At 69.0% G+C, this 53,966-nt stretch carries 61 protein-coding genes (2 of these 61 cut by a window edge); 26 read left to right on the forward strand and 35 right to left on the reverse strand.

Features of this window, described 5'->3' with window-relative positions:
• The 11 genes in view from GV027_RS11975 to GV027_RS12025 are tightly spaced (at most 36 nt apart) and all read right to left on the reverse strand, a layout consistent with a single transcriptional unit that may run on beyond the window.
• Positions 1-260: the 5' end (the start) of a flagellin N-terminal helical domain-containing protein gene (locus tag GV027_RS11975; RefSeq protein WP_159512013.1), read on the reverse strand. It extends 634 nt beyond the left edge of the window; the window shows 260 of its 894 coding nt (coding positions 1-260); it begins with the start codon at positions 258-260; its stop codon lies beyond the left edge, outside the window.
• 5 nt (positions 261-265) lie between these two features.
• Positions 266-1,615: a flagellar hook-associated protein FlgK gene (gene flgK / locus GV027_RS11980; RefSeq protein ID WP_159512014.1), complete on the reverse strand. Its 1,350-nt coding sequence runs from the start codon at positions 1,613-1,615 to the stop codon at positions 266-268.
• Complete coding sequence (locus tag GV027_RS11985; RefSeq protein WP_159512015.1) at positions 1,612-1,941, reverse strand: rod-binding protein; 330 nt, start codon at positions 1,939-1,941, stop codon at positions 1,612-1,614. Before GV027_RS11985 ends, flgK begins: the two co-directional genes overlap by 4 nt.
• Positions 1,938-3,029 (reverse strand): flagellar basal body P-ring protein FlgI, encoded by a 1,092-nt coding sequence (locus GV027_RS11990; protein WP_031394687.1) that lies wholly within the window; start codon positions 3,027-3,029, stop codon positions 1,938-1,940. Before GV027_RS11990 ends, GV027_RS11985 begins: the two co-directional genes overlap by 4 nt.
• 10 nt (positions 3,030-3,039) lie before the next feature.
• A complete protein-coding gene (locus GV027_RS11995) occupies positions 3,040-3,735 on the reverse strand; it encodes a flagellar basal body L-ring protein FlgH (RefSeq protein WP_159512016.1) in 696 nt (231 codons plus the stop codon).
• Between the two features lie 14 nt (positions 3,736-3,749).
• The gene (gene flgG, locus GV027_RS12000) at positions 3,750-4,538 is read right to left on the reverse strand and encodes a flagellar basal-body rod protein FlgG (RefSeq protein ID WP_031394684.1); all 789 of its coding nucleotides are present in this window, start codon (positions 4,536-4,538) and stop codon (positions 3,750-3,752) included.
• Positions 4,539-4,552: 14 nt separating this feature from the next.
• Positions 4,553-5,305: a flagellar basal body rod protein FlgF gene (locus GV027_RS12005; protein WP_159512017.1), complete on the reverse strand. Its 753-nt coding sequence runs from the start codon at positions 5,303-5,305 to the stop codon at positions 4,553-4,555.
• Between the two features lie 26 nt (positions 5,306-5,331).
• Positions 5,332-6,603 carry a flagellar hook protein FlgE gene (locus GV027_RS12010; RefSeq protein WP_031440257.1) on the reverse strand — a complete coding sequence of 424 codons (1,272 nt, stop codon included), beginning with the start codon at positions 6,601-6,603 and terminating at the stop codon, positions 5,332-5,334.
• Positions 6,604-6,639: 36 nt separating this feature from the next.
• Complete coding sequence (locus GV027_RS12015; RefSeq protein WP_031394681.1) at positions 6,640-7,320, reverse strand: flagellar hook assembly protein FlgD; 681 nt, start codon at positions 7,318-7,320, stop codon at positions 6,640-6,642.
• A gap of 2 nt (positions 7,321-7,322) precedes the next feature.
• Positions 7,323-7,733, reverse strand: a complete 411-nt coding sequence (gene flgC / locus GV027_RS12020) for a flagellar basal body rod protein FlgC (protein ID WP_031394680.1) — start codon at positions 7,731-7,733, stop codon at positions 7,323-7,325.
• Between the two features lie 3 nt (positions 7,734-7,736).
• Positions 7,737-8,081 carry a flagellar basal body rod protein FlgB gene (locus GV027_RS12025; protein ID WP_031440256.1) on the reverse strand — a complete coding sequence of 115 codons (345 nt, stop codon included), beginning with the start codon at positions 8,079-8,081 and terminating at the stop codon, positions 7,737-7,739.
• A gap of 272 nt (positions 8,082-8,353) precedes the next feature.
• Here GV027_RS12025 and GV027_RS12030 point away from each other — a divergent pair, with 272 nt between their 5' ends.
• From GV027_RS12030 to GV027_RS12065, 8 genes are all read left to right on the forward strand, one after another.
• Positions 8,354-9,004 (forward strand): motility protein A, encoded by a 651-nt coding sequence (locus GV027_RS12030; protein WP_159512018.1) that lies wholly within the window; start codon positions 8,354-8,356, stop codon positions 9,002-9,004.
• Positions 9,001-9,597: a flagellar motor protein MotB gene (locus GV027_RS12035; protein ID WP_056672990.1), complete on the forward strand. Its 597-nt coding sequence runs from the start codon at positions 9,001-9,003 to the stop codon at positions 9,595-9,597. The genes GV027_RS12030 and GV027_RS12035 overlap by 4 nt, the downstream gene beginning before the upstream one ends.
• Positions 9,594-10,115 carry a flagella basal body P-ring formation protein FlgA gene (locus GV027_RS12040; protein ID WP_320481756.1) on the forward strand — a complete coding sequence of 174 codons (522 nt, stop codon included), beginning with the start codon at positions 9,594-9,596 and terminating at the stop codon, positions 10,113-10,115. The genes GV027_RS12035 and GV027_RS12040 overlap by 4 nt, the downstream gene beginning before the upstream one ends.
• 66 nt (positions 10,116-10,181) lie before the next feature.
• Positions 10,182-10,502 (forward strand): flagellar biosynthesis anti-sigma factor FlgM, encoded by a 321-nt coding sequence (flgM, locus tag GV027_RS12045; protein ID WP_159512019.1) that lies wholly within the window; start codon positions 10,182-10,184, stop codon positions 10,500-10,502.
• The gene (locus tag GV027_RS12050) at positions 10,489-10,806 is read left to right on the forward strand and encodes a hypothetical protein (protein WP_031394268.1); all 318 of its coding nucleotides are present in this window, start codon (positions 10,489-10,491) and stop codon (positions 10,804-10,806) included. The genes flgM and GV027_RS12050 overlap by 14 nt, the downstream gene beginning before the upstream one ends.
• Positions 10,807-10,878: 72 nt before the next feature.
• Entirely contained in the window at positions 10,879-11,745 is an 867-nt protein-coding gene (locus GV027_RS12055) for a lytic transglycosylase domain-containing protein (protein ID WP_159512020.1), read from the forward strand.
• A 3-nt stretch (positions 11,746-11,748) separates the two neighbouring features.
• Positions 11,749-13,809, forward strand: a complete 2,061-nt coding sequence (flhA, locus tag GV027_RS12060) for a flagellar biosynthesis protein FlhA (RefSeq protein WP_031394270.1) — start codon at positions 11,749-11,751, stop codon at positions 13,807-13,809.
• The gene (locus GV027_RS12065) at positions 13,806-14,585 is read left to right on the forward strand and encodes a FliA/WhiG family RNA polymerase sigma factor (protein WP_159512021.1); all 780 of its coding nucleotides are present in this window, start codon (positions 13,806-13,808) and stop codon (positions 14,583-14,585) included. Before flhA ends, GV027_RS12065 begins: the two co-directional genes overlap by 4 nt.
• Before the next feature lie 297 nt (positions 14,586-14,882).
• Here the strand turns inward: GV027_RS12065 and GV027_RS12070 are convergent, their stop codons facing one another.
• A complete protein-coding gene (locus GV027_RS12070) occupies positions 14,883-15,710 on the reverse strand; it encodes a flagellin N-terminal helical domain-containing protein (protein WP_159512022.1) in 828 nt (275 codons plus the stop codon).
• A 243-nt stretch (positions 15,711-15,953) separates the two neighbouring features.
• Between GV027_RS12070 and GV027_RS12075 the strand changes: the two genes are divergently transcribed.
• The 9 genes from GV027_RS12075 (at position 15,954) to GV027_RS12115 (ending at position 25,415) form a co-directional block, all read left to right on the forward strand.
• On the forward strand, positions 15,954-17,270 hold the full coding sequence (locus tag GV027_RS12075; RefSeq protein WP_159512023.1) for a sigma-54 interaction domain-containing protein: 1,317 nt from the start codon (positions 15,954-15,956) through the stop codon (positions 17,268-17,270).
• Positions 17,267-17,629: a flagellar hook-basal body complex protein FliE gene (fliE, locus tag GV027_RS12080; RefSeq protein WP_037530804.1), complete on the forward strand. Its 363-nt coding sequence runs from the start codon at positions 17,267-17,269 to the stop codon at positions 17,627-17,629. The genes GV027_RS12075 and fliE overlap by 4 nt, the downstream gene beginning before the upstream one ends.
• A gap of 4 nt (positions 17,630-17,633) precedes the next feature.
• Positions 17,634-19,325 carry a flagellar basal-body MS-ring/collar protein FliF gene (fliF, locus tag GV027_RS12085; RefSeq protein WP_159512024.1) on the forward strand — a complete coding sequence of 564 codons (1,692 nt, stop codon included), beginning with the start codon at positions 17,634-17,636 and terminating at the stop codon, positions 19,323-19,325.
• Positions 19,325-20,329 carry a flagellar motor switch protein FliG gene (gene fliG, locus GV027_RS12090; RefSeq protein WP_192141005.1) on the forward strand — a complete coding sequence of 335 codons (1,005 nt, stop codon included), beginning with the start codon at positions 19,325-19,327 and terminating at the stop codon, positions 20,327-20,329. The genes fliF and fliG overlap by 1 nt, the downstream gene beginning before the upstream one ends.
• Positions 20,322-21,110 (forward strand): FliH/SctL family protein, encoded by a 789-nt coding sequence (locus tag GV027_RS12095; RefSeq protein ID WP_159512025.1) that lies wholly within the window; start codon positions 20,322-20,324, stop codon positions 21,108-21,110. The genes fliG and GV027_RS12095 overlap by 8 nt, the downstream gene beginning before the upstream one ends.
• Positions 21,111-22,436 carry a FliI/YscN family ATPase gene (locus tag GV027_RS12100; RefSeq protein WP_159512026.1) on the forward strand — a complete coding sequence of 442 codons (1,326 nt, stop codon included), beginning with the start codon at positions 21,111-21,113 and terminating at the stop codon, positions 22,434-22,436.
• Positions 22,429-22,854 carry a hypothetical protein gene (locus tag GV027_RS12105; RefSeq protein ID WP_236559194.1) on the forward strand — a complete coding sequence of 142 codons (426 nt, stop codon included), beginning with the start codon at positions 22,429-22,431 and terminating at the stop codon, positions 22,852-22,854. The genes GV027_RS12100 and GV027_RS12105 overlap by 8 nt, the downstream gene beginning before the upstream one ends.
• Before the next feature lie 34 nt (positions 22,855-22,888).
• A complete protein-coding gene (locus tag GV027_RS12110; protein WP_159512028.1) occupies positions 22,889-23,674 on the forward strand; it encodes a hypothetical protein in 786 nt (261 codons plus the stop codon).
• Positions 23,675-23,879: 205 nt separating this feature from the next.
• Positions 23,880-25,415, forward strand: coding sequence for a lipopolysaccharide biosynthesis protein (locus GV027_RS12115; RefSeq protein ID WP_159512029.1), 1,536 nt, complete (start codon positions 23,880-23,882; stop codon positions 25,413-25,415).
• 13 nt (positions 25,416-25,428) lie between these two features.
• On the opposite strand, the gene GV027_RS12120 is transcribed toward GV027_RS12115, so the two are convergent.
• Positions 25,429-25,881: a CBS domain-containing protein gene (locus tag GV027_RS12120; protein WP_031394021.1), complete on the reverse strand. Its 453-nt coding sequence runs from the start codon at positions 25,879-25,881 to the stop codon at positions 25,429-25,431.
• A 71-nt stretch (positions 25,882-25,952) separates the two neighbouring features.
• Between GV027_RS12120 and GV027_RS12125 the strand changes: the two genes are divergently transcribed.
• Entirely contained in the window at positions 25,953-26,243 is a 291-nt protein-coding gene (locus GV027_RS12125) for a hypothetical protein (protein WP_031394022.1), read from the forward strand.
• Between the two features lie 100 nt (positions 26,244-26,343).
• Here the strand turns inward: GV027_RS12125 and GV027_RS12130 are convergent, their stop codons facing one another.
• From GV027_RS12130 to GV027_RS12150, 5 genes are all read right to left on the reverse strand, one after another.
• Entirely contained in the window at positions 26,344-27,579 is a 1,236-nt protein-coding gene (locus tag GV027_RS12130; RefSeq protein ID WP_236559195.1) for a DUF4167 domain-containing protein, read from the reverse strand.
• 260 nt (positions 27,580-27,839) lie between these two features.
• Positions 27,840-28,631: a peptide chain release factor N(5)-glutamine methyltransferase gene (prmC, locus tag GV027_RS12135; protein ID WP_201302680.1), complete on the reverse strand. Its 792-nt coding sequence runs from the start codon at positions 28,629-28,631 to the stop codon at positions 27,840-27,842.
• A gap of 8 nt (positions 28,632-28,639) precedes the next feature.
• Positions 28,640-29,932 (reverse strand): DNA-packaging protein, encoded by a 1,293-nt coding sequence (locus GV027_RS12140; protein WP_159512030.1) that lies wholly within the window; start codon positions 29,930-29,932, stop codon positions 28,640-28,642.
• Positions 29,932-30,489, reverse strand: a complete 558-nt coding sequence (locus tag GV027_RS12145; RefSeq protein WP_159512031.1) for a hypothetical protein — start codon at positions 30,487-30,489, stop codon at positions 29,932-29,934. Before GV027_RS12145 ends, GV027_RS12140 begins: the two co-directional genes overlap by 1 nt.
• Positions 30,490-30,628: 139 nt before the next feature.
• Positions 30,629-31,498: a 3-hydroxyacyl-CoA dehydrogenase NAD-binding domain-containing protein gene (locus tag GV027_RS12150; RefSeq protein ID WP_159512032.1), complete on the reverse strand. Its 870-nt coding sequence runs from the start codon at positions 31,496-31,498 to the stop codon at positions 30,629-30,631.
• Positions 31,499-31,603: 105 nt separating this feature from the next.
• On the opposite strand from GV027_RS12150, the gene GV027_RS12155 reads away from it, so the two are divergent.
• A complete protein-coding gene (locus GV027_RS12155; protein ID WP_159512033.1) occupies positions 31,604-32,755 on the forward strand; it encodes a DUF1176 domain-containing protein in 1,152 nt (383 codons plus the stop codon).
• 137 nt (positions 32,756-32,892) lie between these two features.
• On the opposite strand, the gene GV027_RS12160 is transcribed toward GV027_RS12155, so the two are convergent.
• From GV027_RS12160 to ispG, 5 genes are read right to left on the reverse strand one after another with little or no spacing between them, the layout of a single operon-like run.
• Positions 32,893-33,369 (reverse strand): GNAT family N-acetyltransferase, encoded by a 477-nt coding sequence (locus GV027_RS12160; protein ID WP_159512034.1) that lies wholly within the window; start codon positions 33,367-33,369, stop codon positions 32,893-32,895.
• On the reverse strand, positions 33,366-34,268 hold the full coding sequence (locus tag GV027_RS12165) for a DMT family transporter (protein ID WP_159512035.1): 903 nt from the start codon (positions 34,266-34,268) through the stop codon (positions 33,366-33,368). The genes GV027_RS12160 and GV027_RS12165 overlap by 4 nt, the downstream gene beginning before the upstream one ends.
• Entirely contained in the window at positions 34,265-34,645 is a 381-nt protein-coding gene (locus GV027_RS12170) for a type II toxin-antitoxin system VapC family toxin (RefSeq protein WP_159512036.1), read from the reverse strand. The genes GV027_RS12165 and GV027_RS12170 overlap by 4 nt, the downstream gene beginning before the upstream one ends.
• Complete coding sequence (locus GV027_RS12175) at positions 34,642-34,872, reverse strand: AbrB/MazE/SpoVT family DNA-binding domain-containing protein (protein ID WP_043156878.1); 231 nt, start codon at positions 34,870-34,872, stop codon at positions 34,642-34,644. The genes GV027_RS12170 and GV027_RS12175 overlap by 4 nt, the downstream gene beginning before the upstream one ends.
• A gap of 36 nt (positions 34,873-34,908) precedes the next feature.
• Entirely contained in the window at positions 34,909-36,048 is a 1,140-nt protein-coding gene (gene ispG / locus GV027_RS12180; protein ID WP_031440350.1) for a flavodoxin-dependent (E)-4-hydroxy-3-methylbut-2-enyl-diphosphate synthase, read from the reverse strand.
• Positions 36,049-36,163: 115 nt separating this feature from the next.
• Between ispG and GV027_RS12185 the strand changes: the two genes are divergently transcribed.
• The 4 genes from GV027_RS12185 to GV027_RS12200 all read left to right on the forward strand — a co-directional run bounded on the left by GV027_RS12185 (position 36,164) and on the right by GV027_RS12200 (position 39,752).
• The gene (locus GV027_RS12185; protein ID WP_159512037.1) at positions 36,164-36,685 is read left to right on the forward strand and encodes a DUF1993 domain-containing protein; all 522 of its coding nucleotides are present in this window, start codon (positions 36,164-36,166) and stop codon (positions 36,683-36,685) included.
• Positions 36,686-36,769: 84 nt separating this feature from the next.
• Positions 36,770-37,951: an acyltransferase family protein gene (locus GV027_RS12190; RefSeq protein WP_159512038.1), complete on the forward strand. Its 1,182-nt coding sequence runs from the start codon at positions 36,770-36,772 to the stop codon at positions 37,949-37,951.
• An 8-nt stretch (positions 37,952-37,959) separates the two neighbouring features.
• Entirely contained in the window at positions 37,960-38,889 is a 930-nt protein-coding gene (locus GV027_RS12195) for an isoaspartyl peptidase/L-asparaginase family protein (protein WP_159512039.1), read from the forward strand.
• Positions 38,886-39,752 carry a S1/P1 nuclease gene (locus GV027_RS12200; RefSeq protein WP_159512040.1) on the forward strand — a complete coding sequence of 289 codons (867 nt, stop codon included), beginning with the start codon at positions 38,886-38,888 and terminating at the stop codon, positions 39,750-39,752. The genes GV027_RS12195 and GV027_RS12200 overlap by 4 nt, the downstream gene beginning before the upstream one ends.
• A 229-nt stretch (positions 39,753-39,981) precedes the next feature.
• On the opposite strand, the gene pal is transcribed toward GV027_RS12200, so the two are convergent.
• The 9 genes from pal to GV027_RS12245 all read right to left on the reverse strand — a co-directional run bounded on the left by pal (position 39,982) and on the right by GV027_RS12245 (position 48,243).
• A complete protein-coding gene (gene pal, locus GV027_RS12205; RefSeq protein ID WP_031395926.1) occupies positions 39,982-40,509 on the reverse strand; it encodes a peptidoglycan-associated lipoprotein Pal in 528 nt (175 codons plus the stop codon).
• Positions 40,510-40,561: 52 nt separating this feature from the next.
• Entirely contained in the window at positions 40,562-41,917 is a 1,356-nt protein-coding gene (gene tolB / locus GV027_RS12210) for a Tol-Pal system beta propeller repeat protein TolB (protein ID WP_159512884.1), read from the reverse strand.
• 200 nt (positions 41,918-42,117) lie between these two features.
• Complete coding sequence (locus GV027_RS12215) at positions 42,118-43,194, reverse strand: cell envelope biogenesis protein TolA (RefSeq protein WP_159512885.1); 1,077 nt, start codon at positions 43,192-43,194, stop codon at positions 42,118-42,120.
• 27 nt (positions 43,195-43,221) lie between these two features.
• Positions 43,222-43,659, reverse strand: coding sequence for a protein TolR (gene tolR / locus GV027_RS12220; protein ID WP_037531582.1), 438 nt, complete (start codon positions 43,657-43,659; stop codon positions 43,222-43,224).
• A gap of 35 nt (positions 43,660-43,694) precedes the next feature.
• Entirely contained in the window at positions 43,695-44,387 is a 693-nt protein-coding gene (gene tolQ / locus GV027_RS12225; RefSeq protein WP_031440027.1) for a protein TolQ, read from the reverse strand.
• Complete coding sequence (locus GV027_RS12230; RefSeq protein WP_031440026.1) at positions 44,384-44,845, reverse strand: YbgC/FadM family acyl-CoA thioesterase; 462 nt, start codon at positions 44,843-44,845, stop codon at positions 44,384-44,386. The genes tolQ and GV027_RS12230 overlap by 4 nt, the downstream gene beginning before the upstream one ends.
• A 93-nt stretch (positions 44,846-44,938) precedes the next feature.
• Complete coding sequence (locus GV027_RS12235) at positions 44,939-45,739, reverse strand: hypothetical protein (protein ID WP_159512041.1); 801 nt, start codon at positions 45,737-45,739, stop codon at positions 44,939-44,941.
• Positions 45,740-45,872: 133 nt separating this feature from the next.
• A complete protein-coding gene (locus GV027_RS12240; RefSeq protein ID WP_031440024.1) occupies positions 45,873-46,892 on the reverse strand; it encodes an NAD(P)H-dependent flavin oxidoreductase in 1,020 nt (339 codons plus the stop codon).
• Between the two features lie 97 nt (positions 46,893-46,989).
• Positions 46,990-48,243 (reverse strand): aspartate kinase, encoded by a 1,254-nt coding sequence (locus tag GV027_RS12245; RefSeq protein WP_107931452.1) that lies wholly within the window; start codon positions 48,241-48,243, stop codon positions 46,990-46,992.
• Between the two features lie 52 nt (positions 48,244-48,295).
• Between GV027_RS12245 and ubiG the strand changes: the two genes are divergently transcribed.
• Positions 48,296-49,036, forward strand: coding sequence for a bifunctional 2-polyprenyl-6-hydroxyphenol methylase/3-demethylubiquinol 3-O-methyltransferase UbiG (ubiG, locus tag GV027_RS12250; RefSeq protein WP_084215257.1), 741 nt, complete (start codon positions 48,296-48,298; stop codon positions 49,034-49,036).
• Positions 49,037-49,407: 371 nt separating this feature from the next.
• Complete coding sequence (locus GV027_RS12255) at positions 49,408-50,907, forward strand: DUF2029 domain-containing protein (protein WP_201302618.1); 1,500 nt, start codon at positions 49,408-49,410, stop codon at positions 50,905-50,907.
• Here the strand turns inward: GV027_RS12255 and GV027_RS12260 are convergent.
• From GV027_RS12260 to GV027_RS12270, 3 genes are read right to left on the reverse strand one after another with little or no spacing between them, the layout of a single operon-like run.
• Positions 50,789-51,985 (reverse strand): glycosyltransferase, encoded by a 1,197-nt coding sequence (locus GV027_RS12260; RefSeq protein ID WP_159512042.1) that lies wholly within the window; start codon positions 51,983-51,985, stop codon positions 50,789-50,791. The genes GV027_RS12255 and GV027_RS12260 overlap by 119 nt on opposite strands.
• 18 nt (positions 51,986-52,003) lie before the next feature.
• Entirely contained in the window at positions 52,004-52,531 is a 528-nt protein-coding gene (locus GV027_RS12265) for a DUF2141 domain-containing protein (RefSeq protein ID WP_159512886.1), read from the reverse strand.
• 20 nt (positions 52,532-52,551) lie between these two features.
• Positions 52,552-53,535: a hypothetical protein gene (locus GV027_RS12270; RefSeq protein ID WP_236559197.1), complete on the reverse strand. Its 984-nt coding sequence runs from the start codon at positions 53,533-53,535 to the stop codon at positions 52,552-52,554.
• An 88-nt stretch (positions 53,536-53,623) separates the two neighbouring features.
• Between GV027_RS12270 and GV027_RS12275 the strand changes: the two genes are divergently transcribed.
• Positions 53,624-53,966, forward strand: partial view of a glycosyltransferase gene (locus GV027_RS12275; protein ID WP_328799434.1) — the 5' end (the start) only. Its footprint extends 839 nt past the window's final position; only the first 343 of its 1,182 coding nucleotides appear in the window; its start codon is at positions 53,624-53,626; its stop codon lies off the right edge, out of view.

Here is a 53,966-nt window from a genome sequence, read left to right on the forward strand (position 1 = left end):
AACTGCGCGGTGATCGCGCTGAGCGTGGTGTCCGACTGTTTCAGCACCGATGCGGCGGTCGTCAGATTCGCGGCATAGGCCTTGTCGTCGACCGCATCGCGCGCGAGCCCCGCCAGCCGCTGATAGGCGGCGCTGTCGGACGAGGGCGCGGTGAATTTGATGCCGGACGAGATCTGCGTCTGCAACGCGTCCGCCTGCTTCGACAGCGCATTCATCGCCTTGGCCGAGCGGTCGTAGAACAGGCTGGTCGCGATCTGCATAAGGCCTACCGGATCTCGAGGATGGTCTGGAGGATGTCGCGCGCGGTCTGGATGACGCGGCTCGACGCCTGATAGGCCTGCTGGAAGCGGAGCAGGTCGACCGCCTCGCTGTCGAGGTCGACACCGCTGCCCGAATCGCGTGCGGTCACCGCGCCGTCGCGGATCGCACCCTGCGCATCGCCGACCAGCTTGCGCTGCTCCAGCGACGCCGCGTTGCTCGTGATCATGTTGGTCAGCCGCTGTTCGCTGCCCGTCGTCGGGTCGCGCGTCGCGAGCAGCGCGGTCAGGTTCGACGCATCGCGCGCGCCGCCGGCCGCGCCCGCCGCGGCGATACCACGCGGGTCGGTCAGCGCGACGGTGATGCTGGTCGGCGTGTCGCCGGTCTTGAACAGCGGCGTGCCCGCCTTGCCGTCGAGATCGCGCCCCTGCGCCTGGATGGTGTTGACCTGCGTGGTGAAATCGGTCGCGATGCCGTTCAGCGTGTCGCGCGCCGCGACGATCTTCTGCGCGCCCTCGGCATAGCCGGCCAGCGCGCCGCCCGACGGCGTCACCGCCGATGTCGTGCCCGTCCGCTGCACGACGAACCCGACCGCGCCCTCGTCATTCTTCAGATAGCTGACATTGCCCGCATCGGGGCCCGCCACGAATACCGGGCCGCTTGCGCCGCCCAGCCGCACCGTCGCACGGCCGAGATCGTCGAACTCCGTACTGATATCGGTGATCGTGCTCATCTGCTCGAGCAACTGGTCGCGCTGGTCGCCGAGCTGCGCGGCGTTGGTCGACCCCTTCTGGCTGCGCGCGATGCCGTCATTGACCTTGGCGAGCGCGGTGCCGAACGAGTTGAGCGTCTGCGTCGCCTGCCGCGTCGCGGTGTCGAGATCGGCCGCTGCGGTGTCGAGCGCCTTGCCCGTCGCGGTAAACGCCGCGGCCGCGCTGGTCGCGGATTCGAGCATCACCGACCGGGCCGGCACCGAGGTCGGGTCCGCCGACAGGGTCTGCGCGGCGGAAAAGAAGCTGGTCAGTCGATCGCCGAGCTTGTTATCGGTCAGCGACGTCTCGATCCGCCCGAGCCAGGCCGCCGCGGTCTCCGTCCTGGCAAGATCCGACCCGGCATTGCGGACCGCGAGCGAACGGAACGTGTCGGCCGATCGCGAGATGCCGGTGACGGTGACGCCGTTGCTGCCCGTCGCGACGCTCGCATTGATGCCACTGCCGATCGAGGTCACCTGGCCGAGATTCGTCGTCCGCCGGGTATAACCCGCGGTGCCGGTGTTCGCGATGTTCTCGGACACGGTGTTCAGCGCGGTCTGGTACGCCCGCACGCCTGACGCGCCGATCGACAGGAGGTCGCTCATGGCGACGGCTCTGCCGCGCCCGGGTTAAGATCGGATTGCGATTTGGCGAGGAAATCGGTCATCGCCTTGCCGATGCCGAGCGGCGTGTGCTCGGCCATGGTCTGCGCGACGCGGGCGTCCTGCATCTCAGTAAAGGTGTCGAGCGCCTTGGATTCGAACAGCGAATCGGTCAATTTCGCCTGGCGCATGCTCTTCAGCATCATGCCGGTGAAGACCGCCTCGAACTTCTTGCCCGCCTTGTCGAGATTGTCGTTCGACTTGAGCCGGCTCGTATCGGTCGAGATGCCGCCCGCATCGATCGGGCCGGGGGCTGCGATCGGGCTCACAGGACGATCAACTCGGCCTTGAGCGCGCCTGCCTCTTTCAACGCCTCGAGGATGGCGACCAGATCGGCGGGCGACGCGCCGATCGCGTTCACCGCCTTGACGATGTCGGCAAGCCTGGGGCCGGGGTTCAGCAGGAACATCGGGCGACGCTCCTCCTCGACCGCGACCGCGCTGTTCGGCGTGACGACGGTCTGGCCCTGGCTGAACGGCGCGGGCTGGCTCACCTGTGGCTTCTCGTCGATCCGCACCGTCAGCTTCCCATGCGTCACCGCGGCAGGCCCCACGCGCACCGCGGAGTTTATAACGACCGTACCGGTGCGCGCATTTACGATTACTTTTGCCGAGGGCTCGGCGGAGACGACGTCGAGATTCTCGATCGTCGACATCAAGGTCGCCCGAACGTCCGCACCGACCGGCGCGCGGACCGCGACCGAAACCGCGTCGATCGCCTGCGCGCTGCCGAAGCCCAGCTTCGAATTGATCGCGCCGGCGACGTTCTGCGCGGTGGTGAAATCGGCGCGCGCGAGATTGAAGGTCAGCATCGGCGCGCTGTCGAACCCGGTCGCGACCGCCCGTTCGACCGTCGCGCCCTCGGGGATGCGTCCGGTCGAGGGGATGTTGACGACGATCTTCGACCCATCCGCACCTTCCGCGCCGAGCCCGCCGACCGCGAGATTGCCCTGCGCCATTGCATAGATCTGGTTATCCGCGCCGAGCAGCGGCGTCATGATCAGGCTGCCGCCGCGCAGGCTCTTGGCCTTGCCCATCGACGCGACGGTGATGTCGAGCCGCTGGCCGGGCTTGGCGAAGGGCGGCAGTTCGGCGGTGATCATCACCACCGCGGCGTTCTTCATCCCCGGATTGGCGTTGGGCGGCAGCTGCAGCCCGAAGCGCGACGCGACCGCTTTCAGCGACTGGACGGTATATTCCAGATTGTCGTCGCCCGTGCCGGGCAGCCCGACGACGATGCCGTAGCCGGTCAGCTGGTTCGACCGGATCCCCTGGAACCCGCCCAGATCCTTGATCCGGTCGGCAGACGCCGGTGCTGCGATCAGGAGCGAGGCGAAAAGGGCGAGCAGGAAGCGCATGGTCACGGCCTCAGAAAGGGCTGACAACGGAGAAGAAGCGGCTGAGCCACCCCTGGCGGCCGGCGCGGGCGACGTCGCCCTTGCCGGTGTACGAGATCTGCGCATCGGCGACCCGCGTCGACAGCACGCGGTTGTCGCGGTCGACATCGGCGGTGCGCACCAGCCCCTTGATCTTCAGGAACTCGTCACCGCGGTTGAGCGTCACGCGCTTCTGCCCCTGCACCAGCATCGTGCCGTTGGGATAGACTTCGGCGACCGTCACGCTGACCTCGCCCGACAGCGAGTTCGCCTGGTCGGCGGCACCCGCGCCGTTGAAGTTGCGCCCGCCGCTGATCGTTGCATCGGCGCGGTTGAACAGGTTCAGCGCGCCCGTCGTCGGCGGGGTGATGCTCGCCGAGCCGCTGCTGTCGAGCTTCGAGCCCGAGGATTTCGACGCGGCGGTGCGCTCGACCAGCACGATCGTCAGCGGGTCGCCGACTTTCCGCGCCCGCCAGCCTTCGTACAGCGCGGCATAGCCGTCCTGCGCCTGGAAGATCGATCCGGTCGCGGGCGACGCCACCGGCACGGGCAGCGGCCGTGCGACTGTGAAGTCCTCGGGCGGCGCCTTCTTGCCGAACAGCCTGGCCTGCGCCGACAGCGGCGCGAGCGTGCCGGCGACAATCGCGAGGAGCGCGATCGGCGCGCGCGTGGGGATCGGAAATGCCATGATGCGCCCTGCGATCAGATGTTCTGGTTGACGTATTTCAGCATGTCGTCGGTTGCCGAGATCATCTTCGAATTGACCTCATACGCACGTTGCGTCTCGATCATGTCGACGAGTTCCTCGACGACGTTGACGTTCGACGCTTCGAGCATCCCCTGCCGCACGCGACCGCGGCCATCCTGCCCGGCAACGCCCAGATTGGCGGCGCCCGACGCGGCGGTCTCGACCAGGTAATTGTCGCCGGTCGCCTGCAGCCCGGCACCATTGGCGAAGCTCGCGACCTGGATCTGGCCGATCTGCTGCGCTTCCGACTGGCCGGGGATCGTCGCCGAGACGGTCCCATCCTGGCCGATCGTGATGTTGGTCGTCCCCTCGGGCACGGTGATGCCGGGCATCACCTGATAACCTTCGCTGGTCACCATCAGCCCCTCGGGGCTGCGCGAGAAATTGCCCGCGCGGGTATAGCCGAGCGTGCCGCCGGGCATCTGCACCTGAAAATAGCCGTCGCCGTCGAGCGCGAGGTCGAGGCTGTTGCCCGTCGTCTGCATCGATCCCTGCGTATCGATCCGCGCAGTGCCCTGGATCCGGACGCCGGTGCCGAGGTTGAGCCCGGTCGCGTATTTCGTCTCCGACGTCGACTGCGCGCCCGGCGCGGTCACGACCTGGTACGCCAGCGTCTCGAACGCGGCGCGGTCCTTCTTGAACCCCGTCGTGTTCACGTTGGCGAGATTGTTCGAAATGACCCGCATGCGCGTATCCTGGGCGTCGAGCCCGGTACGCGCGATATGCATGGCGGAACTGCTCATGGCCTAATCCTTCCTTAGCTCGGCAGGCGCATCAGCGATGCACCGCTTTCATCCATGTCCTTGGCGGACTTCAGCATGTTGGCCTGGACCTCGTAGCTGCGCTGATTCTCGATCATGTCGACCAATGCCTGCGTCATGTTGACGTTCGATCCCTCGATCGCCCCGCCCTGCACCTTCGCATCGAGAACCTCGGGCAGCACGCCGCCACCGCGCACACGCAGCAGATTGTCGAGCCCCTTGACCGTGTCCGACCCCTTGGTGTCGGCCAGCTTCAGCTTGTCGATCACCTGCGGCGCATTCGCATCGCCACCCTGCGGCACGATCGAGATCGTCCCGTCGCCCGCGATCGAAAGCGTGTCATAGGGTGGGATCGTGATCGGCCCGCCCGATCCCATCACCGGAAAACCGTCGCCGGTCTGGAGCACGCCCGACGGCGCGATCTCCAGGTCGCCGCGCCGCGTATAGGCTTCGGAGCCGTCCGACGCCTGCACAGCGAGCCATGCGGTCGCGCCGGTGACCGCAACGTCGAGCGGCCGCCCCGTAGTCTGGATCGCTCCCGGCGCACGGTCGGCGTCGGTCACTTCCTCCGACGTCGGCGCACGCGCCTCGAACTGCTGGCCGCCACCCTTCAGGTCGATCCGGTCGAACACCACGCGGTCGGCGCGGAATCCGGTGGTCGACGCGTTCGCCATGTTGTTGGCGATCGCCGACTGCGCCGCCATGTGCGCGCGCAGTCCCGTCGCCGCGGTGTAGACCAGCTTGTCCATTCAGGGTTCTCCGTCCGCGCCCTGGATCAGCTGCGGATGTTGAAGATGGTCTGCGAGATCTGGCTCGCGGTATCCAAGGCCTTCGAGTTCGCCTGGAAGTTGCGCTGTGCCGCGATCAGCGAGACGAGCTCTTCGGTGATGTCGACGTTCGAGCGCTCGATCGTCCCCGACATCAGCTTGCCGAAGCCGTTGACGTCGGCGATGCCGAGCTTGGCCTCGCCCGAGATGCCGGTCGCCGACCAGTAGCTGCTGCCGAGCTGGCGCAGACCCTCGGGGTTCGAGAAATTGGCGAGCATCACCTGACCAAGTGCCTGCGTGTCGCCGTTCGAGAAGCTCGCCTTGACGATGCCGGACTCGTCGATCGTCACGCCCTGGATCTGGCCGACCGCCTTGCCGTCCTGCGCGCGCGCGGCGACGTTGAACGCCGATGCCAATTGCGTGGTGTCGAGCCCGAAGGTGAAGCCGAACTGCTGCGTCGTGCTGCTGCCTGCAGTGGTGAACGGGTCGAACGCGACCGCAGTGGTCGGCGCGGTCAGCTTGCCGGTGGTGTCGAAGTCCAGCTCGACGCTTGCCGCACCGTTGGTGGTCATCGGCTTGTCGCCGACATAGCTGAACACTTCCCAGCTGCTCGTATTGCCGTTGGCGGCATCGGGCGTCGTCGTGCGCTTAAAATAATTGGTCAGCGTCTGCGCGTTGCCGCTCGCATCATAGATCGTCGTCTGCGCCGACTGGTTGTAGCTGGTCGGGTCGAACCGGTCGAACGTCGTCGTCGACGGGATCGCCGCATTGGCACTGAGGTTCAGCGACATCGACACGTTCGCGGTCGGGACCGCCTTGCCGCTGGTCGCGGGGAGCTGGAGGCTGACCGCGGAATCGAGCCCCGATGCAACGACCTTGCCCGACCCGTCGACCGGATAGACCTGCAAATGGCTGCCGTTCGAATCGACCACATAGCGATCGGCATCGACCAAGAAGCCGCCATTGCGCGTATAGTTGACGTTGAGCGACGTCGTGCTCGGCTTCACCACGAAGAAGCCGTCGCCCGACACGGCGAGATCGAGCGCGTTGGCCGACTGGATGAGGTTGCCCTGGCTGAACTGCTGCCGATTGCCCTGCACCACGGTGCCCGAGCCGATCTGCTGCGCGGGGTTCAGCGACACGCTAGACGCGATCACGTCGGCGAATTCGGTGCGGCTCTTCTTGAAACCGTTGGTCGAGACGTTCGCAAGGTTGTGCGAGATCGTCGACATTTCGGTCTGCGAGGCCTGGAGGCCGGAAAGCGAGGTATAGAAGGACATCGGGTTACTCCTGGAATTCTGGCAAGCAGCGGGCGATCAGCCGATCTGGCGAACCGCGGTGACGGGGACCTCACCGAGGCCCGGTAGCGTGAGGATGGCGGCACCGGTCGTCGTCGAAACCGACTGGACCGGCGCCCAGACAAGGTTCTGTGATGCAACGGTCGTGCCATTATTCTGGGCGTTGACGATGACCTTGAACGGTCCCGTCCCGGCATCCTCGCCGGTCGCCGTCTTGCCGTCCCAGTCGTAGTTCACGGTGCCCTTGTCGGCGCTGCCGAGCGACATGGTCTTCAGCACGCCGCCATTGGCATCGGTGATCGTGACGTTGACGTTGCTCGCCGCGGCGCCGAGCTCGATCCCGCCGGCCAGTCCGCCGCTGGTCCGCCCATAGGCCGTGTCGCCCGCGGTCAGCACGGTCTTGCCGACATAGGCCATCGCATCGCTGGCGCTGGTCACGTTCAGCTTGTCGGCGATCGACTTCATCGTCGTGCTCATCTCGGAAATACCGGCGAGGCTCGAGAACTGCGCCATCTGTGCGACCATCTGGGTGTTGTCGACCGGGTTGAACGGGTCTTGGTTCTGCATCTGCGCGGTCATCAGCTTCAGGAAGTCGGATTGGTTGAGGGTCGTCGAATTGGATGCCGTGGTCGTCGTCGCGGCGGTCGTCGCGCGCGTGATGCCGAGGTTCGAAAGCGTCGAGTCGAAGGAACTTGCCATGATCAGCGGCCTAGCTTGAGGGTATCGATGATCAGCGACTTCGCAGTCTGCATCACCTCGACGTTGTTCTGGTAGCTGCGCGCGGTCTCCATCATGTCGACCAGTTCGCGGGTTTCATCGACCGCCGCCTCGAAGATGTTGCCATCCTTGTCGGCCATCGGATTGTTCGGGTCATAGCGCTTGGCGGGGGCCTCGCCGGCGGTGACGACCTTCTCGACATCGACCGTCGACATGCCGCTCGCGGCGTCGAAGCTGGTGCGGAACACCGGCTTCATCGTCTTGTACGCAGCCTCCGCGGAGCCGGCGACGCCGCCCGCATTGGCAAGGTTCGACGCGGTGGTGTTCATCCGCAACAGCTGCGCGGACATCGCGCGGCCCGCGACCTGGAAAATCGTCATCGGCGCATTGGCCATCGCTTAGTCCCCCTTCAGCGCGCGGGTGACCTGGCTGATCCGCCCGTTCAGGAACGACAGCGTGGTCTGGTACTGCACCGCATTCTCGGCGAACGCGGTCTGTTCCTGGTTCAGCTCGACGGTGTTGCCGTCCATCGAGGTCTGCGTCGGCACGCGATACTTGGTCGCCGCGTCGATCCCGCCCGCGCCATCCGTCTCGAGCGACGCGAGCGCCGACTTGAAGTCGATGTCGCGCGCCTTGAAGCCGGGGGTCGAGGCATTGGCGATGTTCGATGCGAGCACCCCCATGCGCTGCGATCGCACCTCGAGGGCCGCACCATGAACGCCGAACAGCGAATCCCCTGACACTGGACCGAACTCCCGCGCTGAATTGCGCAAGCCTTCCAAAGCAATGCCCGTGCCAGTTGGCGCTCGCCGACCGGATGATGCCGCTTTGCCGCCCGGCGGCAAGCGCGCGGCAACCCGGCCGGCAACGCCTTGCCGCCCCGGCAGAGGTGGCGGCAAGCGCGCCGGCAGGCGTGGTGCCGACCCGTCGCGCAGCCCGCACACCACCGGCCCGCGCGAGTCCCGCTCACCGGGGGATCGCGAACTGGCCCGGCCCTTGCAATGACTTGCGGGACATGATCACGCTCGCCCATCTGCTCGACCCTGCTGCCCTCGCCATCGTCGGCGGCGGCACGATCCTCGGCGTCGCCCTGCGGACACCACTGCGCGATCTGATCCGCGCGATCGCGGCGCTGAAGACGCTCGGCCGCGCCCGGCTCGACGGCGATGCGCTGCTCCAGCAGATCGTCGCGCTCGGCCGCATCGCCCAGCGCCACGGCGCGATGGCGCTCGACCGCACCGTCATCGCCGATCCCGACATCGCCGCCGGTATCGCGGCGATCGTCGACGGCGCGAGCGCCAGCGACGTGGCGCTGCTCATCCGGCATCGCCGCCATGCCCGGATCGAACGCCACGTCGCCGCCGCCGACGTCTGGGCAGGCGCCGCCGAACTCGCGCCCGCGATGGGCATGGTCGGCACGCTGATCGGGCTCGCGCAGATGTTCGCGACGATGAGCGATCCGACCGCGATCGGCGGCGCGATGGCGATCGCGCTGCTCGCGACGCTCTATGGCGCGCTGCTCGCCAACCTCGTCTTCATGCCGGTCGCCAACCGCCTGCGCGCGCGAGGCCGCAACGAGGCCTTCGAACGTGCCCGGATCGAGGCGCCACTGGTCGCGCTCGCTGCGCGCGAGGCCCCACGCGCACCGTTGATGAGCGTCGCATGACGGTCGGTGATTATCCCGAGCCGCAGCCCGGGCGTCCGCTCTGGCTGATCACGCTCGCCGATCTCGCGCTGCTGCTGGTCGGCTTCTTCGTGCTCCTGCAGGCGACGCAGACCGCCAGCGACCGTCCGCTCGCGCCCCGAGCACTGGCAGCCGGGTTGCGCGAGGGTTTCGGCGCCTCGGTCACGCCAACCGTCGACACAGCGCGGCCGAAACTGCCTCTACCCGGCGGTCCACTTGCTGCTGCCCAACCCACGGCCCTGCCCGTCGCCTCTGCCGGGATGCTCGACTTCGCGGTCGGTTCGGCTGTGCTGCCGACGTCACCCGATACGCTGGCGGCCTGGGCGCGTGACGCGGTGCGGGACCCGCGCGTCCAGATCACCGTCACCGGATCGGTCGACGGCTCGCCCGGCGATGTCGACTCCGTCACGCGCAGCGCGGCGATCCTCGCCTCGGACCGTGCCCGCGCCGTCGCGGCCGCGATCGCCCATGTCGCCCCCGGCCGCGTGACGCTCGCGACCTCGCCGACCACCGGCCGCCGCGCCGCCATCGTCACCCAAGCCTTTGTCGGCGAACCGCCAAGGACCCCCTCATGATGCTCGCCCTGTTGATGATCGCTGCCGGTGCGCCGTCCGCCGGCTTCCAGGATATCGCCGCACTCGATCGCGCGGTCTCGGCATTCACCGGCCGGCCGATCGGTGCCGAGGGTGGTGCGCGGACGACGGTCGATTCGCGGTTGCGGCTCGCGACGTGCCCGACCGTCGCGATGTCGTGGCGGACCGAGGCGCATGACGCGGTGGTCGTCGCCTGTGCCGGCCCCGCCTGGCGCATCTTCGTCCCCGTCATCCGCCCGGCCTCGGCCCCCGGCGCGACGCCCGCCACCACCCGTGCGGCCTATGCCCCGGTCGTGAAGGCCGCCCCCGTCATCCGCCGCGGCGATCCGATCGTGATCGAGGCGGGCACCGACGGCTTTTCGATCAGTCGCGAGGGCGTCGCGCTGGCCGATGCCGCCCCCGGCGCACGCTTCATGGTCAAGGTCGACGACACGCGCACGCCGGTCCAGGCGATCGCGGTCGCCAGCGGCCGCGCGACCCTGCCCGGCTGGACGAATTAATTTTGTTAAAGCTTTTCGCACGCCGGCCGTTTCTCCCTCTGTCAGCAAGAACCAGAGGGTGCAGACATGGTGGAATCGATCGGCTCGAAGCCGTTGACGGGAGGCGAGCGCAGCGTCGCGCGCATCGCCGCGACGACGCCCGTTCAGCCGGCCGCCCAGCCCCTGGCGCAGGCGCAGGCGCCCGACCGTGCGGTCGAGGCCGAACCCTCGGCAACCTCGTCGATCGCGCTCGCGCGGACGATGGCCGCCGCCGCCCCGATCAACGAAGCACGCGTGGCCGCGGTCAAGAAGGCGGTCGCCAACGGCACCTTCCCGATCCTGCCCGCGACGATCGCCGACCGGCTCCTCGCCTTCAAACTGGAATGGGCACCGAATGACCCGGCGTGACGCCCTGGTGCGCGTGATCGACGCGCTGCATGCCGAGATCGCGGCGCTGAAGTCCAACGATGTCGCCGGCTTGGAGCGCGCGACGACGCAAAAGCTCGACGGCATCAATGCCGTGGCGACGCTCGGCACCGGTCCCGCCGGTCCCGAACTGCGCGAGCTGGCGGACGAGGCGAACCGCCTCAACGAAACCTGCCGCATCTATACCAACCTGATGGCGGCAAATGTCCGCCGCCGCCTGCAAACCTTGACCGGCGAGGGCGGCATTGCCGGCTATCGCCCGCGCATGGGTGCTGCCTACGCCTGATCCGCGCAGCCGGGCAAGATCTGGCACGCCCCTTGCTGTGTAGTGTCCTGAAACAGGGACATTACTCGCGGGATGACCGTCAATCCTATCACTACCGGCCGGATCCAGTCCGCGATCGCGCTTGCGAGCAGCAAGACGGGCGTGGATTTCGACTATCTGCTCGGCCAGGCGAAGCTCGAAAGCGGGCTTAACGCCAATGCCAAGGCGGGCACGTCAAGCGCGTCGGGTCTGTACCAGTTCATCGAACAGAGCTGGCTCGCGGTCGTCAAGAAGCACGGCGCGGAGCACGGGCTGGGCTGGGCGGCCGACAGCATCGGCCAGTCCTCGGGCGGGCGTCTGGGCGTCGCGGATGCGAGCACGCGCCAGGCGATTCTCGCGCTGCGCAACGATCCCGCCGCCGCCTCGATGATGGCGGCCGAACATGCGTCGGACAACAAGGACGCGCTCGAGGGCAAGCTCGGCCGCACCGCGACCGGCACCGATCTGTACATGGCGCATTTCCTGGGGCTCGGCGGCGCGTCGAAGTTCCTGACGACGATGCAGGCCAATCCCGACGCGAGCGGCGCCGCGCTGTTCCCTGCCGCCGCGCGCGCCAATCGCGGCGTCTTCTACGAGTCCAACGGTACGCCGCGCTCGCTGTCGGCAATCTACGAGCGATTCTCGACAAAGCTCGGCGCCGCCGCCGCGGGCGCGACCGGCTCGGCCACGACCGGCTCGGTCCAGTTCGCCGCGCAGGCGCTCGACATGGACGGCAGCACGGTCGTCACCGGCAACAATGAAAGCGCCGAGGACGCGCTCGCCTGGGCGACGTCGACGATGGGCCGGTTCGGCACCCGAAACGCCGGTTTCAATGCGGGCCAGACCTCGGCAAGCCTGTTGCGGCCGACGCCCGACACCGCGCGGCTCGCCTATCTCATGCTCGCCAAGATGGGTGGCTAAGCCATGAACCGCCTGCTCTCCAACGCCCGTGCATCGGTCCTGCCGCTCGCGATCCTGATGCTAGTGCTCGTCATGGTCGTGCCGATCCCGGCATTCATGCTCGACATCTTCTTCGTCGCGAACATCGCGATCAGCCTTGCCGTGCTGATGGTCGCCTTAAACGCGCAGAAGCCGCTCGATTTCTCCGCCTTCCCGACCGTGCTGCTGTTCGCCACGCTGTTCCGCCTCGGCCTCAACGTCGCCTCGACGCGGATCGTGCTCGTCCACGGCCATGAGGGCGAGAGCGCGGCGGGTCACGTCATCGAGGCGTTCGGCACCTTTCTCATCGGCGGCGATTACGTCGTCGGCATCTTCGTCTTCGCGATCCTGATGATCATCAACATGATCGTCGTCACCAAGGGCGCTGGCCGAGTCTCCGAGGTCAGCGCGCGCTTCACGCTCGACGCGCTGCCCGGCAAGCAGATGGCGATCGACGCCGATCTGAACGCCGGGCTGATCACCCCCGACGAGGCGAAGGCGCGCCGTATCGAGGTGTCGACCGAGGCCGATTTCTACGGCTCGATGGACGGCTCGTCGAAGTTCGTGAAGGGCGACGCGGTCGCTGCCATGCTGATCCTCGCCGCCAACATCATCGGCGGGCTGATCCTCGGGCCCGTCAGCCACGGCATGTCGATCGCCGACGCCGCACACAACTACATCCTGCTCGCGATCGGCGACGCGCTCGTCGCGCAGCTGCCCTCGCTGATGCTGTCGATCGCCGCGGCGTCGATCGTCACGCGCGTCACCTCGGACAAGGATCTCGCCGGCCAGATCGGCGGCCAGTTCGGTAGCCCCCGCACCTGGACGCCGGTCGCAGTGATCCTCGCACTGCTCGGCGTCCTGCCCGGCATGCCGCACATGGTGATCCTGCCCGCCGCCGCGATCGCCGGGTTTGCAGCCTGGAAGCTGCGCCAGATCGAGCGTCGCCCCGCCCCCGTCGTCATCGCCCCCGTCGAGGCGATCGACCAGTCGAAGATCGGCTGGGACGAGGTTACCGACGGCATGCAGGTCAATCTCGACATCGGCTACGGCCTCGTGCCGCTGGTCGACGACCGCCGCGGATCGCCGCTGATGGGCCGCATCACCGGCGTCCGTCGCCAGCTGTCGAAGGAGCTGGGCTTCGTCGTGCCGCAGGTCCGCGTCCGCGACGACATCAACCTCGCCCCCTATGTCTACCGCATCATCGTCAACGGCGTCGTCGTCGGTGAGGACACCGTGTCGCCCGACGACATGCTCGCGCTCGACACCGGCCAGGCGTTCGGCTCGCTGATCGGCAAGACCACCAAGGATCCGACCTTCGGGCTCGACGCGACCTGGATCTCGACCGCGGACGCCGATGCGGCGACCGGGGCTGGCTATCTCGTTGTTGATCCCGGCACGGTGGTCGCGACGCATCTCAACCACATGCTTGGCCAGACTGCGTCCGATCTGCTCGGCCCGGACGAGGTCCAGGCGCTGCTCGACGGGCTGAAGGAGCGCGCGGCGCAACTCGTCACCGCGCTCGCGCCGATCCCGATCACCACGTTGACCCAGGTCCTGAAGGGGCTGCTCGCCGAGAACATTCCACTCAAGGAATTCCGCAGCATCGCCGCCGCGATCGCGGTCGCCGCCCAGCGCAGCCAGGATGCCGAGGAGATCATCGAACTGATCCGCCCGCGTCTCGGTGCGCTGATCATCCAGAAACTGTGCGGGATGCGCGAGCCGCTCCGCGTGATGACGCTCGAGGGCCATCTCGAAGGGTTGCTCGGCCAGGCGATGCGCGCCGATCAGTCGCGCCGCCACGTCATCGAACCCGATCTCGGCCGCCGCATCGTCGAGGCGCTGCAAAATGCCGCGCAGCCGCTGATCGCCGAGGCCAAGCCGTTCGCACTCGTCGTCCAGCCCGCGATCCGCCTCGCGATCCGCAAGCTGGTCCGCACCTGCCTGCCCGACACCCCGGTCATGTCGTTCTTCGAAGTGCCCGAGGACAAGGCGGTCGAGGTCGTCGCGGTCATCGGCGCACCGCAGCAGGCGCTGGCCGCATGAGCGCCGAACCGATGAAAGCCGCGTTCGACAAGGCCCGCCCCGCGCGCGCCGGCGAAATCCCGGCGGGGCCCCTCACCTATCGTCCCCAGCAGCGCCCCGGCGGCGACCCCGACCAGCTCGTCAAACAGCATCTCGCGATGGTCCGCCGGATCGCGTGGCACGTGCATGGCAGCATGAGCAGCATCGTCGAGGTCGAGGATCTGGTGCAGGTCGGCCTCGTCGCGCTGGTCGAGGCGGCGGCCGGGTTCGAGGACCGCGGTACGCCGTTCAAGGCCTATGTCGCGACCCGCCTGCGTGGCGCGATGATCGATGAACTGCGCCGCCAGGCGACGACGACGCGCGGCGCGATGCGCCGCCGCCGGCAATATGCCGACGCCATTTCCACGCTCACCGCCCAGACGGGCAAGGCCCCCGGAGACGCCATGATCGCCCAGCATATCGGCGTCAGCATCGACAAGCTGCGCAGCGACTATGTGACCGCGGACGCGATCCGGTTCGATTCGATCGACGAGGTCTATGCCGACGACATGCCATGGTTCGCCGACGACACCCCCGACGCGTTCGAACAGCTGGCCGACAGCGACCTGCGCGGCGCGCTGATCGCCGCGATCACCGCGCTGCCCGAACGCGAAGCGCAGGTGATCCAGCTCTATTATGTCGAGGAAATGAACCTCGAGGAGATCGGCGCGGTCTTCGACATCGGCGCCGCCCGCGTCTGCCAGATCAAGGCGTCCGCGCACGCGAAACTGAAACGCGCGCTCGCCCGCAAGGTCTGACCGCAAGCCGATCCTGTTCCTCCCCCGCCAGGGGGGAAGATAATCCAGATGCGACGACCGAATGCCGCCGAACCGCGGCCTGCGGATCATGCCGCCGCGCGGATACCCGCCCCCTGCCCGATCGCCATCAAGACCATAGCGTCAGACAACGCGCTCGCGCGCGCAACCCGCCGCCGCCCCAACGCGCAAAACCCCGGCGGCCATGAGGCCACCGGGGCTCGCTGCGCCCCGTTACCGGGGGGCGATCCGACTGGCGCCGGCACCCGATCGGGGGCCGGTGCCGGCGCCGGGATCGGATTACTGAAGCAGCTTCAGCACGCCCTGCTGGCTCTGGTTCGCCTGGCTCAGCATCGCGGTCGACGCCTGGCTCAGAATCTGCGCCTTGGCGAGCGCGGTCGTCTCGGCCGAGAAATCGGCGTCCTCGATGCGGCTCTTGGCGTCCGACAGGTTGGTCGAGTTGGACGTCAGGTTGTTGACCGCCGACTGGAGCTGGTTCTGGCCTGCACCCAGACCGGCGCGTGCGGTCGTGATAGTGTCCAGAGCCGCATCGACGGTAGCAATCGCGCTATTGTCCGTTGCGGTCCCCAGGTTGAGCGCCGTCGCCGCCGTGATCGTGGTATTGTCGGTCAGCTTGGTCAGCGTGAGGCTGACTTTGTCGGCAGCGTTGGCGCCAGCCTGAATAGTTACGACGCCAGCGGCCCCCGTGGTACCGTCAAACAACTTGTTGCCGTTGAATTCGGTATTTGCGAGCGTGCTCGTGATCTGCGCGGTCAGCGCCGTGACTTCCGCCTGGATGTTCGTCTTGTCTTCGGCGCTGTAGGTGCCGCTCGACGACTGCACGGCGAGCTCACGAACGCGCTGCAGCATGTTGGTGACTTCGTCGAGTGCGCCTTCGGCCGTCTGCGCCATCGAGATGCCGTCATTCGCGTTGCGGATGCCCTGGTTCATGCCGCGGACCTGCGCCGTCATCGAGGTCGAGATGGCGAGACCGGCCGCATCGTCCTTGGCCGAATTGATCCGCTTGCCGGTCGACAGGCGCTCCATCGCAGTCGACAGCATGTTCGACGCGCTGGTCGAGGCATTGGCGGCGCGCAGTGCCGAGACGTTCGTCGCAATAACACTCATGATCAAACTCCATTTTGCCGGCTACCCCGCCGCCCCCGTGGCGAAGGACCGAGCCGTCAGGATGGGTAACGGCCGCCCCGCGCCGGGCTTTAGGGAAAAAATTCCGCCCCTCGCGCACCGGCGTGGCGCGCTCCCGTACACGCGCGCGCGAACGCGCCCGGAAATAGTTTGCCGCGACGCGGCACGATTTAACCGCGCCTTTACTCTCGAGGCCGCATTCCCGAATCGTCACAGGGGGACTTCATGCGCTCGATCTTTCCATCCGCTGCCGTCACGGCGCGCAAATATGCGCTCGTCTCGTCCCTGCGTGCGCAGGGCTTCGGGATCGGATCGCTCGACACGGCACAGCCGGGCGCGAACGACCTGTTCCTCGTCGCCGAGGGCGAGCCCGTCGCCTACCCCGCGCGCACCGTCGTGATCGGTTCGGAAGGCCGCAACGTCACCCCGTCGCGGAGCGGCGCGCCCGCGCGGATCGGCTTTGCCGCCGAGGATACCGCGGTCGGCAACGGCTTTGCCCGCGCGTTGATCGGCGGGCCCGACATGCCGACCGCCGCCGACCCCGAATCGCTCGCGCTGCTCGCACTCGCCGAGCGCGTCGCCGCCGCCGACATCACCGTGCTGATCAACGGCCCGACCGGCACCGGCAAGGAAGTGCTGGCCCGCGCGATCCACAATGGTTCGCCGCGCAAGGCCGGCCCGTTCATCGCGATCAACTGCGCCGCCCTCCCCGAATCGATGCTCGAGGCGATGCTGTTCGGCCACCAAAAGGGCGCGTTCACCGGCGCGTCGTCGGGCGGTGAGGGCTTTTTCCGCGCCGCGAACGGCGGCACGATCCTGCTCGACGAGATCGCCGAGATGCCGCTGACGCTTCAAGCCAAGCTGCTCCGCGTGCTGCAGGAGCGCGAGGTCGTGCCGCTCGGCGCGACCGTGCCGCAGCCGATCGACGTCCGCGTCATCGCCTGCGCCAACCGCGACCTGCAGGGCGAGGTCGCCGCAGGCCGGTTCCGCGCCGATCTCTATTACCGGCTCGCGGTGTTCCCGCTCACCACCAAGTCGCTCGCCGAGCGGCCGCAGGATATCCCCGCGCTCGCCGCGACGATGATCCTGCGTCATGCCGGCAACCGCAACGTCATTCCCTGGCCGTCGCGCACGGCGATCGAGGCACTGATGCTGCACGACTGGCCGGGCAATGTCCGCGAGCTCGAGAACGTCATCCAGCGCGCGCTGCTGTTCTGCGGCGGCGACACGATCGAGGCGAGCCACATCCTGTTCGATCGCCCGGTGACGATGACCTTCGCCCCGCGCCCCGCGCCGGTCGTCGCGCCCATCGCCGAACCGCTCGTGCCCGTCGCCGAGACGCCCGCCGAACCGCAGACCGACACGCTGGGCACCATCGTCCAGATGAGCGAGTTCGCCGCGATCCGCGAGACGCTGAAGGCCTGCGGCGGTAGCCGGATCGAGACCGCGCGTCGGCTCGGCATCTCGGAACGCACGCTGCGCTACCGCCTCGCCAAGGCGCGCGAACAGGGTGAGGACTTCGCCCGGGTGATGTCGGCATGAGCGGCGTCAGCGGAATCGGCGGCGGCGCGATGAGCGTCGACCGCGTCATGGCGCTGCGCTCGCAGATCCTCGAGCGCAACCAGGCACTCGCGCGTGCCAGCCAGACCGCCCCGACCATCGCGCCGACCGAGACGAAACCCGTCAGCTTCGGCGACACGATGGAAACCGCGCTGAAGAGCGTGAACGAGGGCCAGACCCAGGCCGCCAAGCTCAGCGAAAGCTATGAGCGCGGCGAGACCGTCGACATCGCCAAAGTGATGCTCGCGCGCCAGCAGGCGTCGGTCGGGTTCGAGGCGACGCTGCAGGTCCGCAACAAACTCCTGTCCGCCTACAAGGACATCATGAGCATGCCGGTGTAATGATATGAGCACTGCCCTCATCCCCGCTTCGTCGGCCAATGGCCTCCCCGAGAAATTCGCTAACCCGCTCAAACAGATAAAGTCCGCCTTCGCGCAGCCCGCGGTACGCCGCTCGCTGCCGATGGTGCTGATGATCGGCCTGATCGCCGCCGCCGCGCTCGCGTGGATGACGCTGTCCTCGCCGACGCAGAAGACGCTGTTCACCAACCTGCCCGACGCCGACAAGGCCGCGGTCACCTCCGCGCTGACGACCGCGAACATCAAGAGCCGGATCGACGATTCGACGGGCTCGCTGACGGTTGCCGAGGAGGATTATTCGCGCGCGCGGATGCTGCTCGCCGGCCAGGGCCTGCCCAAGGCGGCACCCGGTGGTTACGCGATCCTCGACCAGCTGCCGATGGGCGTCAGCCGCGCGGTGGAAGGCGAACGCCTGCGCCAGGCCCGCGAATCCGAGCTCGCCCGGTCGATCGAGGAGATCGACGCGGTCGCCGAGGCGCGCGTGCATCTCGCGACGCCCGAAGCCTCGGTGTTCGTCCGCGACAATGCCGCGCCCTCGGCCTCGGTGATCCTGAAACTGCAGGGCGGCCGGTCGCTCAGCGACGCACAGGTCGCCTCGATCATCAACCTCGTCGCATCGTCGGTACCCGGCATGAAGCCCGATTCGGTGACGATCGTCGACCAGATGGGCGCGCTGCTGACCAAGCCGGGCGGCGTCGACGGCGTCGGCGCGGCGGGCGACAAGCGGATCGAGATCCAGCGTCGCGTCGAGGACAAGTACCGCACCCAGCTGATCCAGCTGCTGACCCCGCTGGTGGGGGCCGGCAACTTCACCGCCGAGGTCCAGGCCGACGTCAATCTCGACGAGACCCAGGCGACGCGCGAGAGCTATGACAAGCAGGGCGTGCTGCGGGCCGAAACGGGCAACTGGACCGGCAACCAGAAGGACGGCGCCGCGACCCCGGGCGGCATCCCCGGCGCGCTCAGCAACACGCCGCCCGCGGCCAGCACGCTCCAGGCACCGCAGCCCGCGACCGGCAATCCCGGCATGCCGCAGCCCGTCGCCGGTGGCCCCGCCCCCGACGCGATGAAGCAGTCCGACCAGTATCAGCGCGCCTATGACCTGGGCCGCGAAGTGTCGGTGACCCGCGCCACCCCGGGCAGCGTCAAGCGTCTGTCGGTCGCGGTGCTGCTCCGCGATCCCGACAAGACGCGCCGCACCGCGATGGAGATCAACCAGATCACCGACCTGGTGAAGAGCGCGGTCGGCTTCGACCAGACGCGCAACGACAATGTGACGGTGATCAGCCGCAAGTTCGCCGGCGCCGATGCCGCCGCCGATACCGGTCCCGCCTGGTACGACAATGCGTGGCTGCCGGTGCTGGCGCGCAACGGAACCGCGATCGTCATCGCGCTGCTCGTCCTGCTCCTCGGCGTTCGCCCGATCGCCAAGGCGCTGATGAAGAAGCGCGAGGACGCGACGCCGCGGCCCGCCTTCGGCCAGACGATCGAGGGTGCCGAGGGCGAGGGCGCCGAAGCCCTGGCCGGTCCGGTCGTCGTCCCCCCGGTCAGCCTCGACCAGCTCGAAAGCTCGCGCGGTTATGACGAGCGGGTCGGCGCGGTCCGCGGTTTCACCCGCGACAATCCGACCCGCGCCGCGCTCGCCGTGCGCGACATGATCAAGGCGGACGCACGCTGATGGAGGGCTTGCGCACCTATACCGGCGTGGAACGCGCCGCCGTGTTGATGATGCTGGTGGGCGAGGACGAAGCCGCCGCGATCCTTCAGAAGCTCGACCCGGAAGAGGTCCGTCAGCTCGGCGCGGCGATGTTCAAGGTCGCCGATGTCTCCGAGCAGGAGGTCGAGACGGTGCTCGACGATTTCGTCGACCGCGCACGCGAGCGCACGACGATCGGCTTCGACCCCCGCCCCAAGATCGAGGCGGTGATGAACCGCGCGCTCGGCCGCGAAAAGGCCGAGAGCGTCCTCGCGCGGATCACCCCGGCCGAGGCGGCGTGCGAACTCGAACTGCTCGACTGGCTCGATGCCAGCGAGATCGCCGCGATGATCGAGAAGGAGCATCCGCAGATCGCCGCGGTGCTGATCGCCAATCTCGACGCGTCGGTCGGCGGCCAGGTGCTCGAACTGATGCCCGATGCGGTCCAGCCCGATATCCTCCACCGCATCGCCCGGCTCGGGCCGATCACGCCCGAGGCGGTCGACACGCTGCGCACGTTGCTCGCCAATCGCACCGGCGCCGGATCGACCGGCCAGGGCGTGACGCTGGGCGGCACGCGCGAGGCGGCCAAGATCCTGTCCGGCGCGCGCAAGGCGACCGAACAGCGCGTTATGCCCAAATTGTTCAAGATCGACCGCGACGTCGCCAAGGCGATCGAGGAGGCGATGTTCGTGTTCGACAACCTGCTTGAGCTCGACGACAAGAATCTGGGCACGCTGATCCGCAACGTCGATGGCGAGATCCTCACCAAGGCGCTTAAGGGCGTCGACGAGGCGGTGCGCAACCGCTTCCTCGGCTGCATGTCGGCGCGCGCCGCCGACGGCATTCGCGACGAGATGGAGTCGCGCGGACCGATGCGGCTCGCCGAGGTGCTCGAGGCGCAGAAGGCGATGATCGCGACCGCGCGCGGGCTCGCCAAGGACGGCACGATCATGATGGGCGGAGGCGAGGACGACTATGTCTAAGTTTGTCGGGGCATCCGGTTTCGTCGCGGGTTTCGCCGCGCGCCACGACACCGCGGCGCAGCTGCTCGCGCACGCCTTCGCGCCGCCGATGGGCTTTGCGGCGGCTGATATCCGCGATCGTGTCGCCGCCGCGCCGCGCCGGGCGACCGGGTTCGCGCCGCAGGGCGCCACGCCCACGCCGCCCCCGAGCGCGCCGACTCCGGGGCCGAAGCATTTCAGCCCCGCCGACAAGGACAGCAATCCGACCGAAGGCTGGGATCCGCTCGATCCCGCCAGCGAGACCGAGAGCTTCCTTGATCCGCTCGCCGCCGCGCATGCCGCAGGCTATGCCGAGGGCCTCGCCGCCGCAGCCGCGGTGGCACAGGGGAATGCCGCGCGCGACCAGGCGCTGCTCGCCTCGCTCGCCGCCGCGCTCGCCACCGACCGGCTCGACCGCGACCGGGTCGCGACGCAGCTTCGTCAGACCGTCCTGCTGCTGGTCGGCAAGCTGGTCGGCGAGATCGGCATCTCGCCAGAGCTGCTCGCCGGACGGATCGAATCCGCGACCGAACTGCTCGCTGATTCCGCCGAGGCCGCGTTGCTGCGCCTGCATCCCGACGACGTCGCACTGATCGAGGGCACGCTGCCCAAGTCGATCTTTGCCGCTGGTGACCCCAATGTCGCCCGCGGCAGCTTCGTGCTCGAAAGCGCGTCGACTATCGTCGAGGACGGCCCCGCCATGTGGCTCGACCAGCTCGCCAGCGCGATCGACCGCGTCGCGGTGCCCGCGAAAGCCGCCTGAGTGCTGAACCGCTTCACCGCCGACTATCTCGAAACGCTCGGCAACGCCGATTTCGTCGCGGCCCCCAGGGTGTCGGGCCGGCTCGCCTCGTTCGACGGGCTGCTGATGGAGGCGGTCGGGCTGACCCTGCCCGTCGGCACCGTGTGCAAGGTCGGCGAGGGCAGCGCGAGCGTCGAGGCGGAGGTGATCGGCTTTCGTAACGGGCGTACGCTGATGATGAATCTCGGTGGTCCCGCCGCGCTCCTGCCGCGCGCGCCGGTCAAACCGATCGGCCCTCCGGGCGAGGCCGAGGTCGGCGCAGCGCTGCTCGGTCGCGTCGTCGACGGCGCGGGCAAGCCGATCGACGGCCTCGGTCCGATCCGCGGGGCCGGCCGCTGGCCGCTCGCGGGCAAGCTCCAGTCGCCGCTCGACCGTGGCCGCGTGCTTCAGCCGATGGACGTGGGCGTGCGCGCGATCAACGGCCTGCTGACGATCGGCCAGGGTCAGCGCGTCGGCATCATGGCGGGGTCGGGCGTCGGCAAGTCGGTGCTGCTCGGCATGATCGTCCGCGCCGCGCAGGCCGACGTGATCGTCATCGGGCTGATCGGCGAACGCAGCCGCGAGGTCGCCGACTTTCTCGAGACCAAGGTCGCCGGTGCCGCCCGCGCGCGCTCGGTCGTCGTCGCGGTGCCCGCCAACCATTCGCCCGTGCTCCGCATCCGCGGCGCGCTGCGCGCCACCGCGATCGCCGAAGGGTTTCGCGACGAGGGCAAGAAGGTCCTGCTGATCATGGATTCGCTGACCCGCGTCGCGCATGCCGGCCGCGAGATCGGCCTCGCGCTCGGCGAACCCGCCTCCGCACGCGGCTACCCGCCGTCCGCCATCGCGATGCTGCCGAACCTGATCGAGCGCGCGGGCGTCGACGTCCATACCGACGGGTCGATCACCGCGATCTATACCGTGCTGGCGGACGGCGATGACGGCAACGACCCGGTCGTCGATTCGGCGCGCTCGATCCTCGACGGGCATATCGTGCTGAGCCGCCAGCTGGCCGAGCGCGGCGTCTATCCGGCGATCGACATCGGCCCCTCGGTCAGCCGCGTGATGACCGACATCGCCGACGCGCCGCATGTCAGGGCTGCGCGCGTACTGCGCCGCAATCTGGCGACCTATGAGGAGAATCGCGACCTCGTGCTGATGGGCGCCTATCGTGCGGGTGCCGACCCGGCGATCGACAATGCGATCGCCTGCCACGGCGCGATCATGGAGTATATCCGCCAGGATTCGGACGAGAAGGTGTCGCTGGGCGATGCCGTTGCCGAGCTGGTTGGTGTCTTCGGTGGCTGACGCCCGCGCCAAGACGCTGGCACGGATCCACCGCGTCCGGACCTTGCAGCTCGGCCTGACCCGTGCCGACGAAGCCCGCGCGCACGACAAAGCCGCGAGCGAACAGGCGCTGTCCACCCGGATTACAGGCCTGGCCGCCGCCGTCGCTCCCGTGGAACAGACCGCGGTCGCGGTCTCGCTGGGGGCGTCGGCGCATTACCGCGAACGCCTGCAACACTCCGCCGACGCCGCGGTCGAGCGCGTCCGGTCGGCGGAATATCAGGTCGCGCGTGCCACCGACGCGACCCGCGCCGCACAGCGCGACCAGAGTGCGGTCGAAAAGCTCATCGCGCGCGCACAGGCCGATGCCGCGCTGAAGGAACTTCGTGCGCTCGAAGAGGCTCCCTCGGTCAGGACGATCCGGCACGATCCTTGCTGAGTACGGTGCGACACGCTCGTATCCGAGAGATTGCATGATCCAGCCCGCGCTTGCGCTTACCCCGTCCCCTGCCGCGCCTGCCGCACCGGCCACGCGTTGTGCGGAGCCGACGGTGGCGTTCGGCGCGGCGCTGGCCGGGGTGATCGACGCCGCGGGACGCCGCGACGCACTGCCTCTCCTGCCTGCCGCACCCGTAACGGCGAACCCGGCGCGGCAGCCGCTCGCCGCCGACGGCAATCCCTTGCCGGTCGCTGGCGAGCCGGCCATGTCCCTGCGGCCTGGCTCTGACGGCCTCCCGATCGTTGCGACGCCATCATGGCCGCCGCAACCGGACGGCGCATCGCCCGCGGCGCTCGGACCCGATCTGCCGCCAGCGCCGCCGTCCGAATTTGCGCTCCAGCAGGGCACGCCGCCGCTGCCGAACCACGCGTTTCGCGCCGGCCTTCGTGCGGCCGTGCGTGACGGTGCGGATCCGGCGTCCGAACCCGCCGATACCGAGCAGCCTTCCACCGACGCCGAGCAGGCGCCACTCGTCGCAACGCCAAACGCACCGACCGCCATCATTGTACCGCTGCTCGCGATGCCAGTACCGGAGCCTGTTCCGGAACCGGTGCCCGCGGCCGTCGCAGATGCTGCCCCCCCGCCCCAGAAACCGCAAGCCGCCGCCCACATGTCCCTTCATCTAAACCTACAATGTCAAATAGCCGACAAAAATACCGACACTCGCATAACCTCCCTCGCGGAAGGCTTGGAGCATCTGGTTGTTTGCGACCGCAGCAACCAGACCGTGTGGCCGTTCGCTGCGGTGACACCCCTCTAGGGCCCTCCCACAATCCCGTCAAATGCAAATTTCACTTTTATGGCAATTTTCTTCATTTCGACCGACTTACGCCCCCAGGCAGCCCGTGTGGGCCGTGCAGGGCACGACGACGGCGCCCCTGCGTGCCAGCAAGGGACGGCAGGCAGCATCCCCGCGCAGCTTTCTTAAGTGCTTGTGAAGCGCAGGCGATTATAGGGCCGGTCCGATGACCACGCCGATTCCCAGCGCCCCGCCGGCGGCAGACCCGCTGGCGGACCGGCCGCCCGACGGGCCGATCGACGGCTTGGCCGCCCCGGCGCCGCTCGCCGGGCAGGTCCGAAGCGCGCTGATCTGGCGGTCGGGCAGCCAGATCGTCGCGCAGCTCGTGCAGTGGAGCGCCACCTTCCTGGTCATCCGCATCCTCGCCCCCGCCGATTACGGTCTCTTCGCGATGTGCCAGGTGATCCTGACCTTCATGGCGATGCTCAACGGCTATGGCCTGGCGAGCGGGCTGATCCAGCAGGCGACGATCAGCCGCCATGAGGTGCGCCAGCTTTTCGGCATGCTGATCCTGCTCAACGCGACGCTGGCCACAGCGCAGCTGGTGCTCGCGCCGCTGGCCGCGGCCTATTACCGCCAGCCGGTCGTCGCCGACATGCTGCGCGTCCAGGCGCTGCTCTATCTCACCACGCCGTTCATCGCCTTGCCCTATGCGCTGCTGTCACGCGCGATGGATTTTCGCCATCAGGCCAAGGCGAACATCACCGCCTCGATCGCCTCGGCGAGCACCGCGCTTGGCGGCGCGCTCTACGGACTGGGAGTATGGACGCTCGTCATCGCTCCGCTCGTATTGTTCGCGGTGCGGGGCGCGATGATGACGTGGAGCGCACGGTCACTGGTCTGGCCGAGCTTCGACTTTCGCGGCGCGGGCCGGCTCGCGCGCTATGGCGGGGTGATGGCGGCGAGCCAGCTCTTCTGGTTCCTGCAGAGCCAGGCCGATGTGTTCATCGCCGGGCGCCGGTTCTCGCCGCACATGCTCGGCATCTACACGACCAGCCTGTTCCTCACGCAGATCTTCGTCAGCAAGTTCGTGCCACCGCTCAACGAGGTTGCCTTTTCCGCCTATGCGCGGATGCAGGCGGATCCCGACGCGATCGGGCGGGCGTTCGTGAAGGGCGTGCGGCTGGTGATGATCGTCGCCATGCCCTTCTATCTCGGGCTCGCAGTCACCGCCGAGCCGCTGGTGCTGACCGTGCTGGGCGAAAAATGGGTCGAGACCGCGCCGATCGTCCGGCTGCTCGCGCTGGCGATGCCGTTCATGACGCTCCAGGTGCTGCTGACCCCCGCCTCCGACGCGCGTGGGCGACCGGGTATCGGCGTGCGCAACGGCGCGACCGGCGCGGCGATCCTCGGCACCGCGTTCCTGATCGGGGTTGAGTGGGGGCCGACCGGGCTCGGCCTCGCCTGGATCGCGGCCTATCCGCTGTATTTCGCGATCAGTGCGTGGCGGAGCCGGCCGGTGATCGGCGTCCCCGCCCGTGCGGTCGCCCGCGCGGTCGCGTCACCCGCGCTGGCCGCGATCGCGATGGCGCTCGCGGTCTGGCTGGTCGATCAGCGCCTGCCAGTGCTCGATCCGGTCTGGCGACTCGCGGTGCTGCTCCCGGTGGGCGGCACGGTCTATGCAGGCTGGATGCTCGCCTTTGCGCGCGCGGCGCTGGGCGAGCTCGTCGCGGTGCTGCGCAAACGCCCCGTTGCGGCCTGATCGGGTCCGCGGGTCAGGCGGACTGGATATAGGCGCGCATCGCCGCGGCATCCGCCTCGATCCGGTCGATCCGGAATTTGACGAGATCGCCGATCGAGACGAAGCCGACGAGCTGATCATGGTCGATCACGGGCAGATGCCGGATCCGCCGCTGAGTCATCAGCGACAGCGCGCCGATCACCGATTCGGTCGGCGCGACCGATTTGACCGCGCGCGTCATCACGTCGCCGATCCGCTGCGTCAGCGCGCCCGCGCCCTTGGCCTGCAGGCAATGGATCACGTCGCGTTCGGAAAATATCCCGACCACGCGGCCGTCGTCGAGCACCGGCGCCGCGCCGATCCGCTGTTCCGCGAGCATCGCCACCGCGTCCGCGACGCTCGCATCGGGGTGCAACGACAGCACCATGTCCGCGCGCGTGCCGTCACCGGTCCGCCGCTTGGTCTCGAGGATCGTCGCGATCGTCATCTCCGCCTCTCCTTGTCGCGTCTCCATGCGCGTGGCTTGAGAAAACCATGTTTGCGCGGCAATGAAAAGCGATGACCGATCCTTCTGCCGAGACACCGACCGGACTCGACGATCCACACTATGCCGCGTTCGCCTGGGGCCGGTTCCGGACGATCATGGCGTGGATGATACTGGCGGCGGCGATCTGCGCCGCGGGCGTCATCGTCGCGATGGCGCATCTTCAGGGGGCGCTGCACCTCGTGACGATGCTCGCGATTCTCGGCGGGGTCGGCGGATCGGTGATCATGGCCGGGCTGTTGATGGGGCTCGTCTTCCTGAGTTCGGGAAGCGGCCATGACGAGGACGTGACGCGGATCGACTAGCCGTCCGGGCGATGCGCGCGGCCGAGCGATGACGTGAAAAAGGCCGGTACCGCAGCGTCGCGATACCGGCCTTATTCGATCCTGCCGTGTGGCGCGACGATCAGCCCGCCTCGACCTCGTCGGTGGCGACGCGGACGCGACGGCGACGCGGCTTTTCCGCAGCTGCGCCATCCGCCGAAGCGTCGGCGGCGGGTGCCGGCGCCGAGGCCGAAATGCCGAGCGATGGCGGCAGGCGGTCTGCGTCGAACGCCGCGGGTGCGGCATCGTCCGTGGCGACCGGCGCGTCGAGACTGCGGTCGCGACGCGGGCGACCACGACGGCGGGGCTGCTCCTCGCCCGAACCGTCCGACGCGGGCGCCGAGGCGCTCACGGCCGCAACGTCGACCGGCTCGCCCGTGAACTGGGGCGCGGACGACCGGTCGTCGGATGTGGCTGCGTCGGGCGTGGCCGGCGTAACGCTGCGCGCAGCGCCGTCGTCCGCGCGCTCGCCCGGCTGCTCGGACTCGGCCTGGACCGGACGCGCGGCGCGTGGCGTGCGACGGATGGTGTCGCGGCGCGGGGCATCGCGATACTCGTCACGGCCCTGGTTTTCGCGGGGCTGGCTCTCGCGCTGCTGGGCCTGCTCGTCACCGGGCTGCTCGTCGCGCGACTGCGTCATCCGCGGGCCGCGGGCCTCGCCACGCTGGCCCTCGTTGCGCTGACCCTCGTTGCGGTTCGCGTCGTAGCGTGGGCGATCGTCGCGCTGCGAGCGGTCGTCACGACCCTGGCCATCACGGCCCTGGTTTTCGCGGCCCTGGTTTTCACGGCCCTGGTTCTCACGGGGCGCGCGGGCGTTCGAATACTGGCCATTGGACTGGCCGCCATTCGCCATCGCCGCCTGGTCGCCGGATCCCTGCTGGCCGTTCTGCTGCCCGTTATGCTGGCTGCCCTGCTGCTCGCCCGAGCGGATCGGTTCGCCCTCGTCGCCATAATCATCGTCGCCGTCGAGATCGAACGGCTGCTGGCGACGCGGCTGCTGCTGCGCCTGGGGCTGGCTCTCTTCGAAGCGCGCGCGGGTTTCGCTCAGCACGCGGAAATAATGATCCGCGAACTGCAGATAATATTCGATGTTGACGCGGTCGCCCTGCATCTGCGCGTCGCGCGCCAGGTTCTTGTACTTCTCGTACAATTGGCTCGCGTTGCCGCGCGCGCGGCTGTCGATGCGGTTGCCGGTGTCGCGGCCACCCTGGCCACCACCACCACCGCCGCCCTGGCGTTGACCGCCACCGCCGCCACCGCCGCCATTATTATTGTTGCCACGACCGCGACGGCGGCCGGCTTGCCGGTTGTTGATCAAGCTTGTGTCCTCAGTCGTCGAACCAAAATCTGGTCGTGCTCCGAAATGCGGTGCAAACCCCCCGCCGCGCACCGATGACGATGCGTCGGACTTGCCAGGGCCGCCGGACTGCAGCGACTTTAAGGCGAAGGATGCGGGTCAACGCTCAAAAACGACCAAGTTGTCGAGATTGCGTGCCCCTGCCCACGTGATAGCGGCCCGGAAGGGCCTCCCACAAGCGAAATATGCGGCGGCGGGTCATAATCGTCAAGTCGCGGCGCTCATCGCGCAAGCAGGACGCGCGGGTTTCCGCCATAATCATGATGTAGCGCAACGTGCAGCCCCGCCGCCTCGAGCAGTGCCGAGACCGGCGCTGCCTGCGTCGCGCCGATCTCGATCACCGCCGCGCCGCCGGGTGCGATCAGCGCGGGGAGCTGCGTCGCGAGGATCCGGTAATCGTCGAGTCCATCCGCGCCTGCGAACAGCGCCGCGTGCGGTTCGTGATCGCGGACCTCGGGCGGCAGCGTCTCGGCGGTACCGATATAGGGCGGGTTGGCGAGGATCAGGTCGAACCGCCCGGCGATCGCGTACGCCCAGTTACCGCGCAAAAACTGCGCCCGATCCGCCATGCCGAGCGCCGCCGCATTGGCGCGCGCATAGCCGAGCGCGTCCGCCGAAAAGTCGATGCCGAGACCGCGCGCGGGCCATTCGTCGAGTGCGGCGAGCAGGAGCGTGCCGGGGCCGGTGCCGAGATCGAGGATCGTCGCGGGCGCACCGCCGGCAAAATGCGCCTGCGCGGCGATCAGCAGCGTCTCGCTGTCGGCGCGCGGCACCAGTGCCCCCGGCCCGACCGCGAGATCGATCGACCAGAAGCCGCGTGTGCCGGTGATATAGGCGATCGGCTCATGGCGCAGACGACGCTCGACCAGCACGGCGAAACCGGCGGGGACGGCGTAGCGGTCGGGATCGAGCAGGATCGCGTTCCGCTCGACGCCCAGCGCATGCGCCATCAGCAGTTCGGCATCGAGGCGGGGGGTGGCGGAGAAGGCGAAGCGGGTGGCCGCAGTGGCGATCGCTGCGCTTACCCCCCCGCCCGCTTGCGGGAGGGGGTCACCAGCGCATCCGCCCGGTCCGGCGAGCGCCCGGGCCCGACATACCCCCCGCTCACCAGCCCGCAGAGCTCGTCCTCCAGCGCCGGAAACGCCCCGACATGAAAGACCCGCCCGCCCTCGTACAACGTCGCCACCGGCTCCGCCCGCGCCACCTTCCCGCGGCTCGCATGGACCAGCCGCACCGGCAGCGCACAGTCCGCCGCCATCAGCACGCTGCGCACCATCTCCCCGCCCTGGTTGCACTCCGCGACCACCCGGTCCGCGCCATGCCGCGCCGCACAGTCCGCCACCGCGCGCGCCCAGCCCTCGGGCGACAGGCCCGCAACACTCGCATCCTCGAGCACATAGGCGAGCCCGTCGTCGCCCAGCGCGACGCACACGATCCCGCACGCATCGCCGCCGGTCCCCGCGGGCGGATCGACCCCCACGACCACCCGCACCAGCGCCGGCACCACCGCGCCGCGCTGCCGCTCGAGCAGGTCGCGCGTCCACAGCGCCCCCTCGACATCGTCGATCAGCTCGCCGTCCAGCTCCTGCCGCCCCAGCCGCGTCCCCGCATAGGTCTGGGTCATCGCCGCCACGAACGACGCGGGCAGGAACGGATTCTCCCCCGTCCCCCCGCGCGATTCATACAGATCCGGCAGAGCGAGCAGCCGCCGCATCAGCGGCACCGGCCGCGGCGTCGTCGTCACCAGCACCCGCGGCCGGTCGCCGATCCGCAGGCCCATCATCAGATTGTCCCAGGTCGCGTCGCCGTACCGCCACTTGGCGAGCTCGTCGCACCACGCCGCATGATGCTCGGGCCCGCGCAGTTTCTCGGGCGCCTCCGCCGAATAGACGAACGCGCGCGCGCCGCTGTCGAACACGAACTCGCCCGCGTCGCGCCGCCAGCGATAGGTCTCGCCCGCCTGCGCCACCGCGATCAGCCCGCTCTCGCCCTCGACCATCACCTTGCGGACGTCGTCTATCGTGCCGCCGACCATCGCGATCCGCGCGCCGGGCATCGCGCGGGCCAGCGCGCTCACCCATTCGGCGCCCGCACGCGTCTTGCCGAAGCCGCGCCCCGCGCGGATCAGCCAGACCTGCCAGTCGCCCGCGGGTTCGCGCTGCCCCGGCAACGCCCAGATCGCCCAGCTCTCGTGCAGCGTCCTGAGTTCCGCCTCGGACAGCCCGCGCAACAGCGTCACCAGCTGCCCCCGCGGCAACCCGCGCAACCGCGCGAGCACGGCAGGATCGAACGTCGCGCGCCCGCTATCCGCCATCACGCATCCCCCGTGACGGACGAAGCCTGCGCATGGAGCGCATCGAGCCGCGCGACCAGCACCGCCTCGAGCTCGGCCAGCGACACGCGCTTGCGCAGCGTCCCCGCCCCCGTTCCGCCAGCCGCGCCACCGGCAGCGCCCCCGCGCTTGCGAAACCCCAGCGCCTGCACCGCGACCCGCGGATCGAAATGCGCCCCGCGCGACTCCGCCGCCGCATCCCCGTCAACGACCCCGTCAGGTTCCCGCTCAGCTTCCGCCTCAGACTCCGCCTCAGCTTCCCCCTCGGATTCCCCCAGCGCATAGGCCAGCAACCGCACCTCGAGCGTCTCGTACGCCGCCTCGATCGCCCCCGCCCAGTCCGCCGCGAACGCCGCGTCGCGCTTCTTCAGCGCATGCGCCCCGCGCGGCGCCATCCCGACCGCGCGCGCCGACGCCGCGATGTTGCACGTCGCCGCCAGATGCTCGAGAAACGCCGCGCGCTTGGCCGGCGTCCAGCCGCCCTTGGCGGCCTTGCGCACCTGCAACCGCCCCGCTTTCACGCCCGCCCCCGCCGCCATGCGCCATCCCCCAAATGGATCGGGCCGGTCCGCCGCCGGGGGATCACCCCGACCGCGTCCGGCCCGACTCGCAATTCGTCATCGTTCCCGTTATGTGCCAGAACAGCGTGACGATGTCAAGGGTGAATAACCGATCTGGTTAGCGCGTCGGCACCGGCTCCGCGCCCGAATAGTCATAGAAGCCGCGCTTGGTCTTGCGGCCGAACCACCCCGCCTCGACATATTTGACCAGCAGCGGCGCGGGCCGGAACTTCGGATCGCCGGTCCCCTCGAACAGCACGCGGGTGATCTCCAGGCAGGTGTCGAGCCCGATGAAATCGGCCAGAGTCAGCGGCCCCATCGGGTGATTGAGCCCCAGCTGGCACGCCAGATCGATGTCGCGCACCCCCGCCACGCCTTCTCCGAGCGCGAAGCACGCCTCGTTGATCATCGGCATCAGCACGCGGTTGACGATGAACCCCGGCGCGTCGTTCGCATGCACCACCTGCTTGCCGAGCTTCTCCGCAAACGCCTCGACCGCGGCGACCGTTTCGTCCGACGTGGCGAGCCCGCGGATCAGCTCGATCGGCCGCATGACGGGGACGGGATTGAAGAAATGCACCCCCATGAACCGCGCCGGATCGGGCGCCGCCTGCGCCAGTCGCGTGATCGGGATCGACGAGGTGTTCGACGCCAGGATCGCGTCCGCTTTCAACACCTTGCCGACCTCGGCGAAGATCGTCCGCTTGATCGCCTCGCGCTCGGTCGCGGCCTCGACGACGATGAAACAGTCGCCCATTTCGGCGACGCTCGCGACCGGCTCGATATTGGCCAGCGTCGTCTCGCGCAGGTCGGCGGTGATCTTCTCCTTCTCGACCAGCCGCGCCATCGCCTTGCCGATCCCCGCCTTGCCCGCCTCGGCCTGGGGCAGGCCCATATCGGCCAGCAGCACGCGGTAGCCCGCCTGCGCGGCGACCTGCGCGATCCCCGCGCCCATCTGTCCCGCGCCGATTACGCCGATCGTCTGCATCGCACTCTCCATCTTGATTGCCGCCCTTACCATTGACGGTTGTTCGACTATGGCCTCGCCCCTATCGAAGCGGGACCGTCGCCGCCAGACCGGTCAGGAGGTCGCATGCGCTATCCAGTTCTCGTTTCGCTTCTGCCCGTTTCGGTTCTGGTGGCCGCGACGGCCTGCAGCCCCAGCGGCAACACCGGCGCGCCCAACGACGCCACCGTCCCGCTCGAAACCCCAGCCCGCCCCAAACCGCGCGCCGTCGCGCGCGGCGCCGCCCCGCAGGCCCCCGCGGAGCCCGCCGTCGATTCAAAGGCACGCCCCCGCCCGACCAGCGTAAAGACCTTCGGCGCCTGGGGAATCGCCTGCGACAACGGTGCCTATTGCACCGCGGTCTCGATGGCGCCCGACGATTCGAGCATCGCCGAACTCTCGATCGAGGTCGAGCGCGGCCCCGCCGCCGACGCGCCCGTGTCGGTGACGATCGGCACGCCGGGCAGCGCGCTGCACCGCGTCGTCGTCGCGATCGACGGCACCCCGCTCGCCAGCGGCAATCCGGGCGAGGACCGGCGCTTCACCGTCACCGGCCCGGTCGCGATGACGCTCGCCCGCCGCCTCGCCACCGGCACCGCGATGACCGCGCGACTCGACGGCCGGACGATCCCCGTCGTCATCACCGGCGCCGCCGCAGCGCTCCGCTATGCCGACGCCCAGCAGGGCCGCGCGGACACCGCCACCGCGCTCGTCGCGACCGGCGACAAGACGCCCGCGACCACCCCGCCCGCACTCCCGACGATCCTCGCCGCCCCGCTCACCGACCGCCGCGCGCAGGCCCCCGCCGCGCCGCTCGTCGCGCAGATGCGCCAGCGCACCGGCTGCGCCGCGGACCAGTTCGGCCCCGTCACCAACGAGACCCATGCGCTCGACGCGACCACCGATCTCGTCCTGCTATCCTGCGGATCCGGCGCGTATAATGTCATCACCCGCGCGCTGATCGTCCGCGACGGCAAGGCCAGCGAAGCCCCGTTCGACCTGCCCCCGCAATTCGGCGAACCCGGCGCGAAACCCGCGCTCGTCAACGCGGGCTACGACCCGAAGACCGGGCTGCTCAGCTCCTACGCCAAGGGCCGCGGCATCGGCGACTGCGGCGTCGGCCAGGACTATGTCTGGGACGGCACCCGCTTCCGCCTCGCCGAAATGCGCCAGATGGGCGAATGCCGCGGCGCGATCACCTGGCCCGTCATCTGGCGCACGACGGTCGCCCGCAACTGACGCGCCCCCCCTTTTTCTCCCGTCATCCCTTCTTCTTCCGTCATCCTGACGAAAGTCAGGACCCAGAGCCAAACAGGACAGCGCGAAGTAACTCTGGGTCCTGACTTTCGTCAGGATGACAACCCTCCGACGGCCCCCTACCGCCCCGCCAGCTTCACCAGCGCATCCCCCGTCAACCGCTGGATCGTCCAGTCCTCCATCCCCACCGCACCCAGCTTGCGATAGACCGCGATCGCATCCGCATTCCAGTCGAGCACCGACCATTCGAACCGCGCGCAACCGCGGTCGATCGCGATCCCCGCCAGATGCGCGAGCAGCGCGCCGCCGACCCCCTGCCCGCGCGCCTCGGGCGTCACGTACAGATCGTCCAGATACACCCCGCGCTTGCCCGTCCAGGTCGAGAAATTGTGGAAAAACACCGCGAAACCGACCGGCCCGTCTGCCCCGTCCGCGATCACCGCCTCCGCCGCGGGGGCATCCCCGAACAGCGCCTCGCCCAGCGTCGCCTCGGTCGCCTCGACCGCATCGGGCTCGCGCTCGAACGCCGCAAGCTCGCGCACGAAGCGCAGGATCGTGCCGGTATCGGCGCGGGTGGCGGAACGGATCTGGGTCATGCGGCGGCCTCCATCGACGTCTGCGCGATATCGCGCCGCCGCGCCGCATACAGGCATGCGACGACGATGACACCCGCGCCGCACGCGGTAAACGCCGACACCCGCTCGCCGAACACCAGATAGCCGAGCCCGGCGGCATAGACGAACGAGCTATATTCGGTCGTCGCCAGAAATCCCGTGTCGCCGTGCGCATAGGCCCAGCCGAGCAGCCACAGCGACGCGGTCGCCAGCCCCGCCGCCAGCAGCAGCCGCGGCCATGTCGCGGCGTCGGGCACCACCGCCAGCCACGGCGCCGCGAGCGCGAGCGTCGCGGTCACCACCAGCGCCTGGAAGAACGCGATCTCGCCCGGCCGCGCGGCCTGCGCCTGCACCCGCGCGATCACCAGATTGACCGCATAGAGCAGCGCCGATCCCAGCACCGCGGCGACTCCCGTCAGGCTCGCCGCCCCCGCCGCGCCCTCGCGGCCATGCCCGATCATCACTATCCCGACCCCGCCCAGCGCCAGGATCGAAGCGACCACGACCCGGCGCCCGACCCGCTCGCCGAGCGTGACGGCGGCGAGCAGCAGCGCGAGGATCGGCGAGATGTAGGTCAGCGAAATCGCCTGCGCCATCGGCACGCGCGCCAGCCCCCAGAAGAACAGCAGCGCCATCGCCGCGGTCACCAACCCTCTGGCACAATGGAGTTTCAGCGCCCGCCCGCTCGGCCGCCCGCTCCGCCCGAGCTTCCAGGCGACCGCCCCCAGCCCGACACTCGCCATCTGCCGCCAGAGCAGCGCGTTATACACCCCGATCCCCAGCACCAGCGACTTCATCACCGCGTCCATGACCGAGAACAACCCGATCCCGAGCGCGGCGACCGCAAAGGCCAGAGCAGGCGAAACGAGCCGGGCTGTCATCGAATCAGGCGGACTTCGATATCCAGATCGAGCCCGGCCCACGCGGTATCTGCCGTCAACACCGGCACCGCCAGGCGCGTCGCGAGCGCAAGGCACGCCCGATCGCCGAGCGAGAGACCCAGCGGCCGCGTTGCCGTGCGCAACGTCGCCGTCCGCACCGCGTCTTCCGTGCCATAAGCGAAGCTCTCGATCGGCAGCGTCTTGAGCACGCTGGTCACGTCTTCCGCCGAAAGATCGAGGTCGATTACCTTCGTCATGATCTCGGCCAGATTGACGCTGGACAGGCAGAAAGGGCCATCGTCGCGAACCACAATATCGCCGCCCGGCTCACCGCGAAGATGGGCCAGCACGACCGACGCATCGATGACCTGTCTCATTCGCCCCAGTCGGCGCGTCGCTCGTGAAGAAACTGGTCGACGCTATATCCGCTCAGCCCGCGACGCAGACGCGCCAGCGCCGCATCGGGGTCCTCACGGCGAAGCAGGATGCCGTCGGCGTTCGCTTCGAGGACGATCGAGTCACCGTCCTTGATGCCCAATTCCCGGCGCAAGTCCGCCGGAATCACGATCTTGCCGCCAGTGATCACTTTGGCATGATAGGTCATGGCCGAGCCTCCAGTACCCGACGCATAGCACCGGACCTATTCCGCCGCCATCTCCGGCACCAGCGCCGCGACCGCCGCATCCGCCGCCTCGATCTCCGCCGCCTTGGCCTCGACCAGCTTGACGATGTGGTTCACCATGTCCGCGTCCTGGACATGATGGTCGGTGACCCCCGACAGATACACCATGTGCTTGCCGTTGCCGCCGCCGGTGATCCCGATATCGGTCTCGCGCGCCTCGCCCGGCCCGTTCACGACGCAGCCGAGCACGCTGAGCGACATCGGCGTGCGGATATGCTGCAATCGCTCCTCCAGCGCCTGGACGGTGCGGATCACGTCGAACCCCTGCCGCGCACAGCTCGGGCACGACACGACGCGCACGCCGCGGTTGCGGATGCCCAGCGCCTTCAGGATCTCGAACCCGACGCGCACTTCCTCCTCGGGCTCGGCCGACAGCGAGACGCGGATCGTGTCGCCGATCCCGTACCAGAGCAGGCTGCCCATCCCGATCGCCGACTTGACCGTGCCGCCGACGAACCCGCCCGCCTCGGTGATGCCGAGATGCAGCGGGCAGTCGACCTGTTCGGCGAGCTGCTGATAGGCCGCGACCGCCAGGAACAGGTCGGACGCCTTCACCGCGACCTTGAACTCGTGGAAATCATGGTCCTGCAGCAACTTGATGTGATCGAGCGCCGATTCGACCAGCGCATCGGGGCACGGCTCGCCATATTTCTCGAGCAGATGCCGCTCGAGGCTCCCGCCGTTCACGCCGATCCGGATCGCGCAGCCATTGGATTTCGCCGCGTCGACGACCTCCTTCACGCGGCTCGCCGAGCCGATATTGCCCGGATTGATCCGCAGGCACGCCGCGCCCGCATCCGCCGCCTCGAGCGCGCGCTTATAGTGGAAATGGATATCCGCGACGATCGGCACGCGGCTCGCGCGGACGATCTGTTTCAGCGCGCTAGTCGATTCGACATCGGGGCAGCTGACGCGGATGATGTCGACGCCCGCCTCTTCGCATCGGCGGATCTGGTCGACCGTCGCCTTGATGTCGTCGGTCGGCGTGTTGGTCATCGTCTGCACGGTGACGGGCGCATCGCCGCCGACGGGGACGTTGCCGACCATGATCTGGCGGCTCGTACGGCGGGTGATATCGCGCCAGGGACGAAGGGACATGAAGATTCCTCGTGGGTTCACCGCCGTATATAGCGGCTGGACGCGGCGAGCGAAACAACGCTGGCACATGCCGCCGCACGGCCATAGGTTGCCGCATCTCAGCGGAGCCCGATCGATGACCCTGTCCCTCTACGATGCGACGATCCCCTCCAATCTCCAGGTCCTGCGCGCGCTCGACGCGCTGCTCGACAAGGCGGAAGGCTTCGCCACCGAGCGCGGGATCGACCCCGCCACGCTGATCGACGCAAGGCTCGCCGACGACATGCTCCCCTTCGGCTATCAGGTGAAATCGTGCGTCGCGCACTCGGCGGGCGGCGTGCAGGGCGTCCGCGACGGCGTATTCTCCCCCGACCGCAGTGCCTGGCCAACCGACTTCGCCGGGCTCCACGCCGCGGTCCAGGGCGCGATCGCGACGCTCCAGTCCTATGACCCGGCCGAATTCGACACGCTCGCCACCGCCGCGACGAAGTTCGAATTCGGCAGCTATGTCATGCCCTTCACCGGCGCCAACTTCCTGTTGTCCTTCTCGCAGCCCAATTTCTACTTCCACGCCAGCATCGCCTACGCGATCCTGCGCGCGCAGGGCGTCCCGCTCGGGAAACGCGACTTCCTCGGCGTCCCCCGCATCGCCGCCTGACCGGGCCGGGCCGGGCGGGCCCGCGCCGGCGTGACGGGGCAGCGCGTGCTTGCAGCCCCGTCACCCGCCGCCTAGGGCGCTGCGATGACCCGGCATTACGGCATGGACTGGCTGCGGATCGGCGCCTTCGCCCTGCTGATCCTTTACCATATCGCGATGGTCTTCGTGCCGTGGAACTTCCACGTGAAATCGGCGCATGTCGAGGACTGGGTCCGGCTGCCGATGCTCGCCACCAATGCGTGGCGGCTGACTTTGCTGTTCGTCGTGTCGGGCTATGCCAGCCGCGCGCTGCTCCGCCGGTCGAGCGGCCCGGTCCGCTTCTTCGCGACGCGCTGCTACCGGCTGCTCGTACCGCTCGCCTTCGGCATCCTCGTCATCGTCCCCCCGCAACCCTGGGTCGAGCTCGTCACCCGGCACGGCTATACGGGCAGCTACTGGACCTTCTGGACGCACGACGCCTTCCGCTTCGCCCCGCTCGACGGCCTGTGGCTGCCCGCCTGGAACCACCTCTGGTTCGTCGTCTATCTCTTTGTCTACACCGCAGTCCTGACGCTCGGCGTCGCGCTGGTCCGGGGCCCGCGAAGCCTGCGCAGCCACCAGAATGTCCGCAGCCGCGGCGCGCAGCGGCTCTTCGACCGCGTCTTCGGCGGCTGGTTGGTGCTGCTCCTGCCGCTCGCCTGGCTCATCTTCGTCCATGGCTGGTGGTTCCAGATGGCGGCCGAGAGCCAGGCGCTGCTCGGCGACTGGATCGCGCACATCACCTATTTCCCCGCCTTCCTGTTCGGCTTCGGTCTCGCGCGCTCCGAACCCGCGATCGCCGCGATCGCGCGGCTGTGGAAGGTCGGCGCCGGGCTCGCGCTGCTCGGCTATGCGACGATCCTCGGCATAGAGCTCGGCTGGCCCGCCGCGGTTGCGAAGCCGCACTGGCTCTATACCGCCTACGGCATCGCACATGCGCTTGAACAATGGGGCGGAATCGTCGCGCTGATCGGGCTCGCCGAACGCCATCTCAACCGCGACCATCGCTGGCGGCCGATGCTGACCGAGGCGGTGTTCCCCTTCTACCTGATCCACCAGACGCTCATCGTCCTCGTCATGTACGCGCTGCTCCCCGCCAGCCTTCCCGGCTGGGCGGAGTTCACGCTACTGCTGGTCGCGACCGTCGCCGGCTGCTTCGCCTTCTACCGGATCGGCCGCAGAATCGCGCCCTTGCGCCCGCTGATCGGGCTGCGTCTCCACCTTCGTCCCACCCCGCCAACCTTGTGAAAGCCCCCATGCCCCAACCCAACTGGACCCTCGTCATCCACGGCGGCGCGGGCAAGCTCGACCGAGAAATGCTCTCCGCCGAGCAGGATTCGGGCGCGCGCGCCGGCCTGTCGCGCGCACTCGACGCCGGCGCCGCGGTGCTCGCGGGCGGCGGCACCGCGCTCGACGCGGTCGAGGCCGCGGTCCGCGTGCTCGAGGATGATCCGCACTTCAATTCGGGCCGCGGCGCGGTCTTCACGCATGACGGCGGGATCGAGCTCGACGCCGCGATCATGGACGGCCGTACGCGCGCCGCGGGCGCCGTCGCCGCCGCCACCGCGACGCGCAGCCCGGTCGGCCTCGCCCGCGCGATCCTCGACGACGGCCGCCACGTCTTCCTCGCAAGTGCCGGCGCGGACGCGTTTTCGCGCGAACACGGCCTCGAACAGGCGGGGCAGGACTGGTTCGCCACCGACGAACGCCGCCGCCAGTTCGCCGAGCTTCAGGCGAGCGGCGACATGTTCGACGTCGACATGAAATACGGCACCGTCGGCGCGGTCGCCTGCGACACGCACGGCCATGTCGCCGCCGCCACCTCGACCGGCGGCGTCACCGGCAAGCGCTGGGGCCGGATCGGCGATTCGCCCGTCATCGGTGCGGGCACCTTTGCCGACGATCGTGCCTGCGCGGTGTCGTGCACCGGCTCGGGCGAATTCTTCCTGCGCGTCGGCGTCGGGCATGAGATCGCCGCGCGCGTCCGCCTGACCGGCGAACCGCTCCAGACCGCGACCGAGGCGGTCCTCGCCGAAGTCCGCGCGCTCGGCGGCACCGGCGGCGCGATCGTCGTCGCCCCCGATGGCGGCATGGCCTGGTCGTTCACCACGCCGGGCATGTACCGCGGCACCGCATCCGCAAAGGGCGCGCGCAGCGTCGCCATCTACGCTAGTGAGCAGCCATGATTCGCAAGCCCCTGACCGCGCTCGGCCTGCTCGCCGCGACCGCGCTGACCGCCGCCCCCGCCACCGCCTATTGGGAATATGGGCACGAGACGGTCGCGCAGATCGCCTATGCCAATGTCGCGCCGCGCACGAAGGTCGCGATCCGCCGCCTCCTCGCGCAGCAGGCGCTGCTCGACACCCCCGAATGCCCGGCCGGCACGATCGAAGAGGCAAGTGTCTGGGCGGATTGCATAAAGCCGCTCAAGACCGCCGACGGCAAGTCGCGCTTCGGCTTTGCGTACAGCTGGCATTACCAGAATGTCGACGTCTGCGCGCCGTTCGACCTCACCCCTGCCTGCAAGGACGGCGACTGCGTCTCCGCGCAGATCGACCGCGACGTGACTTTGCTCCGCGACCGCAAGACGTCGCCGCACGATCGCGTCCAGGCGCTCGCCTTCCTCATCCACTTCGTCGGCGACCTGCATCAGCCGCTCCACGCGGGCGATCGCCACGACAAGGGCGGCAACGACGTGAAGACCGATTACGGCATCTACGCCCCTGCCCGGCTCAACCTCCACTCGGTCTGGGACGGCACGCTCGCCGAGCGCGCGATCTCCGCGCCCCCCTCGCTCGTCCGCCGCTACCCCGCCGCCGAACGCGCGCGCATCGCGGCCGGCACCGTCGCCGACTGGAGCCGCGAAAGCTGGCAGGTCGCGCACGACGTCACCTATGCGTCGGCGCTGGGCGGCGACGCCTGCGCCCCCGTCCCCCCGCGCGTGAAGCTCGACGAAGCCACGATCGCCCGCATCGCCCCCGTCTCCCGCGAAGAAGTCCGCAAAGGCGGCCTCCGCCTGGCAAAGCTCCTAGACAAAGCCCTGACCTGAAACCCCTCTCCCCTCGGGGGAGAGGGAGGGGCCCACTGCACAGCAGTGGGAGGGTGAGGGCACGAAGCTCGAGACACGACCCCCAAGCCCCCGCCGTCATTCCCGCGAAGGCGGGAACCCAGACCGGCTACCCTCGCGACTAGACCCGACCGTCAGCCCATCTGGATCCCCGCCTCCGCGGGGATGACGAAGGACGGGGCAAGGCTCGTCACGAGCGCGCCCCCGGCCCTCAGTTCAGCACAATCGTGACCGCCCGGCGATTCTCCGCCCAGGCCGCATCGTCCGACCCCTGCGCCACCGGCCGCTCCGACCCATAGCTGATCGTCGTCATCCGCGACGCCGACACACCGCGTGCCGCCAGATAGTTCTTCGCCGAATTGGCCCGTCGGTCGCCCAGCGCCAGGTTATACTCGCGCGTGCCGCGCTCGTCGCAATGCCCCTCGATCGTGATCCGGACATTGGGGTTGCGCGCCAGCCATTCGGCCTGGCTGTCGAGGATCGCGCGCGCGGTCGGATCGATATCGTACATGTCGAGCGCGAAATTGACCGTGTTGCTCTGCACCGAGCGACGGAAATCGGCGTCCGACCCGGGCACGATCGCGCCGTTCGCGCCGCCATTGGCCAGCCCGCCGGTCGGGTCGACGCCCGCCGACGAATCGACGGGGGCGGGCGGCAGGGTCTCGGGGCGCTTCTTGGCGCAGCCCGCGACGGCGATCAGCGCGGTCGCGCACAGCAGCGTTGTCGTAAACTTGGCCATCACATCTTCTCCCGTGGTCGGAACATATTCCAACATAGATTACATAATCGGTCTAGGGCCGCAGCGGGCCCCAGGCTGGATCCGACCCGTCGAGCGGGGTCGGAATCTTGCGCTCGTTGACGCCCGTCAGGTCGACGGACCACAGGTCCGCCTTGCCCCCGCCACCGCGTCCCGAGCGGAAGAAGTTGATAACGCGGCCGTTCGGCGACCAGCTCGGCCCCTCGTCCTGCCAGTCGTTGGTCAGCAGCTTCTCGCCCCCGCCGCTCGGGCTCATGATCCCGATCCGGAACCCGCCGCCGAGCTTGGTGAACGCGATCAGGTCGCCGCGCGGGCTCCACACCGGCGTCGCATAGCGCCCGCCGCCAAAGCTGATCCGCTGCTGGTTCGATCCGTCGGCGTTCATGACATAGATCTGCTGCCCGCCCGACCGGTCGCTCTCGAACACGATTTTCGATCCGTCGGGCGAATAGCTTCCGCCCGTGTCGATCCCCGGCGAATTGGTCAGCCGCTGCGGCGCGCCGCCCTGGCTCGACACGCGGTACACGTCGGTATTGCCGCCCTGCGCCATCGAGAACAGGATGTTGCGGCCATCGGGCGAGAAGCGCGGCGCAAAGGTCAGGCTGGCATTCTGCACCACCAGCCGCTGCCGCCCGGTGCCGATGTCATAGACATAGATCGCCGGCCGGTTGTTCACATAGCTCATATACACGATCGACTGCTGATTCGGCGCGAACCGCGGCGTCAGCACGATCGACTGGCCGTTGGTCAGGAAGCGGTGGTTGGCACCATCCTGGTCCATGATCGCCAGCCGCTTGATCCGCCGGTTTTTGGGTCCGGTTTCCGAGACATAGACGACGCGGCTGTCGAAATAGGCGCCCTCGCCGGTCAGTCGCGTATAGACCATGTCCGCGCATTTATGCCCGGCACGCCGCCAGTCGGACGGCGGCACGACGAACCCCTGCCGCGTCAGCTCGGCGCGCGACGACACGTCGTACAGATAGCAGCCGACCGTCAGGTTCCCGTCGCCATTCGCGCGGATGAAGCCCTGCACCAGCGCCTGCGCACCCGTGCTGCCCCAGTAGTCGAACCCCGGCGCGGTGACCTCGGGAAAGCCGATCGCGCGCAGCTGCCCGGGGGCGAGCGGCGTGAACAGACCCGAATTGCGCAGGTCGTTGGTGACGATATCGGCCAGCTGCCGGCCGAGCACGTCGGTCGACCCCGCCGGCGTCGACACGACCGCGGACGTCGGCATCACCGGCACCGCGATCGGCATCGGCGCGGAGATCCCGCCCGTCACGTCGACCACCAGCCCGCCGGACTGATCCTCCGCCGCCGCCGGCGTGCCCGCCTGCGGAACGGGCGCCGGCGCATCCTGCGCACTGGCCGCACCGCCGGCAACGAGTGCCATCAGCCCGACCGAAGCAAGCACCGCCCTCACCCCAGACCCCACCCCGGCGAAGGCCGGGGCCCAGCTGGGAGACGCTGCTGCAAGCACGGTGCGCGCCGTCACGAAAACCTCGCCACCTGGGCCCCGGGCTTCGCCGGGGAGGAGGCTGGAGATCATGGCGGGCCGGCGGGGGGACAGCGATCGGAACATAACGGACATCCTCATCCGGGAAGCTTGTAACGCAGGCTGAAATTGCTCCAGCCATTCTGCACGTCATACAGGTCGTCGGGCAAACCGCGCAGCGGCGAACACCCCGTGAAGGTCGCGATCGCGAGATCGTCGACGCGGTCGACATAGCGCCTGTTCTCGTCGTCGACGCCCGCATGCCCGGTGATCGTCGGCCGCGACTTCAGCGTCCCGTCGCGGTTGAGCTTCAGGTTGATCGTCACGCGGATCCGCTCCGCGCCCGGTCCCGGCGTAACCTGCCGGTTCGCGCAGGGCTGCACCTGTCGCAGGATCGCCAAGCCGATATTGGCCGCCGCCTGCGCACCCAGCTTGGCCGCCTTGGGCGCTTCCGACTTGCTCGGCGACGGATCCGCCGACAGGCCCTTCAGGAAGTTGTCGCCCAGCCGCGAGCCCCGCGGCCGCGCCGCCTTCGCGTCCGCAGTCGATCCGCTGCCCTTGGTCGCGGACGGCTTGGCGGGCTTTGCCGAGGACGCCGCACTCTTGGCGGGCGCCGCGCTCGACTTGGCCGCGCTCTTCGCCGGTGCCGCCTTGGCAGGCGATGGCTTGGCCGCCGGTTTCGCGGGCGCAGGCTTGGATTTCGCCGGGCTCGGCTTGGCGGGCGCAGGCTTTGCCACCGGCTTCGGGACTGGCGCAGGCTTCGCCACCGGCTTCGGCGGCGCGGGCCTGGGCTTGGCCACCGGCTTGGGCTCGGGCTTCGGCTCGGGCTTGGGCGCCGGTTTCGCCGGGGCAGGCTTGGGCGCAGGCTTGGGTGGGGCCGGCTGCGGCGCAGGCGGCACCGGATCCGGCTGCGGCTCGGGCTCGGCCTCCTGCGGCGCGGGCGGTGCCGCATCCTCGGGCGTGCCCTCGTCGGGCGCGACCGATTCGGCGGGCGTCTCCGCCGATTGCGGCGCGGTCGCCTCGAGCGCCACGTCGGGCACCAGGCTGATGTCGATCGGCTGCTGGACAATCTTGGGCGGCTCGGGCGTGTCGAGAAACCCGACCGACAACAGCGCGAACAGCACGACATGCCCGACCAGCGCGACGCCGAACCCGATCTTTTCGGAGCGATCCATCACCAAGGGCCCATCACCGCCGCGACATCAGTTGGGTGTGCCCTCGACCGTCACCAGCGCGACGCGGTTCAGCCCGGCGCGGTTGAGCTCGCCCATCACGCGCATCACCCGGCCGTAATCGAGCTTGCGGTCCGCGCGCAGCAGTACCTGCGGCTCGTTGCCGACCGCCCGGCTCGCCGCGATCGAGGCGAGCCGCACCGGCAGCGCGTCCTCGCCGATCTGGTCCTGGTCGATGAACACCGCGCCGGTCGCATCCATCGAGATCTCGACGGGTTTCTGCTCCTGGTCCAGCGCCTTGGCGCGCGCATCGGGCAGGTTCACCGGCACGCCTGCGGTCATCAGCGGTGCGGTCACCATGAAGATGATCAGCAGCACCAGCATCACGTCGACCATCGGCGTGACGTTGATGTCCGCCATCGGCGCGCGCCGTCCGCGACCGCGACCCGAAGGAAGGTTCATCGCCATCTACGCGCCTCCCGTGCACAGCACCGGCCGGCCGCTCATCGCGCGCCGTCCAGCTGCCGCGACAGCGTCGCGTGGAAGCCGTCGGCGAAGCGGTTAAGGCTCGCCTCGATCCGGTTGATGCCGTGGCTGAAGCGGTTGTACGCGATCACCGCCGGGATGGCCGCGAACAGGCCGATCGCGGTCGCGAACAGCGCTTCCGCGATCCCCGGCGCGACGACGGCGAGCGAGGTGTTCTGCGCCGCCGCGATGCTCGTGAAGCTGCGCATGATGCCCCAGACGGTGCCGAACAGCCCGACGAACGGCGCGACCGACCCGACCGTCGCCAGCACGTTCAGCCGGTCCGACAGCGTGTCGATCTCGTGCGCGACCGCCGCACCCATCGTCGTGGCGAGCCGCTCGCGCGTCCCGGCCTTGTCGATCGTGCCGCCCGCGGTCGACCGCCGCCACTCGGTCACCCCGGCCGCGAACACGCGCGCCGATGGCAGGTCGGTCTCGCTCTCGGCCTTGTAGAACACGTCGATGTCCTCGGCCTTCCAGAAGTCGCGCTCGAACCGCACCAGCCCCTTGCGCGTCTTGCCCAGCCGCCGCCAGAACGCGACGATCAGCGCCCAGGTCCAGACGCTGGCGAGCAGCAGCCCGATCATCACGCCCTTCACGACCAGATCGGCCTGTAGGAACAAGTGGATCGGCGACAATGTCGCGCTATCCATAGTCAGAACCGGATTCATGCTTCCCCCTGCCAGACAAGGCGTTCGTAGATGTCAGTCCATGCGCGCGGCTGGCGACGCGGCCGGCCGTTGGGGGCGATCAGCGCCGCCACCACGTCCGCCTCGGCCAAGACAAGCCCGCCGCACATGACTCGTTGATGAATGGCGACGCTGGCCGCGCGGACCTGCGTGATCCGTGAGACGATCACCAGCGCATCGTCGAGCCGCGCGGGCGCGGCATAGCGGATGGCGAGGCTCGCAATCGCATAGGAGCCCTCGCCCGCCTCGAACGCAGCGCGCTGGTCGATCCCGCCGACGCGCAGCATGTCCGACCGCGCGCGCTCCATGTAGCGTAGATAATTGGCATGATAGACGACGCCCGACAGGTCGGTGTCCTCGAAGTACACGCGCAGCGCGAACCGGTGCTCGCGCCCCGCAAAGCGCCCTCCCGCCGGTTGATCCTGCTCTGCGTCAGCCATTCCGGGGGCTGTTAACCCAAGCATCGCCGCGAAGAAAGCATTCGCGTCGCCCGGCCCGCGGTTTCGCACCGGCGCAGGCGGATACGCCTCGTCTTATTGCAGGGCGCCCGGATCGACTTGCAGCTGCGGACGCGGCACGACGGGAAGCGGCGGCTGCGTGACGGGCCGGAGCTGCGCCTGCAATCCCGGCGTGGCGGGCGCGGCGGACGGCAGCGGTGCCACGCCGGAACCGCCGACCGGAACCGCACCGTTGCTCGCAAAGATCACGCGCTGTGCCGGAAGCGGTCGCACCGCGGTGCCGCGCCAGGCGTCGAACGCACCGTAGAAATCGGTAAAGGGCTGCTCGAGCATCGGCAGCCGCGTCGCGGCAAAGCTCGCCAGCATCGGCCCCGGCACGCTCGCGCCCTCCGCGAGCACGCGCCCTGCCGCTTCGCAGAACGCATCGCGCGACGGCGACTGCGAGAAGAAATTGTACAGCCGCGTCATCGAATCGTCGTAGCGATCCTGCCAGTCGCCGCCGCCCGCGCGATATTCCGCCGAATAGGTCGCCTCGGCCTTGGCGAGCACCGGCTTCTGCGCGGCGAGCATCGCGTTGTAGCCCGCGACGATCACCGCCTCGTCGGGTCCGCGGCACGCCAGCGCCGCGACGTTCAGCGCGGCGCGCAGGTGCCAGATCTTCGCGGATTCGGTCAGGTTGCGGTTCGGCGTCGGATAGGTGCCGTCGGCGAGCACAGCGGGGATCTTCATCCCCGGAAACGCACCCTTGGGCAGCGGGGCCGCGACCGGCACCGGCGCGACCGGCGCCGGTGCCGGCGCCGCGACCTCGACCGGCTTCCGCGCGCACCCGGCGAGCAGGGCTGCGGTCACCGCAATCATCGCAAACTGACGCTTCATCGACTTAAGTCCTCGCTGTCCCCCGACCGAGACAGACCTGCCGCGATAAGGTTAACAGGGTATAAAACGCGTACGCGACTGCAACTCTAATGCGACGAACGGCACGATCGCAGCGTGTTAGGCCGGCGAAAGATCAGGCCGCACGCGCCTCAAGCGCCGCCGCTGCCTGCGCCATCAGCTCGGCGATGATGTCCGCGACCGGCTCTTCCTTGGTGACCATGCCGACCGACTGGCCCGCCATCACCGACCCATGCTCGACATCGCCGTCGACCACCGCGCGGCGCAGCGCGCCTGCCCAGTAATGCTCGATCTGCAACTGCGCCTCGCCCATCGCCACGCGCCCCTCGTCGAGATGCCCCGCAACCTCGCGCTGCTTGGCCGAGAACAGCTCGCCCGCCGCATTCTTCAGCGCGCGTACCGGGATAACCGGCAGCCGCGCGTCGAGCTGGACGCTGGCGATCGCATCGCGCGCCGAGGCGCGGATGAACGCCTTCTTGAAATTGGCATGCGCGATCGATTCGGTCCCGCAGACGAACCGCGTGCCGAGCTGGACGCCCGCCGCACCCATGTCGAGATAGCCCGCAATCGCCTCGCCGCGACCGATCCCACCCGCGACGAACACCGGCACCAGCTCGGCGATCTCGGGCAGCATCTCCTGCGCCAGCACGCTCGTCGACACCGGGCCGATATGCCCGCCGGCTTCCATGCCCTCGATCACCAGCGCATCCACGCCGCTGCGGATCAGCTTTTTGGCCAGCGCCAGCGTCGGCGCGAAACAGATGACCTTGGCGCCCCCCGCCTTGATCGCCTCGAGGCTGCCCTTGGGCGGCAATCCGCCCGCCAGCACGACATGGCCGACCTTGTGACGCGTGCACACCGCGATCAGCTCGACCAGGTCGGGATGCATCGTGATCAGGTTCACGCCGAACGGCTTGTCGGTCATCGCCTGGGTCGCGGCGATCTCGGCGTCGAGCAACGCGGGCGTCATCGCCCCGCACGCGATCACCCCGAACCCGCCCGCATTCGAAATCGCGGAGACGAGATTGCGCTCGCTCACCCACGACATCGCCCCGCCAAGGATCGCGACCTCGGACCCGAGGAATGCGGCGCCGCGCGCCATGCGGCGCTGAAGCCGGTCGCTGCCGATGGTCATTACAAAACTCCCGTTCGTGTCGAGCGAAGTCGCAAAACCCCGCGCAGTATCCGTGACATATTTCCCGACAATGCTCGAAACGAACGGACGGTGTCCGTCAAGCCGCATCCTCGGCATCGAGCCCATAGGCGGTATGCAGCACGCGCACCGCCAGCTCGGTATAATCCTCTTCGATCAGCACGCTGACCTTGATCTCCGACGTCGCGATCGCCTGGATGTTGATGCCGCGTTCGCCGAGCGTCGTGAACATCGTCGAGGCGACGCCCGCATGGCTGCGCATCCCGACGCCGACCACCGACACCTTGGCGACGCGCGTGTCGTGGACCAGGCTCGCGAAACCGATCGCGTCCTTCGCCTTGTCGAGCACGTCGAGCGTGCGCGCCAGATCCGCCGAGGGCACGGTGAACGTCACGTCGGTCGACCCGGTCGAATGCGCGACGTTCTGGACGATCATGTCGACGTTGATCCCCGCATCGGCGAGCGGCGCGAAGATCGCCGCGACCGATCCCGGGCGATCGCTGACCTGGGTCAGCGTGATCTTCGCCTCGTTCTTGTCATGCGCGATGCCGGTGATGAGCTGGCGTTCCATATCGTCGATTTCCTCTTCGCCCACGATCAGCGTGCCGCGGTGTCCGTCACTGGTATCGCCATCCTCGAACGAGGACAGCACGCGCACGCGCACATTCTCTTTCATTGCCAGGCCCACCGACCGCGTCTGCAGCACCTTGGCGCCGACGCTGGCGAGTTCCAGCATCTCCTCATACGTCACCTTGCCGAGCTTGCGCGCCCGCGGCACGATCCTTGGATCGGTCGTGTAGACGCCGTCGACATCGGTATAGATGTCGCAGCGATCGGCCTTCATCGCCGCCGCCATCGCGACCGCCGACGTGTCCGATCCGCCGCGCCCCAGCGTGGTGACGCGCTGGCCGTCCGCCACGCCCTGGAACCCCGGGATCACCGCGACGACACCGTCCGCAAGACTCGCATCGAGCGCGACCGTGTCGATCTCGCCGATCCGGGCCGAGCCATGCGCGTCCGACGTGTTGATCGGCAGCTGCCACCCCAGCCACGACCGCGCCTTGCAGCCCGCGGCCTGCAGCGCGATCGCGAGCAGCCCGCTCGTGATCTGTTCGCCAGCCGAGACGACGACGTCATATTCCTTCGCATCGTACAGCGACGACGCCTCGCGACAGAAGCCGACCAGCCGGTCGGTCTCGCCCGCCATTGCGGAGACGACGACCGCGACCTCGTTGCCCGCATCGACCTCGCGCTTCACGCGCGCCGCGACGTTGCGGATACGTTCGATCCCGGCCATCGACGTCCCGCCGAATTTCATCACGATACGGGCCATGGGCAGCGTAAATCCCTTTGGGTCGAAGCGGCGGCCCTGATAGGTAGCGCGCATGATACTGGCAAGTGACCGCAACGAAAGCGCAACAATCGATCCCCGGGAGGCCGCGCATTTCGGCACGATGGCGGCCGACTGGTGGAACCCGAAGGGCTCGTCAGCGCCGCTCCACCAGCTCAATCCGCCTCGCCTGCGCTACATCCGCGACCGGGTCGACACGCACTGGCACGGCGACGGCACGGGCTTCACCCCGCTCGCCGGCCGGACCGCGCTCGACGTCGGCTGCGGCGCGGGGCTGCTCTGCGAACCGCTCGCGCGGCTCGGCGCCAGCGTGACCGGGATCGACGCCGCGCCCGAAAATATCGCCGCGGCAGAAATACATGCGGCGCAGAGCGGGCTCGCGATCGACTATCGCGCAGGCGGCGTCGAAGGGCTCGACGGCCAGTTCGACCTCGTCACCAGCCTCGAGGTGATCGAGCATGTCAGCGACCCTGCAGGCTTCGTCCGCGGCCTCGCGCGCGTGCTGGCCGACAACGGCCTGCTGATCCTGTCGACCCCCAACCGCACGCCGCTGTCGCGGCTCGCGATGATCACGATCGCGGAAGGCACCGGCCGCATCCCGCGCGGCACGCACGACTGGAACAAGTTCCTCACCCCCGAAGAACTGACCGCACTGCTGCGCGACGCCGGCCTCCACGTCGTCCACACGCAAGGCCTCGGCTTCTCGCCGGCGACCGGCTTCACGCTCAGCGATTCGACCAGCCTCGACTATTTCCTGACCGCGGTAAAAGCCTGACCCTTGCCCCGCCCGGCACCACCCCGGCGGACGCTATCACCCCAGTCGGCACCACCACCCCGGCGGGAGCTCCCACCCCAGTGCACGCTACCACCGCGGCAGGCACTACCACCCCAGCGGGCGCTACCATCTCAGCGGGCGCTACCACCCCGGCGAAGGCCGGGGCCCAGTTGGGAAAGCCTGAGTAACGGAACGCGACCCTCAGCCATGACCGTCCCCCAACTGGGCCCCGGCCTCCGCCGGGGTGGAACCAAATCCCGCCGGGGTGGAACAGAATCCTGCCGGGGTGGGACCAAGTAATGGAGCCCAGCCCCCCCCACCCCTGTTCACCCGCGAAGGCGGGTGCCCAGACTGGCCACCCGCCTTCGCGGGTGAACATCCTTCTTCTAGGGGGTTTAGCCGCGCTCTACATCGCGCTCGCCCTCCTCCGCCCCGTCGACCACGACGAAAGCCAGTATGTCGCCGCGGCCGTCCTCACCGCGCACGGCCTGCTCCCCTACCGCGACTTCGCCTATCTCCAGACCCCGCTCCAGCCCTTCTTCCTCGCACCCATCGCCGTTCTAACCGGCGCCTGGACCTGGCCCGCGCTCCGCCTCACCAACGCGCTGCTCGGCCTCGCGAGCGTCGCGTTCGTCCACGCCGCCGCGCACCGCACTGGTGCCGGCCCCGCCACTGCACGCCTCTGCGCCGCCTTGTTCGCGACCACCGACATCCTGCTGTTCAGCATCGGCACCGCGCGCAACGATGCGCTCCCCGCCGCCTGCCTCGCCGCCGCGCTTTGCCTGATCCTCCGCGACAACCGGACCCGCGCCGGCGCACTGACAATCGGCCTTCTGCTCGCCGCCGCGGTCGCCGCAAAGATCTCCTACGCCTTCCCCGCCGCCGCCTATGGCCTTTACGCGCTGGCCCATCCCCGCCACCGCGTCTGGCTGGTCGCGCTCGGCGCGCTCCCGGTCGTCGCGTTCGTCGGCTGGACCTTCGCGCTGTCGCCCGAAGGCTTCCTGTTCGGCACGCTGCATTTTCCCGCCCAGGCGCCCGCAGAATATTACGCGGCACGGCCCTGGAAGCTGTCGCTTGCCGCCAAGGCGCTCGATTCGCTGAAGTTCCTCGCGCTCGGCGCCGCGCTTCCCGCCCTCGTCCTCGTCGCGCGTGCCGCGATCCGTCGTCGTCGCGTCACCCTACTCGACCTGCTCGTCCTCGCCGGGCTGGTCGCCGCGCTGCTCCCGGTGCCGACCTGGCGGCAATATCTGCTGCCGATGCTCCCCCCGCTGTTCGTCGCGCTCGCCGCCGCCTGGACCGCGCAACCGCCGACCCGCGCGACCACCCGGATCATGGCCGTCTTCGCGCTGCTCGGCATCGCACCGACGCTCACAGCACTCGTCGAGCCCGGCCGCCTCCCGCTCGTCACCGCCATGCACGAAGCCGCCACGCTGAGACGGACGCTCGACGCGCGCCGGATCGCCGGCCCGATCGTCACGCTGTCGCCGCAGATCCTGCCCGCCACCGGCCGCCTGCCCGATCCCCGCTTCGCCGCCGGCCCCTTCTACTTCCGCAGCCGCACCCTGCTCGACCCTGCCGCCGAGGCCCGGCTCCACCTCGTCGCGCGCGATCGCCTGCACCTCGCCCCCGGTACTGTCATCCTCACCGGTGGCGAATCCGCCGCGACCGCGGGCGATTCCCGGCTCGACGCCGCGCTCGAGAAGGCGGGAGCCGGAGCGGTCGCCGTCCCCGGCACCCGCTTCCGGCTGTCGGTCACGCCGCCAGCCGCCCCCGTCGCGCCGCGATCAGCCCGGCATAATAATCCACCAGTTCCACCGCATGCGCGTGATCCGAGCGGACCTGCGCCGACGCCACGACCGCCGCGCGCCTGAGCATCCCACGGTCGCGCGCGAACAGCCGCGCAATCGCCGCCGCCGCCGCGGTCGCATCGCGCGCCGTATAGAGCTCGCTGGCATGCCGGTCCGCGATCTCCGCGCACCCGCCCGTATCGGGCACGATCAGCGGCAGCCCCGACGCCATCGCCTCCGACGCGACCAGCCCGAACGGCTCGGCCTCCGACCCGTGGATCAGCGCGTCGCAGCTCGCCATGATCGCGGCCAGCCGCTCGCGGTCATAGACCGGCGCGAACATCCGGATATGCGGCGATCCGCCGATCCGCCGCGCGATCGCCTTGCTCTGGCTGCCCGTGCCGAACAGGATCAGCCCGATCGGCAAGTCGGTGCCCGCGCGCGCGACCGCGTCGACGACCAGCGGCCAGCGCTTCTCGCCGTGATGCCGGCCAAGCCCGATCAGCAGCATCGCGTCCGCCGGCAACCCGCATTGCTGCAACAGCCGGCCGCGCAGCGCCTCGTCGCGCAGCCGTGGCGAGAAATGGCCGCGCTCGATCCCCAGCGGCATCGCCGCGTCGATCCGCACCCCGCGCGCGCGCAACCGTTTCTCCAGCGCGGGTCCGTTGGTGACGACCGTATCGAACCGCGTCAGGAATCGGTTCATGTACCGGCTGTACCAGCCGAACGCGCGCTCGATCCGGTCGTGGCTCGCAAATCCTGCGAACCAGCGCTGCGCATAGGCGGCGATATTGTCGTTGTGCATGAAGAAGGATTTCAGCGCGCGCTGCTGCCCGTCGGGCCCCGTCCAGTCGCCGACGAACCAGGCCGGCCGCCACGGCGAACAGCATTCGACCACGTCCGGATCGAGCTCGTCCAACACGCGGTGAATCGCCGCACGGTCCCAGAACAAGCCGTAATTGCGGTCGAACGGCATCCCCGGCGACTTGAGGTAGATCACCCGTCCACCGCCCGGCCGCTCCTCGACACGGTCCTCACGGCCCGGCGCGACGACGATCAGCTCGTGCCCCAGATCGGCGAGGATCCCCATCTTCCGATCGATATAGGTGCGCACCCCACCGCCGGTCGGCGAGTAGAATTCGTTGACGTCGACGATCCGCATCTCAGCCCGCCCGCCCCCTCACTTGCCGTCCAATGGGCCAAACCCGCTGAGCCCGCGCAGATATTGCGCGCGGATCGTGACATGCGTGAGTCCGGGCCCGACCTCGACGATCGCCTGGTCGACCTTGGGTCGCGATCGGCCGAGCCGGTCGCCCTTCACGAACCCCGCGCCATCCGACCAGACACTGAACTTGGCCCGACCGTCACGGTCGTGCGTGAACAGCAGCGCGTAGCGGCCCGGGTGCGGCACGCGGATGCACAAGGCGGTCGGGCCGATGGCGGGGGCTGGCACGCTGATGCGGCGAAACGTCTTGCCCGCCGCGATCAGCTCGCGGTCGCCGCGCAGGAAATCGGCCTCGTCGGGCGGATAGAGTTCGAGCTTCAGATTGCCCTTGCGATCCTTCAGTCCGACGATCGTCGCCGCGATCGCCGGCCCCTCGTCGCGCTCGCACGCCTGCGCGTCGCTGCCGAGCATCGGCTCCTGAGAGGCCGCCCGGCCGCCGGCCCATGCCGGGGCGGCACCCGCGACCAGCCCCGCCAGCATCATCCCCGCCCCAAGCAATCGGTTCACGCACGCGTCCTCATCGCGATCGCATGCCCGCTGAATATGACAATCAGAATGACATGGACGAGCAGCGTCAGCGCCGCGGTGAACGCGACGAGCTCGGACAGCGCCTGGTCCTGGCCGATCAACAGGATCGCAAAATTGGCGAACAGCAGGTCCTTGTTCGGCACCAGCGGCAGCCGCGACACCAGCAGCCGCCCCGCGGCCAAAAACAGCCACATCGCGATCGACACGCCGGGCAGCGCGAAATGCCAAGCGAGTGCGATCAGCAGCGATCCGCACATCAGCCGGATGCAGTGAATCATGAACACCCACCACAGGGTCGCGCGCGGCAGCGAGAAGACGCGTCGCGAGAAGATCAGGAACGGCAGCGAGATCGCAAAGGTGATCGCCGCCGACCCCAGCACCGTCTTGAACAGGTCGGGCGGCAACAGGTCGCGGCTCAGCGGCAGCGCGATCGCGACCATCGCCAGCGTGATCGCGTTGCCCGCGATCGCCGACAGGATCGTCACGTCCTTCACTGCGCCGAACGGCGACGCCACCATCCGTGCCCGCGCCCGCGCCCAGGCATAGAAATAGGCGTCGCCCGAATAGCCGAACACCACTTCGTTCGCGATCCGCTTCTTGATCAGCGCGACCAGCCCCGCGACCGGGATCCCCCACAACCGGCGGAAGATCACGTAATCCCCCGTCGGGGGCGACATGTAGAGCAGCGCGAAACACAGATAGAATCGCGGATCGGACGGCACCGACCGCGACAGTCCGGCCAGCCCGTGCGCGAACAGCTCGCGCGCGAGCCCCGCGATCATCGCCAGCGTCAGCACCGCACCGATGATCGCCGGCCACCGGCTGCGAAAGGTCTTGAGCGGTTCGATCCCGACGATATCGGCTCCCGCCTGCACCACCCCCGCCTGCACCACCCCGGCCGCGGAACGACCCGGCGGGTTCCCGGCCGTCAGCGCGGAGCCCGTCATACGCGTACGCATCGAACGATCCTCGTCCTGTACCGCGCACCCGGCCTTTCCGGGCATGCCATCACGCCGCGCCAATAGCCGCCCCGCCGCCGGCTTGCACGTGAAGATCGAGTCATCCGTCCCCGAACCCGCGCGGTTCGCCGCCGCTTACCCTCTCGCCATCGCGGCCCCGCCGCGCCATCTGTGCGCGATGGCCGGCGCGCACCACATCCTCACCTATGCAGACGACCTGTCCGGCGGCGGCGTCGAGCGCGCGCAGCTGCGGCTCGCGCGCGGCTGGCTCGCGGCGGGGCGGCGCGTCACGCTGGTGATCGGCGACCCGACCGGCCCGCTCGCCGCCGAGCTGCCCGATGGGCTCGCGATCATCCCCGGCACCGCGCGCACATTGCCCGGCCTCGTCCGCCGCACGGCCCCCGACATCCTCTTCTGCCCCGGCAACCATT

Source organism: Sphingomonas sp. T1, from assembly GCF_902506585.1.
In the GTDB taxonomy this organism is placed as follows: Bacteria; Pseudomonadota; Alphaproteobacteria; order Sphingomonadales; family Sphingomonadaceae; genus Sphingomonas; species Sphingomonas aerolata.

What these genes read in the sequence shown, in the direction of transcription:
- GV027_RS12120 (WP_031394021.1), bottom strand. Translation starts at nt 25,881, where the DNA reads ATGACGATCGCGACGATCCTCGAGACCAAGCGGCGGACCGGTGACGGC.
- GV027_RS12230 (WP_031440026.1), bottom strand. Translation starts at nt 44,845, where the DNA reads ATGGCTGACGCAGAGCAGGATCAACCGGCGGGAGGGCGCTTTGCGGGG.
- GV027_RS12140 (WP_159512030.1), bottom strand. Translation starts at nt 29,932, where the DNA reads ATGGCGGATAGCGGGCGCGCGACGTTCGATCCTGCCGTGCTCGCGCGG.
- GV027_RS12030 (WP_159512018.1), top strand. Translation starts at nt 8,354, where the DNA reads ATGATCACGCTCGCCCATCTGCTCGACCCTGCTGCCCTCGCCATCGTC.
- GV027_RS12175 (WP_043156878.1), bottom strand. Translation starts at nt 34,872, where the DNA reads ATGACCTATCATGCCAAAGTGATCACTGGCGGCAAGATCGTGATTCCG.
- GV027_RS12195 (WP_159512039.1), top strand. Translation starts at nt 37,960, where the DNA reads ATGCCCCAACCCAACTGGACCCTCGTCATCCACGGCGGCGCGGGCAAG.
- GV027_RS12015 (WP_031394681.1), bottom strand. Translation starts at nt 7,320, where the DNA reads ATGGCAAGTTCCTTCGACTCGACGCTTTCGAACCTCGGCATCACGCGC.
- GV027_RS12065 (WP_159512021.1), top strand. Translation starts at nt 13,806, where the DNA reads ATGAGCGCCGAACCGATGAAAGCCGCGTTCGACAAGGCCCGCCCCGCG.
- flgM (WP_159512019.1), top strand. Translation starts at nt 10,182, where the DNA reads ATGGTGGAATCGATCGGCTCGAAGCCGTTGACGGGAGGCGAGCGCAGC.
- GV027_RS12095 (WP_159512025.1), top strand. Translation starts at nt 20,322, where the DNA reads ATGTCTAAGTTTGTCGGGGCATCCGGTTTCGTCGCGGGTTTCGCCGCG.
- GV027_RS12260 (WP_159512042.1), bottom strand. Translation starts at nt 51,985, where the DNA reads ATGCGGATCGTCGACGTCAACGAATTCTACTCGCCGACCGGCGGTGGG.
- GV027_RS12165 (WP_159512035.1), bottom strand. Translation starts at nt 34,268, where the DNA reads ATGACAGCCCGGCTCGTTTCGCCTGCTCTGGCCTTTGCGGTCGCCGCG.
- GV027_RS12185 (WP_159512037.1), top strand. Translation starts at nt 36,164, where the DNA reads ATGACCCTGTCCCTCTACGATGCGACGATCCCCTCCAATCTCCAGGTC.
- flgK (WP_159512014.1), bottom strand. Translation starts at nt 1,615, where the DNA reads ATGAGCGACCTCCTGTCGATCGGCGCGTCAGGCGTGCGGGCGTACCAG.
- GV027_RS12070 (WP_159512022.1), bottom strand. Translation starts at nt 15,710, where the DNA reads ATGAGTGTTATTGCGACGAACGTCTCGGCACTGCGCGCCGCCAATGCC.
- flgC (WP_031394680.1), bottom strand. Translation starts at nt 7,733, where the DNA reads ATGGCCAATGCGCCGATGACGATTTTCCAGGTCGCGGGCCGCGCGATG.
- fliF (WP_159512024.1), top strand. Translation starts at nt 17,634, where the DNA reads ATGAGCACTGCCCTCATCCCCGCTTCGTCGGCCAATGGCCTCCCCGAG.
- GV027_RS12010 (WP_031440257.1), bottom strand. Translation starts at nt 6,603, where the DNA reads ATGTCCTTCTATACCTCGCTTTCCGGCCTCCAGGCCTCGCAGACCGAA.
- GV027_RS12270 (WP_236559197.1), bottom strand. Translation starts at nt 53,535, where the DNA reads ATGCGTACGCGTATGACGGGCTCCGCGCTGACGGCCGGGAACCCGCCG.
- fliG (WP_192141005.1), top strand. Translation starts at nt 19,325, where the DNA reads ATGGAGGGCTTGCGCACCTATACCGGCGTGGAACGCGCCGCCGTGTTG.
- GV027_RS12125 (WP_031394022.1), top strand. Translation starts at nt 25,953, where the DNA reads ATGACCGATCCTTCTGCCGAGACACCGACCGGACTCGACGATCCACAC.
- GV027_RS12215 (WP_159512885.1), bottom strand. Translation starts at nt 43,194, where the DNA reads ATGGATCGCTCCGAAAAGATCGGGTTCGGCGTCGCGCTGGTCGGGCAT.
- GV027_RS12150 (WP_159512032.1), bottom strand. Translation starts at nt 31,498, where the DNA reads ATGCAGACGATCGGCGTAATCGGCGCGGGACAGATGGGCGCGGGGATC.
- GV027_RS12005 (WP_159512017.1), bottom strand. Translation starts at nt 5,305, where the DNA reads ATGGACAAGCTGGTCTACACCGCGGCGACGGGACTGCGCGCGCACATG.
- GV027_RS11995 (WP_159512016.1), bottom strand. Translation starts at nt 3,735, where the DNA reads ATGGCATTTCCGATCCCCACGCGCGCGCCGATCGCGCTCCTCGCGATT.
- pal (WP_031395926.1), bottom strand. Translation starts at nt 40,509, where the DNA reads ATGGCCAAGTTTACGACAACGCTGCTGTGCGCGACCGCGCTGATCGCC.
- GV027_RS12115 (WP_159512029.1), top strand. Translation starts at nt 23,880, where the DNA reads ATGACCACGCCGATTCCCAGCGCCCCGCCGGCGGCAGACCCGCTGGCG.
- tolR (WP_037531582.1), bottom strand. Translation starts at nt 43,659, where the DNA reads ATGGCGATGAACCTTCCTTCGGGTCGCGGTCGCGGACGGCGCGCGCCG.
- GV027_RS12035 (WP_056672990.1), top strand. Translation starts at nt 9,001, where the DNA reads ATGACGGTCGGTGATTATCCCGAGCCGCAGCCCGGGCGTCCGCTCTGG.
- ispG (WP_031440350.1), bottom strand. Translation starts at nt 36,048, where the DNA reads ATGTCCCTTCGTCCCTGGCGCGATATCACCCGCCGTACGAGCCGCCAG.
- ubiG (WP_084215257.1), top strand. Translation starts at nt 48,296, where the DNA reads ATGATACTGGCAAGTGACCGCAACGAAAGCGCAACAATCGATCCCCGG.
- GV027_RS12055 (WP_159512020.1), top strand. Translation starts at nt 10,879, where the DNA reads ATGACCGTCAATCCTATCACTACCGGCCGGATCCAGTCCGCGATCGCG.
- GV027_RS12160 (WP_159512034.1), bottom strand. Translation starts at nt 33,369, where the DNA reads ATGACCCAGATCCGTTCCGCCACCCGCGCCGATACCGGCACGATCCTG.
- flhA (WP_031394270.1), top strand. Translation starts at nt 11,749, where the DNA reads ATGAACCGCCTGCTCTCCAACGCCCGTGCATCGGTCCTGCCGCTCGCG.
- GV027_RS12155 (WP_159512033.1), top strand. Translation starts at nt 31,604, where the DNA reads ATGCGCTATCCAGTTCTCGTTTCGCTTCTGCCCGTTTCGGTTCTGGTG.
- GV027_RS12040 (WP_320481756.1), top strand. Translation starts at nt 9,594, where the DNA reads ATGATGCTCGCCCTGTTGATGATCGCTGCCGGTGCGCCGTCCGCCGGC.
- GV027_RS12190 (WP_159512038.1), top strand. Translation starts at nt 36,770, where the DNA reads ATGACCCGGCATTACGGCATGGACTGGCTGCGGATCGGCGCCTTCGCC.
- GV027_RS12075 (WP_159512023.1), top strand. Translation starts at nt 15,954, where the DNA reads ATGCGCTCGATCTTTCCATCCGCTGCCGTCACGGCGCGCAAATATGCG.
- GV027_RS12235 (WP_159512041.1), bottom strand. Translation starts at nt 45,739, where the DNA reads ATGAAGCGTCAGTTTGCGATGATTGCGGTGACCGCAGCCCTGCTCGCC.
- GV027_RS12200 (WP_159512040.1), top strand. Translation starts at nt 38,886, where the DNA reads ATGATTCGCAAGCCCCTGACCGCGCTCGGCCTGCTCGCCGCGACCGCG.
- GV027_RS12265 (WP_159512886.1), bottom strand. Translation starts at nt 52,531, where the DNA reads ATGATGCTGGCGGGGCTGGTCGCGGGTGCCGCCCCGGCATGGGCCGGC.
- fliE (WP_037530804.1), top strand. Translation starts at nt 17,267, where the DNA reads ATGAGCGGCGTCAGCGGAATCGGCGGCGGCGCGATGAGCGTCGACCGC.
- GV027_RS12170 (WP_159512036.1), bottom strand. Translation starts at nt 34,645, where the DNA reads ATGAGACAGGTCATCGATGCGTCGGTCGTGCTGGCCCATCTTCGCGGT.
- GV027_RS11990 (WP_031394687.1), bottom strand. Translation starts at nt 3,029, where the DNA reads ATGCGCTTCCTGCTCGCCCTTTTCGCCTCGCTCCTGATCGCAGCACCG.
- GV027_RS12050 (WP_031394268.1), top strand. Translation starts at nt 10,489, where the DNA reads ATGACCCGGCGTGACGCCCTGGTGCGCGTGATCGACGCGCTGCATGCC.
- tolQ (WP_031440027.1), bottom strand. Translation starts at nt 44,387, where the DNA reads ATGAATCCGGTTCTGACTATGGATAGCGCGACATTGTCGCCGATCCAC.
- flgG (WP_031394684.1), bottom strand. Translation starts at nt 4,538, where the DNA reads ATGAGCAGTTCCGCCATGCATATCGCGCGTACCGGGCTCGACGCCCAG.
- GV027_RS12240 (WP_031440024.1), bottom strand. Translation starts at nt 46,892, where the DNA reads ATGACCATCGGCAGCGACCGGCTTCAGCGCCGCATGGCGCGCGGCGCC.
- GV027_RS12145 (WP_159512031.1), bottom strand. Translation starts at nt 30,489, where the DNA reads ATGGCGGCGGGGGCGGGCGTGAAAGCGGGGCGGTTGCAGGTGCGCAAG.
- GV027_RS12110 (WP_159512028.1), top strand. Translation starts at nt 22,889, where the DNA reads ATGATCCAGCCCGCGCTTGCGCTTACCCCGTCCCCTGCCGCGCCTGCC.
- tolB (WP_159512884.1), bottom strand. Translation starts at nt 41,917, where the DNA reads ATGGCACTCGTTGCCGGCGGTGCGGCCAGTGCGCAGGATGCGCCGGCG.
- GV027_RS12245 (WP_107931452.1), bottom strand. Translation starts at nt 48,243, where the DNA reads ATGGCCCGTATCGTGATGAAATTCGGCGGGACGTCGATGGCCGGGATC.